At 31.8% G+C, this 57,671-nt stretch carries 49 protein-coding genes (1 of these 49 running past the window's edge); 19 read left to right on the forward strand and 30 right to left on the reverse strand.

The annotated features are described in order from the left end of the window. Nucleotides 1–356: 356 nt before the first annotated feature. From ACJDUH_RS17685 to surE, 3 genes are all read right to left on the reverse strand, one after another. A complete protein-coding gene (locus tag ACJDUH_RS17685) occupies nt 357–920 on the reverse strand; it encodes a nucleotidyltransferase family protein (RefSeq protein ID WP_406766542.1) in 564 nt (187 codons plus the stop codon). Nucleotides 921–1,061: 141 nt separating this feature from the next. Continuing rightward, nucleotides 1,062–1,220 carry a rubredoxin gene (gene rd, locus ACJDUH_RS17690; protein ID WP_406766543.1) on the reverse strand — a complete coding sequence of 53 codons (159 nt, stop codon included), beginning with the start codon at nt 1,218–1,220 and terminating at the stop codon, nt 1,062–1,064. Between the two features lie 161 nt (nt 1,221–1,381). After that, complete coding sequence (surE, locus tag ACJDUH_RS17695; protein ID WP_406766544.1) at nt 1,382–2,134, reverse strand: 5'/3'-nucleotidase SurE; 753 nt, start codon at nt 2,132–2,134, stop codon at nt 1,382–1,384. A gap of 275 nt (nt 2,135–2,409) precedes the next feature. Here surE and glgB point away from each other — a divergent pair, with 275 nt between their 5' ends. From glgB to ACJDUH_RS17720, 5 genes are all read left to right on the forward strand, one after another. Beyond that, nucleotides 2,410–4,374, forward strand: coding sequence for a 1,4-alpha-glucan branching protein GlgB (glgB, locus tag ACJDUH_RS17700; protein ID WP_406766545.1), 1,965 nt, complete (start codon nt 2,410–2,412; stop codon nt 4,372–4,374). After that, entirely contained in the window at nt 4,322–5,464 is a 1,143-nt protein-coding gene (locus tag ACJDUH_RS17705; protein ID WP_406766546.1) for a glucose-1-phosphate adenylyltransferase, read from the forward strand. The genes glgB and ACJDUH_RS17705 overlap by 53 nt, the downstream gene beginning before the upstream one ends. 17 nt (nt 5,465–5,481) lie before the next feature. Next, on the forward strand, nt 5,482–6,591 hold the full coding sequence (gene glgD / locus ACJDUH_RS17710; protein WP_406766547.1) for a glucose-1-phosphate adenylyltransferase subunit GlgD: 1,110 nt from the start codon (nt 5,482–5,484) through the stop codon (nt 6,589–6,591). 20 nt (nt 6,592–6,611) lie between these two features. Then, nucleotides 6,612–8,042: a glycogen synthase GlgA gene (gene glgA / locus ACJDUH_RS17715; protein ID WP_406766548.1), complete on the forward strand. Its 1,431-nt coding sequence runs from the start codon at nt 6,612–6,614 to the stop codon at nt 8,040–8,042. Between the two features lie 144 nt (nt 8,043–8,186). Continuing rightward, entirely contained in the window at nt 8,187–10,625 is a 2,439-nt protein-coding gene (locus ACJDUH_RS17720) for a glycogen/starch/alpha-glucan phosphorylase (RefSeq protein ID WP_406766549.1), read from the forward strand. A gap of 104 nt (nt 10,626–10,729) precedes the next feature. On the opposite strand, the gene rpsA is transcribed toward ACJDUH_RS17720, so the two are convergent. The 3 genes from rpsA to ACJDUH_RS17735 all read right to left on the reverse strand — a co-directional run bounded on the left by rpsA (nt 10,730) and on the right by ACJDUH_RS17735 (nt 14,445). Further along, entirely contained in the window at nt 10,730–11,911 is a 1,182-nt protein-coding gene (gene rpsA / locus ACJDUH_RS17725) for a 30S ribosomal protein S1 (RefSeq protein ID WP_406766550.1), read from the reverse strand. A 119-nt stretch (nt 11,912–12,030) separates the two neighbouring features. Continuing rightward, the gene (locus ACJDUH_RS17730; protein ID WP_406766551.1) at nt 12,031–12,576 is read right to left on the reverse strand and encodes a LemA family protein; all 546 of its coding nucleotides are present in this window, start codon (nt 12,574–12,576) and stop codon (nt 12,031–12,033) included. Nucleotides 12,577–12,606: 30 nt separating this feature from the next. Continuing rightward, complete coding sequence (locus ACJDUH_RS17735; RefSeq protein WP_406766552.1) at nt 12,607–14,445, reverse strand: DUF2207 family protein; 1,839 nt, start codon at nt 14,443–14,445, stop codon at nt 12,607–12,609. Between the two features lie 324 nt (nt 14,446–14,769). Here ACJDUH_RS17735 and ACJDUH_RS17740 point away from each other — a divergent pair, with 324 nt between their 5' ends. The 4 genes from ACJDUH_RS17740 (at nt 14,770) to ACJDUH_RS17755 (ending at nt 18,331) form a co-directional block, all read left to right on the forward strand. Further along, complete coding sequence (locus ACJDUH_RS17740; RefSeq protein WP_406766553.1) at nt 14,770–15,243, forward strand: DUF4342 domain-containing protein; 474 nt, start codon at nt 14,770–14,772, stop codon at nt 15,241–15,243. 186 nt (nt 15,244–15,429) lie between these two features. Continuing rightward, complete coding sequence (locus ACJDUH_RS17745; protein WP_406766554.1) at nt 15,430–16,122, forward strand: response regulator transcription factor; 693 nt, start codon at nt 15,430–15,432, stop codon at nt 16,120–16,122. Continuing rightward, the gene (locus ACJDUH_RS17750) at nt 16,106–17,323 is read left to right on the forward strand and encodes a sensor histidine kinase (RefSeq protein WP_406766555.1); all 1,218 of its coding nucleotides are present in this window, start codon (nt 16,106–16,108) and stop codon (nt 17,321–17,323) included. Before ACJDUH_RS17745 ends, ACJDUH_RS17750 begins: the two co-directional genes overlap by 17 nt. Before the next feature lie 867 nt (nt 17,324–18,190). Beyond that, nucleotides 18,191–18,331 carry an AgrD family cyclic lactone autoinducer peptide gene (locus tag ACJDUH_RS17755; protein ID WP_406766556.1) on the forward strand — a complete coding sequence of 47 codons (141 nt, stop codon included), beginning with the start codon at nt 18,191–18,193 and terminating at the stop codon, nt 18,329–18,331. A gap of 27 nt (nt 18,332–18,358) precedes the next feature. On the opposite strand, the gene ACJDUH_RS17760 is transcribed toward ACJDUH_RS17755, so the two are convergent. Together ACJDUH_RS17760 and ACJDUH_RS17765 are read right to left on the reverse strand one after the other, a co-directional pair. Then, on the reverse strand, nt 18,359–19,669 hold the full coding sequence (locus tag ACJDUH_RS17760; protein WP_406766557.1) for a sensor histidine kinase: 1,311 nt from the start codon (nt 19,667–19,669) through the stop codon (nt 18,359–18,361). A 26-nt stretch (nt 19,670–19,695) separates the two neighbouring features. Next, entirely contained in the window at nt 19,696–20,436 is a 741-nt protein-coding gene (locus ACJDUH_RS17765; protein ID WP_406766558.1) for a LytR/AlgR family response regulator transcription factor, read from the reverse strand. Nucleotides 20,437–20,628: 192 nt separating this feature from the next. Here ACJDUH_RS17765 and ACJDUH_RS17770 point away from each other — a divergent pair, with 192 nt between their 5' ends. Then, nucleotides 20,629–21,195 carry an accessory gene regulator B family protein gene (locus ACJDUH_RS17770; protein ID WP_406766701.1) on the forward strand — a complete coding sequence of 189 codons (567 nt, stop codon included), beginning with the start codon at nt 20,629–20,631 and terminating at the stop codon, nt 21,193–21,195. 6 nt (nt 21,196–21,201) lie between these two features. Here the strand turns inward: ACJDUH_RS17770 and ACJDUH_RS17775 are convergent, their stop codons facing one another. From ACJDUH_RS17775 to menA, 6 genes are all read right to left on the reverse strand, one after another. Beyond that, complete coding sequence (locus ACJDUH_RS17775; RefSeq protein ID WP_406766559.1) at nt 21,202–21,666, reverse strand: CPBP family intramembrane glutamic endopeptidase; 465 nt, start codon at nt 21,664–21,666, stop codon at nt 21,202–21,204. A gap of 190 nt (nt 21,667–21,856) precedes the next feature. Beyond that, nucleotides 21,857–22,681: an adenosylmethionine decarboxylase gene (gene speD / locus ACJDUH_RS17780; protein WP_406766560.1), complete on the reverse strand. Its 825-nt coding sequence runs from the start codon at nt 22,679–22,681 to the stop codon at nt 21,857–21,859. A gap of 15 nt (nt 22,682–22,696) precedes the next feature. Beyond that, nucleotides 22,697–24,964 (reverse strand): ATP-dependent Clp protease ATP-binding subunit, encoded by a 2,268-nt coding sequence (locus ACJDUH_RS17785; protein ID WP_406766561.1) that lies wholly within the window; start codon nt 24,962–24,964, stop codon nt 22,697–22,699. Between the two features lie 368 nt (nt 24,965–25,332). Beyond that, the gene (locus ACJDUH_RS17790; RefSeq protein WP_406766562.1) at nt 25,333–26,769 is read right to left on the reverse strand and encodes an MDR family MFS transporter; all 1,437 of its coding nucleotides are present in this window, start codon (nt 26,767–26,769) and stop codon (nt 25,333–25,335) included. A 56-nt stretch (nt 26,770–26,825) separates the two neighbouring features. Beyond that, on the reverse strand, nt 26,826–28,394 hold the full coding sequence (locus ACJDUH_RS17795; protein WP_406766563.1) for a DEAD/DEAH box helicase: 1,569 nt from the start codon (nt 28,392–28,394) through the stop codon (nt 26,826–26,828). A gap of 103 nt (nt 28,395–28,497) precedes the next feature. Next, nucleotides 28,498–29,451: a 1,4-dihydroxy-2-naphthoate polyprenyltransferase gene (gene menA, locus ACJDUH_RS17800; RefSeq protein WP_406766564.1), complete on the reverse strand. Its 954-nt coding sequence runs from the start codon at nt 29,449–29,451 to the stop codon at nt 28,498–28,500. Between the two features lie 275 nt (nt 29,452–29,726). Here menA and ACJDUH_RS17805 point away from each other — a divergent pair, with 275 nt between their 5' ends. Beyond that, entirely contained in the window at nt 29,727–30,677 is a 951-nt protein-coding gene (locus tag ACJDUH_RS17805; RefSeq protein ID WP_406766565.1) for a 3D domain-containing protein, read from the forward strand. A 58-nt stretch (nt 30,678–30,735) separates the two neighbouring features. On the opposite strand, the gene ACJDUH_RS17810 is transcribed toward ACJDUH_RS17805, so the two are convergent. After that, nucleotides 30,736–32,643 carry an ABC-F family ATP-binding cassette domain-containing protein gene (locus tag ACJDUH_RS17810; RefSeq protein ID WP_406766566.1) on the reverse strand — a complete coding sequence of 636 codons (1,908 nt, stop codon included), beginning with the start codon at nt 32,641–32,643 and terminating at the stop codon, nt 30,736–30,738. A 341-nt stretch (nt 32,644–32,984) separates the two neighbouring features. Between ACJDUH_RS17810 and ACJDUH_RS17815 the strand changes: the two genes are divergently transcribed. Beyond that, nucleotides 32,985–34,400: an amino acid permease gene (locus tag ACJDUH_RS17815; RefSeq protein WP_406766567.1), complete on the forward strand. Its 1,416-nt coding sequence runs from the start codon at nt 32,985–32,987 to the stop codon at nt 34,398–34,400. 159 nt (nt 34,401–34,559) lie between these two features. Here ACJDUH_RS17815 and ACJDUH_RS17820 read toward each other — a convergent pair whose 3' ends face one another. Together ACJDUH_RS17820 and ACJDUH_RS17825 are read right to left on the reverse strand one after the other, a co-directional pair. Beyond that, entirely contained in the window at nt 34,560–35,774 is a 1,215-nt protein-coding gene (locus ACJDUH_RS17820) for an HD-GYP domain-containing protein (RefSeq protein ID WP_406766568.1), read from the reverse strand. A 184-nt stretch (nt 35,775–35,958) separates the two neighbouring features. Further along, nucleotides 35,959–36,651 carry an RDD family protein gene (locus ACJDUH_RS17825; RefSeq protein ID WP_406766569.1) on the reverse strand — a complete coding sequence of 231 codons (693 nt, stop codon included), beginning with the start codon at nt 36,649–36,651 and terminating at the stop codon, nt 35,959–35,961. A 64-nt stretch (nt 36,652–36,715) separates the two neighbouring features. On the opposite strand from ACJDUH_RS17825, the gene ACJDUH_RS17830 reads away from it, so the two are divergent. Continuing rightward, nucleotides 36,716–37,672, forward strand: coding sequence for a stage II sporulation protein M (locus ACJDUH_RS17830; protein WP_406766570.1), 957 nt, complete (start codon nt 36,716–36,718; stop codon nt 37,670–37,672). A gap of 48 nt (nt 37,673–37,720) precedes the next feature. On the opposite strand, the gene ACJDUH_RS17835 is transcribed toward ACJDUH_RS17830, so the two are convergent. The 8 genes from ACJDUH_RS17835 to mscL all read right to left on the reverse strand — a co-directional run bounded on the left by ACJDUH_RS17835 (nt 37,721) and on the right by mscL (nt 45,662). Continuing rightward, nucleotides 37,721–39,034: a DUF58 domain-containing protein gene (locus ACJDUH_RS17835; protein WP_406766571.1), complete on the reverse strand. Its 1,314-nt coding sequence runs from the start codon at nt 39,032–39,034 to the stop codon at nt 37,721–37,723. Nucleotides 39,035–39,050: 16 nt separating this feature from the next. Continuing rightward, nucleotides 39,051–40,016, reverse strand: coding sequence for an AAA family ATPase (locus tag ACJDUH_RS17840; RefSeq protein ID WP_479723060.1), 966 nt, complete (start codon nt 40,014–40,016; stop codon nt 39,051–39,053). Further along, complete coding sequence (locus ACJDUH_RS17845) at nt 39,989–40,984, reverse strand: hypothetical protein (RefSeq protein WP_406766572.1); 996 nt, start codon at nt 40,982–40,984, stop codon at nt 39,989–39,991. The genes ACJDUH_RS17840 and ACJDUH_RS17845 overlap by 28 nt, the downstream gene beginning before the upstream one ends. Further along, complete coding sequence (locus ACJDUH_RS17850) at nt 40,974–41,639, reverse strand: hypothetical protein (protein ID WP_406766573.1); 666 nt, start codon at nt 41,637–41,639, stop codon at nt 40,974–40,976. The genes ACJDUH_RS17845 and ACJDUH_RS17850 overlap by 11 nt, the downstream gene beginning before the upstream one ends. Then, a complete protein-coding gene (locus tag ACJDUH_RS17855) occupies nt 41,626–42,594 on the reverse strand; it encodes a DUF7847 domain-containing protein (protein ID WP_406766574.1) in 969 nt (322 codons plus the stop codon). Before ACJDUH_RS17855 ends, ACJDUH_RS17850 begins: the two co-directional genes overlap by 14 nt. Nucleotides 42,595–42,814: 220 nt before the next feature. Beyond that, on the reverse strand, nt 42,815–44,269 hold the full coding sequence (locus ACJDUH_RS17860) for a flotillin family protein (protein ID WP_406766575.1): 1,455 nt from the start codon (nt 44,267–44,269) through the stop codon (nt 42,815–42,817). A gap of 14 nt (nt 44,270–44,283) precedes the next feature. Further along, nucleotides 44,284–44,889 carry an NfeD family protein gene (locus ACJDUH_RS17865; RefSeq protein WP_406766576.1) on the reverse strand — a complete coding sequence of 202 codons (606 nt, stop codon included), beginning with the start codon at nt 44,887–44,889 and terminating at the stop codon, nt 44,284–44,286. Between the two features lie 335 nt (nt 44,890–45,224). Next, nucleotides 45,225–45,662: a large conductance mechanosensitive channel protein MscL gene (gene mscL, locus ACJDUH_RS17870; RefSeq protein ID WP_406766577.1), complete on the reverse strand. Its 438-nt coding sequence runs from the start codon at nt 45,660–45,662 to the stop codon at nt 45,225–45,227. A gap of 329 nt (nt 45,663–45,991) precedes the next feature. On the opposite strand from mscL, the gene ACJDUH_RS17875 reads away from it, so the two are divergent. Continuing rightward, nucleotides 45,992–47,401 (forward strand): amino acid permease, encoded by a 1,410-nt coding sequence (locus ACJDUH_RS17875; RefSeq protein WP_406766578.1) that lies wholly within the window; start codon nt 45,992–45,994, stop codon nt 47,399–47,401. 136 nt (nt 47,402–47,537) lie between these two features. Further along, nucleotides 47,538–48,107: a DNA-3-methyladenine glycosylase I gene (locus ACJDUH_RS17880; RefSeq protein WP_406766579.1), complete on the forward strand. Its 570-nt coding sequence runs from the start codon at nt 47,538–47,540 to the stop codon at nt 48,105–48,107. A 140-nt stretch (nt 48,108–48,247) separates the two neighbouring features. Here the strand turns inward: ACJDUH_RS17880 and ACJDUH_RS17885 are convergent, their stop codons facing one another. From ACJDUH_RS17885 to ACJDUH_RS17905, 5 genes are all read right to left on the reverse strand, one after another. Then, the gene (locus ACJDUH_RS17885) at nt 48,248–48,793 is read right to left on the reverse strand and encodes an MORN repeat-containing protein (RefSeq protein ID WP_406766580.1); all 546 of its coding nucleotides are present in this window, start codon (nt 48,791–48,793) and stop codon (nt 48,248–48,250) included. Between the two features lie 96 nt (nt 48,794–48,889). After that, nucleotides 48,890–50,134: a serpin family protein gene (locus ACJDUH_RS17890; protein WP_406766581.1), complete on the reverse strand. Its 1,245-nt coding sequence runs from the start codon at nt 50,132–50,134 to the stop codon at nt 48,890–48,892. Nucleotides 50,135–50,227: 93 nt separating this feature from the next. Beyond that, nucleotides 50,228–51,460: a serpin family protein gene (locus tag ACJDUH_RS17895; protein WP_406766582.1), complete on the reverse strand. Its 1,233-nt coding sequence runs from the start codon at nt 51,458–51,460 to the stop codon at nt 50,228–50,230. Between the two features lie 87 nt (nt 51,461–51,547). After that, nucleotides 51,548–53,446, reverse strand: coding sequence for a ribosomal protection-like ABC-F family protein (gene abc-f / locus ACJDUH_RS17900; RefSeq protein WP_406766583.1), 1,899 nt, complete (start codon nt 53,444–53,446; stop codon nt 51,548–51,550). Nucleotides 53,447–53,750: 304 nt separating this feature from the next. After that, nucleotides 53,751–53,897 (reverse strand): hypothetical protein, encoded by a 147-nt coding sequence (locus ACJDUH_RS17905; protein WP_406766584.1) that lies wholly within the window; start codon nt 53,895–53,897, stop codon nt 53,751–53,753. Between the two features lie 295 nt (nt 53,898–54,192). On the opposite strand from ACJDUH_RS17905, the gene ACJDUH_RS17910 reads away from it, so the two are divergent. The 4 genes in view from ACJDUH_RS17910 to ACJDUH_RS17925 are tightly spaced (at most 56 nt apart) and all read left to right on the forward strand, a layout consistent with a single transcriptional unit that may run on beyond the window. Further along, on the forward strand, nt 54,193–54,435 hold the full coding sequence (locus ACJDUH_RS17910) for a hypothetical protein (protein ID WP_406766585.1): 243 nt from the start codon (nt 54,193–54,195) through the stop codon (nt 54,433–54,435). A 56-nt stretch (nt 54,436–54,491) separates the two neighbouring features. Continuing rightward, a complete protein-coding gene (locus ACJDUH_RS17915; RefSeq protein WP_406766586.1) occupies nt 54,492–55,532 on the forward strand; it encodes a CotS family spore coat protein in 1,041 nt (346 codons plus the stop codon). A 22-nt stretch (nt 55,533–55,554) separates the two neighbouring features. After that, a complete protein-coding gene (locus ACJDUH_RS17920; RefSeq protein ID WP_406766587.1) occupies nt 55,555–56,568 on the forward strand; it encodes a CotS family spore coat protein in 1,014 nt (337 codons plus the stop codon). A gap of 14 nt (nt 56,569–56,582) precedes the next feature. After that, a protein-coding gene (locus ACJDUH_RS17925; protein WP_406766588.1) for a glycosyltransferase family 4 protein crosses the window boundary here: on the forward strand, nt 56,583–57,671 show its 5' portion. Its footprint extends 54 nt past the window's final position; only the first 1,089 of its 1,143 coding nucleotides appear in the window; its start codon is at nt 56,583–56,585; its stop codon lies beyond the right edge, outside the window.

Here is a 57,671-nt window from a genome sequence, read left to right on the forward strand (position 1 = left end):
TACCTTGTTATATATCTGTTTAATTTTCAAAGACCAATTTGTTTTGCCGTCGTCTGACAGCTTTTATATCTTATCATTTAATTTTTACCCTGTCAATACTTTTTTTACAAGTAACTTTAAGTTGATTAAACTTTGCAGTATAAAATTAAATTTGTTTGTCGATTTATTTTTGCGACGTTATTTATAATATCACACATTTACTTATAAGAAGATGCAGAAATAGTTAATTTAATTAATTATGTTTAGATTTCTTAAAAAAACTAATAATATCTTTATATTTCATGTATGGATACACTAGGTAGGGTATCCATACAATTACTGAAAATAAGAAAAGTTCACATTAATTAATTGTGTAATTACATCTTTTGAGAGCTTATTAATAATTCTATTCTTTCTCTAATATTATTTGGAAGTTCTTTAGATAGTGCTCTATTAATAAGATGAGGTTCTTTAATTCCGTTTACTAGTAGATATTCTTCAATTATACTAACCTTTTTTTCTCTATTGGGCATAAGCTGATATAAAACATACCAATCTTCTAAAGATGTTAGTGGTATTTCTACTCCATTAGTTTTCTTTGCATTTGTGACAGCTTCCTTATCAAAGCTATATTCATAAGTGCCTTCATCAAAATTAATTGCAAAGCCAGCCATAATGTCCACATCTATGCCATTTACTATATATTCATAAAAATATTTCGTGGAATATAAGGCTGATTCACCCTTTTCCAAAGGCTTTTTACTGCCAAGCTCCTTTAATATTTCGTCAGCTCTTTTGATATCATTAATATCTACTAATATATCTATATCGTTAGGCTTATCTACTAATCCATAATGATTTAAAACCATAGACGCTCCTGTCGCCCATAAGACTCCTGCATCATTAAATTTCTCACCTATATAGCTTAAAGTATCTAACATAAATATTTTTTCCTTTCTATAATAAATGATCTTATATAAAAACAAATAGTTTATACCCATTTATTTTTATTAAAAAATTCTAAGAAAAATTTTAAATATAAAAAAATAAAAGCAATCTCAATTGAGATTGCTTAGAGTTTCTTATGCTTCTTCAAATTGATCCTTACCTACACCACAAAGTGGGCAAAGCCAATCTTCAGGAACATTCTCCCATGAAGTTCCTGGATTAACTCCGTTATCTGGATCACCTAACTCTGGATCATATATATATCCACAAGCTAAACATACATATTTTTTCATATTTTACTCCTCCTCAAATAATTATTATCTCTTAATTTTTATTATATCTTACCAAATTATATGTAAAATGTAAAGTGAAAAAAGAGAAATTATTTAGGTTTTTATCATGTTTATTATATCCTAATAGCTAAATACATTATTCCAGTATTACAAAAATTTTTCTAAAACCATTCTTCTACGGTTTTTAAAATTTTAAAGTTAGTTAGATCATAATGAAGGGGTGTCAAAGTTATATAGCCTTCTTTGAAATAATAAACATCTGTATCTTTTTCTGAGCCTTCTTTTATATCTCCAACAATTTCATAAGTTACTTGCCCTTCGCTGTTCTCTCTTTCCAAATATACATTATTATAAGTCCTGCTGCCTATTTTGCATACCTTTATGCCTTTTATTTTATCCTCCGGAATCATCGGAATATTAATATTTAAAACCACATCATCCTTAACAGCTTTATCTTTTAAATTCACAAGTACACTTTCTACGGTTTTTGCAGCTACGTCATAGTTTTCCTTATCACCTATAAATTCAGAAGAAATTGCTATGGAAGGAACATTGTATACTGCAGCTTCTATTGCCGCTGATACTGTACCTGAGTATATAACATCTGTACCTAGATTAACACCCTTATTTACACCTGAAACAACCATATCAATTTTGCCCTTTAGAAGTTTATCTAATGCAAACTTTACACAATCTGCTGGAGTACCATCTAAACTATAGGCCTTTGAATTAAGATTACTAAGCTTTACTTCTTTTAAGATGAGCGGCCTTGTCAAGGTTATTGAATGTCCACAGGCACTTCTTTGATTGTCTGGAGCTATAATTGTAACTTCATGATTTTTTTCTAATTCCTTTGCTAAAATATATATTCCCTCTGCATTTATTCCATCGTCGTTAGTTATAAGTAGTCTCATAAATCCACCATCCTTAAATAAAATTCATAAATAATCTTTGTATATAATATAGTATAACAAATTAACATATTTTAAATAGTAATTTCATTGACTAGCCACTTAGAAAAATGTACACTGTAATTATAGAACATTCACAATATTTGTATTTTATTTGAAGGATTAATATTCAAAAATTGCAGCATTATTATTTTAAGCCTTTAAATTTTAAAAGGCAGAACAAATTTAGTTCTGCCTTTTCTCATAGTCATCTTAACTAAGGCAGAGGTGTTACATCTATGAAATTTAATAAATCACGAAGAAAGCTTAAAGTAAATTTAAATAAAATGCCACAATTAAAAATTTATAATTTTTTTGGTAGTCATATAACTACATTAAATGGAACTCCTGGTGTTAGGTTTACCTTATGGGCTCCCCATGCCAAAGCTGTAAGTGTTGTAGGAAGTTTTAATAATTGGTGCGGCATGCAGCATATAATGAAGCTGAAGAAGAATCTAAATATATGGACCTTATTTGTTCCATATATAAAGGCTAATGAGATTTATAAATATGAAATAACCACGGCATCAGGCAAAAAACTGCTTAAAGCTGACCCTTATGCCTATTGTTCAGAGCTTAGGCCTAATACTGCCTCAGTAGTTACAGATTTGGCCTCCTTTAGCTGGGTGGATAGTCCCTGGCTTATTAAGAGAAGGGAGAATCCCATTTATAATCATCCATTAAACATTTATGAACTTCATTTAGGCTCTTGGAAAAAGAAAAATGATAGTTTTATAAATTACAGAGAAATTGCAGATAAACTTTTGGAATATATTATTCAAATGTGTTATACACATATAGAGTTGCTTCCTATTACAGAACATCCCTTAGATGCTTCCTGGGGATATCAAAGTACAGGTTACTTCTCAGTTACAAGCAGATATGGCAGACCTGAGGACTTTATGTATTTTGTAAATAAATTTCACGAAAATAACATCGGCGTTATCCTAGACTGGGTTCCTGGGCACTTCTGTAAGGATGCCCATGGTCTGTATAACTTTGATGGCTTACCACTATATGAATACGAAAATCCTCTATTAGGTGAAAATGACTGGGGTACGGCAAATTTTGATTTAGGTAAAAGGGAAGTAAGGCAATTTCTAATTTCAAATGCTCTATTTTGGTTTGATGTATACCATATAGATGGCATAAGGGTAGATGCAGTAGCAAATATGCTCTATATGAATTATGGTAAAAGCGAAAAAAATAACCTCATAAATAAATATGGAGGAACCGAAAACCTAGAAGCTATAGATTTTTTTAAAAAATTAAATTCAACTATTTTTAAGTATTTCCCTAATGTACTTATGATAGCCGAGGACTCCAGCTCCTTCCCGGCAGTTACAGCACCTGTATACTTAGGAGGACTGGGCTTTAATTATAAATGGAATATGGGCTGGATGAACGACATGCTGAAGTATATGCAGATGGATCCCATATATAGAAAGTATCATCATAATTTAATAACCTTCTCGCTTATGTATGCCTTTAGCGAAAATTTTATACTTCCCCTTTCTCACGATGAAGTTGTACATGGAAAAAAGTCTCTTTTAGATAAAATGCCAGGTGACTATTGGTCGAAGTTTGCTAGTCTAAGATTATTCTATGGCTATATGATGTGCCATCCAGGAAAAAAGCTTCTATTTATGGGAGGAGAATTTGGTCAATTTATAGAATGGAGATTTGCTGAGCCACTTGATTGGCTTCTTTTAGATTACCCAATGCATAAATCCCTTCAAACCTATGTTAAAGACTTAAATTCTTTATATATCAAAGAACCCTCACTTTGGGAAAAAGATCATAATAATGAAGGATTTAAATGGATTGATCATCAAAACGCGGATCAGAGTATAATTTCATTTGTGAGGTTTGGCATTAACAAAAAAGATTTTTTAATTATTATCTGTAATTTTACTCCTGTTTCCTATGTTAATTACAAGGTTGGGGCTCCTGTTTTTACCCATTATAAAGAAATATTTAATAGTGACAAGGACTACTATGGTGGCTTAAGTCAAACAAACGATGCATACATAAGACCTTGGCCAGATAATTGGCATAGTGAACCCTATCACATAAAACTTACTATTCCTCCATTATCAACCATTATCATAAAACCTTTATATGATTATAAATTAGAAAGGAGCATAGAAAATGCAGAAGAAAGAAATGATAGCAATGATACTTGCAGGAGGACAAGGCAGTAGATTAGGTATTCTTACCAAAGGTATTGCAAAGCCAGCAGTGCCCTTTGGAGGGAAATACAGAATAATTGATTTTCCCCTAAGCAACTGTTCAAACTCTGGTATAGATACCGTTGGTGTTCTAACCCAGTATCAGCCTTTTGTCCTTAACTCTCATATAGGCATAGGCACTCCTTGGGATCTTGACAGAAATAACGGTGGTGTTAGTATACTTCCACCTTACATGAGAGAAACTGGCGGTGACTGGTATAAGGGCACAGCAAATGCCATATATCAAAATATGAATTTTATAGATAACTACAACCCTGAATACGTGCTTATTCTTTCTGGTGACCACATTTATAAAATGGATTATTCTAATATGCTGGATTTTCATAAGGAAAATAATGCAGATGCTACTATTGCTGTTATGGAGGTTCCTTACGCGGAAACCCATAGATTTGGAATCATGAACACAAAAGAAAGCTATGAAATATATGAATTTGAAGAAAAACCTAAGAAGGCAAAAAGTAATCTTGCCTCCATGGGTATATACATATTTAACTGGGAAACCTTAGGACAATTTTTAATAAAAGACGAAGCTGATAAGGCATCAAGTAATGATTTTGGAAAAAACATTATACCAAAGATGCTTGAGGCTAAAAAAAGAATGTTTGCCTATCCTTTTAAAGGCTATTGGAAGGATGTAGGCACTATTGAAAGCTTATGGCAGGCTAATATGGATTTGCTGGACGACAACAACGAATTAGATATCCACAACCACAACTGGAAAATTTACTCAGTGAATGCTTCACTTCCGCCGCAGTTTATAGGTGAAAATGCAGTTATTAGTAACTCCTTGATTACAGACGGCTGCAAGATATTTGGTGAAGTTAAAAATTCTGTAATTTTCCCGGGCGTAACAGTTGGCAAAAACTGCAGAATAATTGACTCAGTGGTTATGTCTAATACAAAGATAAAGGATAATTCAGTAATTACTAAGGCTATTATCGGCGGTGACGTTATTATAGAGGAAAACACTATTTTAGGTAATAGTAAGTTCATAGAGGTTGTAGGGGAAGGACAAGTAATTGATGCAGATTCAAAACTTTAATAGGGAGGTGAATTAAGTTGCTTAAGGATTACATGGGTATTATATTATTAAATGAAGATGAAGACAACATAAGAAGACTCACTAAAAACAGAGCTCTTGCCTCCATACCCTTTGGAGGCAGATATAGAATTATAGATTTTGTGCTTTCTAATTTAGTAAGCTCAGGCATGAGCAACATTGGAATATTTACAGATGGCAAAACCCGCTCACTTATGGATCACTTAGGTTCGGGAAAGCCTTGGGACCTTGCAAGGAAAATAAATGGTCTATTTATTTTTAACTTTAGCTACTCAGGAAAATATATTAATGAAATAGAAACCCTTAAAAATAATATAGAATATCTTTATAAAAGCAAAGAAAAGTACGTAATCATATCTTCTTCCTATATGGTATGTAATATTGATTATAAGTCCGCAGCAGCATTCCATGAAAAGTCTGAAGCAGATGTAACTATAATCTATAAAAATGCTCTTAGTGATGAAACTAGCTTTATAAACTGTGATGTTCTTAATCTTGAAGGAGATAAAGTATTAACCGTAGGTAAGAATATAGGCACCGATGACCAAAACAATATATCTATGGATATGTTTATAATGAAAAAGGAAGTTTTAATAAAATTACTGCTTAGATGTATTAAAACTGGCCATTATAATTCAATAAAGGAGGCTATTTACGATAAATTGGGTAATTTAGATGTAAAAGCCTATAGATTTAATGGCTATCTCAGCTGTATAAATACAATAAAGGCCTATTATAAAACCAATATGGATTTATTAGATCTTAGCATAAGCAGTGAACTATTCTCTGAGAACGGAACAATATTTACCAAAACTCAGGATGAACCACCTACAAAATACACCGAAACTTCAAAAGCAGAAAATTCTTTAGTGGCAAATGGATGTATAATTGAAGGAAAGGTAAAAAATAGTATTATTTTTAGAAGAGTAAATATACATAAAGACGCAGAAATAGAAAATTGCATTATAATGCAAAATTGTGAAATTAAAGCTCACGCTAGGCTTACTAATATAGTTATAGATAAAGGAATTGTTATAGAAGAAGGTAAGGAGCTTAAAGGCGATATAGAAATTCCCTTAGTTGTAGAAAGAAAATCTAAATTTAAATAAAAATGTGAGGTGGACAGTTAATGAAAATATTATTTGTTGCATCAGAAGCACATCCTTTTATTAAAACAGGGGGGCTTGGTGACGTAGCTTACGCACTTCCAAAAGCACTTCGAAAATTAGGTTTAGATGTAAGAGTGATAATTCCTAAATTCTCCGAAATTAAACAGGAATATAAAAGTAAAATGCTTACTTTAGCAACCTTTAACGTGCCTGTTGGCTGGAGAAATCAATATGGTGGACTTCAGTACCTGGAGTATGATGGTATTCCCTTTTACTTTTTAGATAATGAATATTATTTTAAAAGAGCTGCTTCCTATGGTTTCTTTGATGATGGAGAACGCTTCGCTTATTTCTGCAGGGGAGTATTAGAAGCAGTTAATCACATGATTGATTTTACTCCAGATATTATTCATCTTAATGACTGGCATACGGGAATGATACCTCCCCTTATGAAAGAACACTATAAGGAAAATCCTAGATTTGATAATATAAAAACCATCTTTACTATACATAATCTACAGTATCAAGGAGTATTCTCAAAGGATATTCTAGGTGATTTATTAAGCCTTAGTGAGGATTATTATACGGAGGAAAAGCTTAAATATTATGATGGCGTGTCCTTTATGAAAGGCGGGCTTAATTTCTGCCATAAAATAACCACAGTGAGCAATTCCTATGCTGAAGAAATAAAAACTTCCTTTTATGGCGAAGGACTTCATGGTCTTCTGCAGGTACGTGACAGAGATCTTTTAGGTATAGTAAATGGTATAGATACTGAACTTAATAATCCTGAAAAGGATAAAGAGCTTTTCAATAATTATAACTTTGAAAATGTAGAAGGAAAATCAAAAAATAAAATAGAGCTTCAAAAAAAATTGAACCTGCCTGTTAATGAAAATACACCTATAATAGGCATGGTAACAAGGCTTGCAGGCCAAAAGGGTATTGACCTTGTTGCCCATGTTATTGATGAGCTTCTAGAGCTTGATTTACAATTAGTAGTGCTGGGCAATGGAGAACAAAAATATGAGGAAATGTTTAAGTATTATGCAGATGTATATCCAAATAAATTATCTGCAAATATTACCTTTAACAATACACTAGCTAAAAGAATTTACGCAGCTTCTGATATGTTTCTTATGCCATCACTATTTGAGCCCTGTGGTATAGGTCAGCTAATTGCCCTTAAATATGGAAGTCTTCCTATTGTTAGGGAAACAGGAGGCTTAAAAGACACAGTGAAGCCTTATAATGAATATACTAATGAAGGGAACGGTTTTTCTTTTGCAAATTATAATGCACACGAAATGCTTTTTACAATTAAAAAAGCTTTAGCCTTTTACAACAATAAAGAGGTATGGTATAATTTAGTGAAAAATGCTATGCAGGAAGATAACAGCTGGAGCAAATCAGCTATAGAGTATAGAAACTTATATACCTCACTATTGTAAAAGTTAATGCACAAATTTTTAGACAGCAATTGTTTTGCTGTCTAATATTTTAAGAAAAATTTATAAAATATGAAGAACATAATTATTATAAAAGTAGATTACGACATAACTCTCATATCGTAATATTGCTAGAGGAGGAAATTAATGAAGCTTAATAAAGAAAAATTTAAATCTGATTATAAGAGAAAGTTAATGAACACTTTTGCAGAAAATATTGAAGATTCATCAAAGCTTCACAATTACTTTGCCCTAGGAGGCCTAGTACGTGACTATGTTACAGAAAATTGGGTAAGTACAAACAGCTATTATTTAAAAACTGGGGAAAAGCAGGTTTATTATTATTCTATGGAATTTCTAATTGGGAGGCTTTTAGGCAGTAATCTTTTAAATCTAGGAATTAGAGAAATTTGCATGGATGGTCTTAAGGAACTTGGTATAGATTTAAATGATCTTGAAGAAATAGAACATGATGCAGGACTTGGTAATGGAGGTCTCGGAAGACTAGCTGCCTGTTTCTTAGATTCTATGGCTTCTATTGGCGTACCAGGCCATGGCTGTGGTATTAGATATAAACACGGTCTTTTTGAACAAAAGATAGTTAATGGATATCAGGTGGAAATTCCTGATTATTGGCTAAGAGAAGGTAATGTGTGGGAAATAAGAAAAGAAAATAGAGCTGTGGAGGTTCATTTTGGCGGAAGCATAAAACCCGAATATATTAATGGCAGATTATCCTTCATTCATGAGAATTACGAGCCGGTTCGTGCTGTTCCCTACGATACTCCTGTGGTAGGTTTTCATAATAATATGGTAAATACCTTAAGACTTTGGAGTGCAGAGCCTTGCGAAAAAGAATTTGACTTTTCCACCTTTAGCCGAGGTGAATATGTAAAAGCCGAAGAATACAGGGCTTCCGTTGAATCAATTTCACAGATTTTATATCCTGATGACAGTAAATTTGAAGGACGCTTGCTTAGGTTAAAGCAGCAATACTTCTTTGTTAGCGCAGGTCTTCAAAGTATAATCAGAAATTATAAAAAATCTGGCTCCCCAATAAATGAGCTGTATAAGCATGTGGCAATTCACATTAATGATACACATCCTTCTGTTGCTGTTGCAGAACTTATGAGACTTTTAGTTGACATCGAGCTCTTACCTTGGGATGAAGCCTTTTATATAACTAAAAATACAATGGCTTATACAAATCATACAATTATGTCCGAGGCTCTTGAGAAATGGCCTATTGATATGTTTAAAAATCTCCTTCCAAGAATTTATATGATAATTGAAGAAATAAATAGAAGATTTTGTGATGATTTAACTCAAAAGTATCCAAATCAGTGGGGAAAAATAAACAGCATGTCAATAATCCAAGATGGACTTGTAAAAATGGCTCATTTAGCTATAGTAGGCAGCCATTCTGTAAATGGCGTTGCCAATCTGCACACTGAAATATTAAAGCATCAAGAGCTTGCTAATTTTTATGACTTTTATCCTGAAAAATTCAACAATAAAACTAACGGAATAACTCACAGACGCTGGCTTATGAAAGCCAATCCAAATTTAAGCTCCTTAATTACAAATACTATTGGAGCTGCATGGATTAAGTCCCCTAAGGAATTAATTAAATTAGAAAAATATAGAAATGATAAAGCCCTTCAAAATAAAATTGCGGCAGTGAAAATGACTAATAAAATAGAGTTTACTGATGAAGTGAAAAATAAATATGGTATTAAAATTAATCCAAACTCAATATTTGATGTACAGGTTAAAAGGCTACATGCCTATAAAAGACAACTACTGAACCTTCTTCATATTATGTATTTATATAATAGCCTTAAGGAAAATCCGAATATAGATTTTCTTCCTAGAACCTTTTTCTTAGGAGCAAAGGCTTCACCAAGCTACTCTTTAGCAAAACAAATAATTAAGCTTATTAACAGCGTGGCAAATTTAGTTAATAATGATCCAAGTATTAATAATAAGCTTAAAGTAATATTTTTAGAAAACTACAGCGTTTCACTAGCTGAAAAGGTAATTCCCTGTGCAGATGTAAGTGAACAGATTTCTACTGCCTCAAAAGAAGCCTCTGGAACTGGAAATATGAAATTTATGATGAATGGTGCTATAACAGTAGCAACTTTAGATGGTGCAAATGTTGAAATGAAGGATGAAGTTGGGGAGGACAACATTGTCATTTTTGGCTTAAGGGCCAATGAAGTTATAAGCTATAACAAATACGGCGGCTACTCCTCCTGGGATATATATAACAATGACCCTAGGATAAATAAAATATTAAATCAGCTAATAAACGGCTCCTTAGGAACCTCTCCTTCAGAATTCAAAGATGTTTATGATTCACTGCTAATGTTTAATGATGAATATTTCGTGTTAAAAGACTTTGACGCCTATGTAAAAGCTCAGGAAAAGATAGATAGACTTTATAGAGATAAAGCAAAGTGGAATGAAATGTGTATAATGAATATTGCTCATTCAGGTACTTTTTCAAGTGATAATACAATTAGAGAATATTCAAGAGAGATTTGGGGTACTAGAGAACAGGAGGGAATTCCTGCTCATTAAATTAAAGTTTTTTCTTGGCCACTAGCTGAAAACGCGGAAAGGGGCTCATATTAAAGCTCCCCTCCCGCATTTTTATTACCTAAATAAGTAACCAATATAATATTTTATTCTTCAAATTTAAAATTCTTAAACTTATCCTTTAAAAGATCTCCTAATGTTAATCCTTCTGATTTATCTCCTAAGAAATCCTTGATTTCTTCTCTTTCAGCGCTATTTTTTGCTTCTCTTATGCTTAAACCAAGTCTTTGATTTTTTGAATCTATTTCAAGAATCTTAACCTTAACCTTGTCTCCTACATTTAAAACAGCTGAAGCCTTCGATACTCTTTCTTCTGCTATTTCAGAGTTCCTTACAAGACCATCTATTCCTTCTCCAATTTCTACAAAAGCTCCAAAGTCAGTAAGTCTAACCACAGTTCCTTGTACTATGTCATTTACCTTAAACATAGATGAGACCTTATTCCATGGGTCCTCTGTAACTTCTTTAAGTCCTAGAGAAATTCTATCCTTAGATTTATCGAAGTCAATAACGTAAACTTCAACCTTATCGCCTACTGAAACCACTTCAGCTGGATCTAAAACTCTTTTCCAAGAAAGATCTGAAATATGTATAAGTCCGTCTATACCTCCTAGGTCCACAAAAGCACCAAATTTAGCAAGTCTAGTTACTATTCCTGTTCTCTTTTCTCCCTTTTTAAGTGAAGCCCATACTTCTTGCTTTTTAACTTCAGCCTCTGCTTTTAGAGCTTCTTTTCTAGAAAGTACAACTTTCTTCTTATCCCTATCAAGTTCAACTACTCTAACTGTTAAGGTCTTTCCTACAAAATCCTTTAAATCATCAACATACTTTAAAGATAGCTGTGATGCTGGTATGAAGGCTCTTACACCTTTTATATTTGCAGTAACTCCACCTTTAACAACTTCATTAACCTTAACTTCAATTGTTTTTCCTTCATTAAGAGATTCCTCAAATTCATCCCAAACCTTGTGTTCTTCTGCTTTTATTTTAGATAATGCCACATTTCCTTCTCCGTCGTTTACCTGAAGTATATAAACATATATTTCGTCTCCAGGCTTTACTATATCCTTTGGGTTAACTGCTTCGTCATAGGAGAGTTCTTCCCTACTTATAACTCCATCAGCCATGTAGCCTATATTAACAAAAACTGCATCATCAGAAGCAGAAATGACTGTTCCTTTAACTACATCACCACTATTAATTCTCTTTAAAGAATCACCTAGAGCTTCCATAAAATCTTGCATTGAAACTTCTTCATTATTATCCATAGCATAAATGCCTCCTCTTATAGCTTCAAAATAATCCCAATGTTTTAATATTAGCATAAATTATATTTTTTATAAAGAAAAATAAATATTTTTATAACAGAGTCAGCTTAGTTAGTTCACTATAGTTCTACTTCTATATTTTCTCTTTCTGATTTTGAGGTTTCAAAATAATTTTCTTCTTTGAAATTGAATATAGAAGCTATAATGTTTGATGGGAAGCTCTGTACATAGTTATTATAATTCATAACCGTATCACTGTAGAACTGTCTTGAAAAGCTTATTTTGTTCTCTGTTTCAATAAGCTGATTTTGCAAAGATTTATAACTTTCACTAGCTTTTAGATTTGGATACCTTTCAACCACTACAGCTAATCTACTTAGCACTTGTGTAAGTTCTCCATTGGCCTTTATAGCTTCTTCTGGTGAGTTTGCCTTCATAAATTTACTTCTCGCTTCTACTACCTTTTGAAGCGTTTCTGCTTCATATTGTGTATAGCCTTTTACAGTGTTAACTAAGTTTGGAATCAAGTCAAACCTTCTTTTTAGCTGTATATCCATTTGAGACCAGCAGTCTTTTACCTTATTTCTTCTGCTAATAAGTCCGTTATAGCCTGATATAATATATAATATCAATAATGCCAAAATGCCTAAAACAACATAAATCATAATCTTCCTCCTTGTAAATAACTTTGATTATTAAAAACCTCCGAAACCTCCGCCCCCGTCTCCGCCGCCACTGAAACCGCCGCTGTCTCCACCACCAAAGCCACCTCCTGTAAAGCCACCTCCATCACCAGATCCTGAGGAGTTAGAAGAATTAGCTATAGCCATGGCTGAGTCAGTTAAATCTGTAAAGGTGGTTGTGATATCCTGAATTTGATTGAATATATTTCCTCCATCATTAGTAAAGTGAGAGTAATATAAAAATGTTAGCATATTTAAATCATATCCATATTGATACATTTCACCTTCAGTGATAACTATAGTAAGCTGCTCTAGTACCCTTTGTGCCACACCTAAAGAAATTGCATAAACTAAAAAGTGTTCCCATAAAACTAAGGAAGGTGGCTCTGCATCCTTTAAATTGCTGAAATCCTGCAGAAAATTTTTAAAGGCCTTCCATCTTGCATATTGATTTGAGCCATATATACTTCTATGTCTAAAATTTAGTACCCCACTATATTCAAAAAAATTATATGCTTCTGAATCCTCCTTAACTAATGAACACCATATGTTATATTTGTTTCTAAATTCAATAGCAGCTCCGGTCTTACTTGTTACTTCTTTAATGCTGCTAAATGCTATGCTGTTTCCATCTCCTAGATCATTTAAAAGCCAATCCATAAGAAATTCTTCATGCGCTAGTAATGAATTATCAGGACTTTTTAGTCTATAAACAACATAGTCAGTTACTTCTTTCTTCCCAAATAATTTTTTCTTTTGTATTTTTAAGACATCAAGTTTTAAATACTTTTTTCTTATTAGATTCATAAGTGTTGCTGTTATATCTCTATTACTTACACTGTTATAGTAAAGAACACTCATTACCGCAGGTGAATAATCTCCAGGCAGCTCTCTATAATACTTACCATCAAAATCCGGAGCAGGATCACTTCCATATTTATTCTTTAAGTAAACCCATAAAGAAATACCTCCACCTATTAAAATAAATACAAGAATACCTCCAAGGCTATTATTAGCCTCCTCCTTATATGGCAGTTTTAGAGGAAAGTTGTTATAGCTTCCATTATGCACTTGATTTCTTGCCTCTTCCCGTGCTTTATTGGCTTCGTCAGCTAGTAATGCCTCTTCGCTTAATATTTTATTTAAGGCTTCTTCTGCATATACTCTTTTCGCACCAGGAATTAATTGGGGAGGAAACAGTAATCTGGCCTCTACATATCTTCCTTCAGGAAGGTTATTTATAGTTAAATTTACTGTTCTATTATCTAAAATTGAGGAATTCCCAGTTAAAGGGCCATGAGCAAAAACTTTTATGTCTTCTTTTTTAGCTTCCGCTGGCAATTCTATACTTATAGAGGTTTCACTGATAGGTGTCTTGTTTTCATTTCCTATGAACTTCCAATATAACTCACCAGTATCACTATATTTTTTTGCCGCATTTTTAATATTGTAGGATATTTTAAAACTTCTATCCATATTTGAAGAGGGCACATAGATCCAAAGCATAATAGCCTCACTTGATTTAGGTTCCAATGTATATACATCGCTGCTGCCTTTAACAGCTGAGCTTGTCATTCTATAATTTTTTCCACCTTCATTAACAATTAAATTATCTAAAGAGGTTCCTTCTGGAAAAAGTATTTCCTTTGTTACTCCATTAAAGCTTCCATTAAAGGTAAAGTCCACATTTTCTTCAACCTTCATATCTCCATTACTTAACACTTCGGCATTTACAATATATCTATTAATCAATAAAGATGAATTATCAGCTTTTACTTTAAAATTAGGACTTATTAGGGTTGTACATATAAATAAAATACTGAATAAAAAAAATGCTAATTTATTCTTCATTATTACCTCCACATGAATTAGATAACAACACAACTTCCATTCACCAAATTTTAACTTTATAGCAATATTATACTATGTTTATTTATTGTATTCCATGATTAAAAAATAACTTTTTGCTATGCTATTTAAAGCTCGCCAAATTTTTCTAATGAAATTCTAATAATTCATTAATTCTTAACTAATATATCTTGCCTATAATAAAACTATAGATAAAATAAAAATTTTAGGAGGTTAAAGTCCTAAATGGACTTTAACGAGTAATTTGCGAGCGGGAGCGAGTGATCTTAAATTACTCAGTGTTCCGACTAGGAGGAGGAAATTATAATGTCAGTAAGTTTAGAAAAAATTGATGAATTAAGGAAAAGAGCAAATGTAAGTTATGAAGCAGCAAAGGATGCATTAGAAAAATGTAATGACGATTTAGTTGAGGCACTTATTTACTTAGAGAAGCAAAATATGGTGAACCCACAGCAAAGTACTGAGAGAAAAAACTCCTTTTGGGAAACTGTTAAAAAAATAATTAGAAAAGGAAACAGAACAAAGCTAATAATTAAGAAACATGAAAATATTGTCTTGAGTATGCCAGTTACACCAGCAGTTATTATAACTATTATTGCACCTTACTTTACACTTATTGTTTTATTGATAGTTTTATTAACAGGTCATAGAATAAAATTCCAAGGACCTAAGGGAGACTGTACTCAAGTAAATGAGGTACTGAATAAGGTGGCCGACACTGTAGATTCTACTAAAAGAAAACTAACTGAAGATGATAGCTGTACTTCAAGTAATAATTAATTTTGAATAAATAGGCACGAAGCAGTTCGTGCCTATTTATTTATAGTAAATATTTTTTATAATACAGTTGTAATATAAATTAGCAATATGTAAACTTAATTTATGCAGCGATAATTAGTAGATTTGTCCTTCTTTTTCTTGCTGCATAATTAAAGTTATGTTTATAGATTAAGGTGGTGGTAGAGCTTGGCTAGTCAAAAAATACTTATAATTGAAGATGAAATAAAAATAGCCAGATTTATTGAGCTGGAGCTCCAATATGAAGGCTATGAAGTTTCCCAATGCCATGATGGAAGAGAAGGACTTAACAGGGCCCTTGAAGGGAATTTTGATTTAATAATTCTTGATATTATGCTTCCTTCGCTTAATGGAATAGAGGTATTAAGAAGGCTTAGGCAAAATTCAGAAGTACCTGTCATAATGCTTACTGCTAAAGATGATATTATGGATAAAGTAATGGGGCTGGATACAGGAGCAAATGATTATATGACAAAACCTTTTGCTATAGAAGAGCTTCTGGCCAGAATTAGAACAGCGCTAAGAAAGAAAAAAACTGAACCCATTAATTCCAAAACCATGGAACTTGAAAAATTATGTATTAATCTAGAAAACTATACTGTAACTTATGATAATAATATTATAGATTTAACTAAAAAAGAATTTGACCTATTAAAATATCTTATAGAAAACAAAGATATAGTGCTGACTAGAGATAAAATACTTGAGGCTGTTTGGGACTTTGATTACTATGGCGATACTAATGTTGTAGATGTTTATATTAGATATTTAAGAAGTAAGATTGATGATAAATATAATAAAAAGTTTATTCACACCATTCGAGGGGTGGGATATATGATAAAAAATGATAAAGAAAAATAAAAACTTAAAAGAGCGAAATTTATTCTTTTCAGAAATTTTAAAGATATTAAAATTTACTTTGGCGGCAGTTCCCAAGCTTTTTAACTATGTTATAAATAAACTGAGATTCTCAATTAGCTTTAAAATTACTACCTTCTATGCTTTCATCTTTTCCTTCTTTTTGCTGTTATCAAATATAGCAGTAGTTTCAGGATTTATATACTTTATTCAAAAACATGCCGACAATATAAGAACGGACCAGGGCTTATTATATATTGAATTTACTAAGAATACTATAGAGGTTAATAATTACATTGGTATCATAGTTTTGGTGATTTTATCAACTGATTTGTTGTTTCTTATGATTATTTTGGGGATTGGATCAAAAATGAGTAAAAAATTACTGCTCCCAGTTAAAAAAATGACTGATGCAGTTAAAAATATATCACTTCAGAATATGAATACTAGATTAAACATAAGTGGTTCAAAGGATGAGCTTAAGGATTTGGCAATAACCTTTAACCAAATGCTAGATAGATTGCAGGACTCTTATGAAATACAAAACAGATTTGTTTCTGATGCTTCCCATGAACTTAGAACACCAATAGCTGTAATCCAAGGCTATGCCAATCTTCTAGATAGGTGGGGCAAGGAAGATAAGGCGGTTCTTGATGAGTCAGTTACTGCCATAAAGTCTGAAGCTGAAAATATGAAGAATTTAATTGAACAACTCCTATTTCTTGCCCGTAGTGATAAAAACACCCAAAAGATAGAAATGTCAGAATTTCAAGTAAAAGAAGTAATAGATGAGGTCATTAAAGAAACAAAAATGATTGATAGTACCCATAATATAATTAATGAAAAAAATGAGCAATTAAAAATAGTTGCAGACAAAAATCTGCTTAAACAAGCACTTCGGATTTTTATAGATAACAGCATAAAATATACTCCAGAAGGAGGAAATATTAAGTTAAATTCATATTCTAAAGGCGGGAGTCTAGTTATAGAAATTGATGACACAGGTATTGGTATTTCAAAGGAGGACCTGCCTCACATTTTTGATAGATTTTACAGAGCTGATAAATCAAGAACCAAGGAATCTGGTGGCACCGGTTTAGGATTATCAATAGCTAAATGGATTATCTTAAAACACAAGGGCAGTGTAGAGGTACAGAGCAGACCTCATTACGGAACTAAAATAAGTTTAAGGATCCCGATATAGCAAAACAAAACAGGCTTATACCCATATGGGCTATTAAGCCTGTTTTAATGGAAAGGGGGAACCTTGTTAGCATTAGAAAAGAATATCTCTAAATTATTAAAATTGACACTTTCTTAAGGGGAAATTTTCCCTTGCTACATTTCACGACTAAAAAAGGCCATTTTACGATATATCTATTGTTTCTCATAATAGTGCATAGTATAGTCGAATTATAGAAACTTTTACTTTAATTTAATTAAATTGTAGAATGGAGCTGTGCATTATGAACGAAAAAGGCTTCCGCGGTATCATGATTAGATTATTATTGTTTTTCATATTATCATTAATAGTAATTGAGCATATTTATGAGTCAAAGCTCTGGATAATCTTTTTTATTGTTTTGTTAATAACATTCATATTTTCCACATTAATAGCTTTTAAAAATCTAAATCGATAGTTTTATTAATTATTAGCTTGTTTTATCTCCTAACAACCAGGCTACTAAACATAATAGTAAAGCCACTATCATAACTTTTATAAGGTAAACATTAAATGTTCCAAAAATAGCAAGTTGAAACAAGAAAATTATAAGAGAATAAACTGATGCAAATTTTAAAATTCTAACCTGACCCACTATAACACCTCATTTGCATAAAAAATGGTTAACGATAATATAAATATAGTTTATCATCTCTTTAAACTTACTTTCAATTAAATGTCGTGAAATGTCAATATTTAGTCGTGAAATAACTTATTCAACATTTCACGACGTATTTTATGCATTTCACGACATATTATAAAAAAAATCTGTAATTTTGTGGTATATTTAAATTATTACATAAGATATTGCGTGCCTTACTAAATAAAAATAAAGGAGGAACTCTAATTATGAAAAAATTAAATTTCAAAAAACAGCTTTCTCTTATTATCTGTGCAATAGCTATGTTTATTGCATCAACATCCACGTCTATGTGCTGGGTGCTTTTATTTGGTGAACCTAAAATGCCTGAATCCTTATATAAGAAATAATTAGGCATAAAGAAAGAACGACAATTTTTACATTGTCGTTCTTTCTTGTTGAAAAATATTAATTTCTTGTTTAAATATACCATCTTTAATTTTAGTATTCAGCAAAACATTGCTGTATTTTTCATTTATTATTTCTTTAACTATTTTTAAACCCATTCCTCTTCCTTCACCTTTTGTAGAAAAGTTCTTTTCATAAATCTTATGAACTGGTGGAGTATTGCTTGTACAAGTATTAATAACGGTTATTATAGTATTATCATCATTTCGTACTATAGATAGGTTTACCTTTTTAATTTCACAGCAGAGGGTTGCTTCTATTGCATTATCCAACATTATTCCCATGATTCTACAAATATCAATAATACCGATTGAAAGTGAATCGATAACATCAACAACTTCTATGCTTGTCTTTATTCCATTAGACTGAGCATCTATAATTTTTGAAGAAATTAGTCCCTTTAGTGGAATAATCCTTATATTTTGAAGTAAACTTAGATTTTTGTTTTCACCAATAACTATATTGCTTCCAGGCATTAATTCCTTATTATAAAATTCCTTAAGCCCTTTTACATCCTCTTCCTCTATAAAGTCACCTAAGGTTTTAAGTATATTTAAGTAATCATGTCTAAACTTTCTAGTATCATTTGAAACAATCTCAAGCATATTTGTATAATCTTTTAATTGCTCATATTCCTGAGTTTTAAATTGATTTTCCAGCTTGTTTTTAATATTTCTATTGCTTATTGTAATTAATACAACTGCGATAGTAAAAAACGCAATAATAGTGAGTATATACAAAAACAAAACTAATTTATTAACATTTGGAGCTAATTGCTTGTATATCATTAAGTTTGCATAAATGGAACATATCCCTATAACAATATATAGAATAAGCAATAAGTTCTCTTTTGCATATTCCCTTAATATATTATTATACATTTGAAATTTGATACTCATTAATTTAACTAACTTACTTATAAGGTAGGCCATTATAACGATAACTGCAGCGGTAATAAAATAAGCCTTTTCACTTTTTTCAAATGCAGCATAATTTAAGTTTAAAATATAAATGGTTAATACTCCCGCTACAGCGTCACTTATAATAAAAATTAAGCAAGAAATAATAGCTGTAATAATTGAATAATACAACTTTCTTATTACCAAATAAATATATACAAAAGCAGCAACAGCAATCATTGGGAATAATAATTTATCCTGATTTAAATAGTGAAATATTCCTATAAGAATGTAATTAGTTATAGTAAATAGAAATATACTTTTTTTGCTGGGCCTTGTAAAAATTGTATTAAAAATAATTACACTTATTATAGTCGCCATTAAAAGCGGATACAGAATAATAAAAACTACATGGAACATAGGTTTAACAGTCCTCTCAAATAACGTGAAGCAATATAGCATTCTTCTCCATTAATCATATGTATAATTAGCCTATCTTTATCTATACTTTTTATTTTCTTTGTATTTACCAGATAAGACCTATGGGGCTTATAATAATAATCTGATACAATTTTTTCTATATCTTTTAAAGTTCCGTAGAATTCTAACTGTTCCTCACAGGTATGAATTCTTATTCTATGATCCTTATTAGTTGTTTCAAAAAATAAAATATCATCCATGTTAAAGTAAATGATTCTGTTTCCTATGTTAATAGGAAGCATATTTGCATCCGTTATTTTATAATTTTTATAATCATTGTAAGCAACATCAATACACTCTGCTATTCTCTCCTGCATATCTTTTGAATCATATTTAACTATATAATCCATAGCTTGTACTTTATATTGAAAAGTTAATAAAGTTAATTCTGAATGAGAAGTGATAAATACAATATAGCCTTTAGGATCAAACCTTCTAATTTTTCTTGCAAGCTCAATACCATTTATAGATTCACCAAGTTCAACATCTAAAAAGTAAATATAAGTAACTCCTCTAGAGGCTTCCACATGTTCAATTACCACTTCAGGGGTATTAGTTGACAAGCTAATAAATAAATCCAAATTTGAATCTTGTATTTTCTTATTTATGATAGCTTCAATGGCTTTTCTTTGTATATCATTATCTTCACAAATTATAATACTAAGCATTTAAATCAACCTCATATTTTAACAAATTCTAACACATAATTTGTTTATATTATAGCATTAATTTGAAATTAATCCAATATTCTATTAATTCTTGACTTTAATTACAACATATGACATTATAAAATCAACTAAGATTAATATTTTTAGGATGGTATTTATATGGATATTTCTGATATTATAAGTAAAAACTTAATGAATTTCATAAAAGGCTCTCTTAATAAGTCTGATACAGAATTAGAACAAATAAAGTATGGTATAGATTCTATTCTGGCAAATATCACAAAATTAATTATTCTCTTTTTAGCCGCATACCTTATTGGAATAGCAAAGTATACCTTCATTGCATTAATTAGCTTTGGTTTTATTAGAGGCTTTGCATCTGGTATACATGCTACCTCAAGTATAAAATGTATTATATCAAATTTCCTAATATTTTTTGGTAATGTATATTTAAGTCTTAAGTTAACTCTCAATAACTTCAATATAGCATTTTTGTTTTTAGTAAGTCTTTGTCTTGTATTATTATTTGCACCTGCTGACACAGCAGCAAAACCACTCACCAGCAAAAAAGTTCGTTTAAAGCTAAAAATATATTCAAGTTTAGCAGTAATAATTTTATACTTCATAACTTTGTTCATAAATAATAGTGTTTATGTGAATTTAATTACATTTTCAGTATTTATAGAAACTCTTCTCATAACACCAGCTACTTATAGATTATTTAAAAGTCCTTATAAAAATTATGAAAAATTTCAATAACATCACCTATTTAAGTCCGATCCAAGTAGTGAAGTTAAATATGGAATGACATACTATTGGTATCCACAAGGAATCATACTCCTTAAATAAATATCCAAGCACAAGACTCACTATTGAAACCGTGAAGGAAGATTTAATTATATCTGCTCCAGAATAAATCCACTCCGGTATGTGAATTAATACAAATAATAAAGTTGTGACAATATTGGCTTGTACGAAATTTATTTTCTTCCAAAGCTTTTGAAGCAGGAAGCCCCTAAAAGGTATTTCTTCAAAAGTACCCACTAAAAACACCGACACCCACATTATCCCTATATTCAAATTAATTGGCTTTCTGTCTGTGAACTCATTTTTTATAGTAAGCAATAATATATATACAAGGCTTATTAAAACAGCTTTTAATATGTTTCTTATAGGTTTATTACTAAGTTTTAACGCCGCTATTGGATTGACTTTTTCCTTGAATTTCAAATATGTAATAATTGGTATTATGAATAGTAATAAATATATTAATATGCCTATAATTTCTAACTTTATGCTATTAATTATTTTAATCACCCTTTCATATAGAAATATTTCTCTTATATATAGATATATATTACAATATTTACATAATAAAAGACACCACAACTATTAAATAAAAGTTGTGATGTCATCTGTTTTACATATTGGGAACATTGATACCAAAAAATATTTCTGTCATTTCTCTATCCAGCTTTTTAACAATCTCTTCTCTTTCTTCACCACTTAAGTCTTCTTCCTTTATTTCAAAAAGGTAATTAGGCAGATCCATATCTTTTACTCTCATCTTTGTATGAAATATATTGGATTGATAAATATTCATATCTATAAGGTTATATCTGTCAATGGTATCCCTTGCTATAAAATTTTGTATAGAAGTAATATCATGATCTATAAAATGTTTATAGCCATGAATATCTCTAGTAAAGCCCCTAACTCTATAATCAATAGTAATAACATCTGAGTCAAAGCTGTCTATAAGATAATTTAAAGCCTTTAGTGGAGAAATAGTTCCACAGGTGGAAACGTCAATATCTACTCTAAAGGTACTAATATCATTTTGAGGATGGCTTTCTGGATATGAGTGCACTGTTACATGGCTCTTATCTAAGTGGGCTACAACACTTTCCCTAGCTGGAGTTAATATACCTCTATTACAAGAAGGATCTAACACATATAAGGGTACCTCTTCCTCGGAAATTAATAGAGTTACACTGGCTCCTTGTGGATCATAATCCTGTTTTGCAATGTTTAGTACGCTGGCTCCTATTGTTTCAGTTACATCTGTTAATATCTTAGTAAGTCTTTCTGAATTATACTGCTCATCTATATAATCAATGTATTTTTTTCTATCCTCTTCTGTTTTTGTATAACAAATATCGTAGATATTAAAGCTTAAAGTTTTTGTTAAATTGTTAAAACCATAAAGTTTTAATTTATCTTCCTTTTCTGTTAACTTACTCAATTTCATCCCTCAATTCTAACGCAAAACAACCTTTCCTTCTTCTAATACTGCTGTTACCTTTGAACCATCTTGAATTTTCTTATGAAGATAGTCCTCTGCAATTTCATCCTCTATATATTTTTGAATAGTTCTTCTTAACGGCCTTGCGCCATACTTTTCATCATAACCCTTATCTAATATGAAGTCTTTTACTTCTTCTTTAACCTCTAAGGTTATATGCTTTTCTCTTACTTCTTCCTTTACCTCATTAAGCATTAAGTCAATAATCTTATGAAGTTCTTCCTTTGTAAGAGCTTTGAATACAATGGTATCATCTACTCTATTTAAAAATTCAGGCCTAAAGAACTCCTTTAAAGCTTCCCTTACTTTATTTTCTAATGCATTATAATTATCCTGTGTAAACCCAATACCTGAATTTTTAAAGTTAGTTCCAGCATTTGAAGTCATTATTATAACTGTGTTTTCAAAATATACAGTTCTGCCTTGACTATCTGTAAGTCTTCCATCCTCTAGAATTTGCAGCAGCATATTAAATACATCTGGATGAGCTTTTTCTATTTCATCCATAAGTATTACAGAATAAGGTTTTCTTCTAACCTTTTCTGTAAGCTGTCCTCCTTCATCATAACCAACATATCCCGGAGGAGCTCCTATTAGCTTTGACACAGTATGCTTCTCCATATACTCAGACATATCTATTCTAATTAACGCTTCTTCATTTCCAAAGAGCTCAACCGCTAGAGCCCTTGCAAGTTCAGTTTTACCTACCCCTGTAGGACCAACAAATATAAAGGAGGATGGTTTCTTCTTCTTTCTAAAGCCAAGCCTGTTTCTTCTTATTGTTCTAGCTAAGCTGGTTATTGCTTCATTTTGACCTATAACTCTATTATGAAGCCTGTTTTCCAGGTGTATTAGTTTCTCTGTTTCTTCTTCAGTCAAGCTCTTAACAGGTATTTTCGTCCAAGCTTCAATTACATAAGCTATATCTTCTATAGTTAAATATACATCGCTGCATTCCTTTTCCAGCTTAGCAACCTTCTCCTGTAGTCTGCATTCCTCAACCTTATATTGTGCAGCCTTCTCATAATCATTATTTGTTGATGCAGTATTTATTTTATCAACCACAGCCTGCAGTTCTTCCTTAATAGCCTTAAGTTCAACAAGTCCCTTGTTCTTTAAATTTGCTCTGGAACTGGCCTCATCTATAACATCTATTGCTTTATCAGGTAAATATCTATCAGTAATATATCTTTCAGAAAGGTTTGCAGCTGCTATAATAACTTCATCGGATATATGCACCATGTGGTACTCTTCATAGTAATGTCTTATACCCTTTAATATTTCTATAGTGTCTTCTACAGTGGGCTCTTCTACAATTACAGGCTGGAACCTTCTCTCTAAAGCACTATCCTTTTCAATATGCTTTCTGTATTCCTCCAAAGTAGTAGCCCCAATAACTTGTATCTCTCCACGGGCTAGTGCAGGCTTTAAAATATTTGCAGCATTCATGGCACCGCCTTGGGCTTCTCCAGCACCTATAATATTATGAATTTCATCTATAACTAAAATTATATTGCCATTTTCTTTAGCCTCATCTATAATGGACTTCATTCTTCCTTCAAACTGCCCTCTAAATTGGGTACCTGCAACAACAGCAGTTAAATCAAGAAGATATACCTCTGCATCAAAAAGCTTAGCAGGAACTTCCTTTTCTGCAATTCTCACTGCAAGCCCTTCAGCTATGGCAGTTTTACCAACACCTGGTTCGCCTATTAAAATAGGGTTATTCTTAGTTCTTCTGTTTAAAATTTGAATTACCCTATCTATTTCTCTATTTCTTCCGATAACCTTATCCACTTTGTTTTCTAGTGCCTTGTCAATTAGATTAGTTCCATAGGTGTCAAGATATTTTCTCTTGGGTTTTTTCTTTGCATCTTTCTCTTTTTCCTTTGCTTTATCCATAGCCCTTAAATCTGATTTTTTCCCTTCTTCCTTATCAATATTCATAGGTTCTGGGAAAGAGCCATTCATTAAATTCATAAACATATCATTATTACTTAAGTCATCCATGTTAACATCCTTAAGCATATCATTCATCTGCTCTGATAGATTTTCTACTTCTTCTGGGCTCATTCCAGTTTGTGCCATTAACTGATCTATAACTGGAAGCCCCATTTTTTTAGCACAAGGTAAACAAACTCCAATGGTTTCAGTTTTTCCCTCACTTATTTTTGAAGTAAATATTGTAGCTATATTTTTATTACATATTGAACATAATTTCATAATTCACATCTCCATTAATACCACAAAAATGATTTTCAAAAAATAATAAGCTATCTTATATTATAAATGTTTTTAATAAATTATCCACTATAAAATATATAATAGTGTTAAATTTACAAATATTTATTATTTAAAATCTATTTGTATTATAAAATAACCCTGCATACGTAAGTACAGGGTTATAAAACTATTATATTCTTTTTTAACTCAAATTACTCCATCATCTTTTAATATTTCTCCTAGATATTTCATAGCGCCAATTAAAAGTCAATAAGAAGAATTTGAATCTCATATATTTTTACAGCAGAGAAATTATTAAGTTATCTTATTTCCCTGGAAATACTGTTAATTTAAAACTTATTTACTAATTAATGAACTTCTTCAAATTTTTTGGGCAGTATAAAGATTAATATCAAGCAAACTGCACAAATAACAATGGTTATAGCAAAAATGCTGTGAATACCAGTATTAATTGCGGTCTTTATTTGCATGGTTGTTATTCCCTTATTTAAATTTACAGGAGAATACAAGTTGTTTGTATCAACATTAATAAATCCAAGGTGATAAAAATAATTTACTATTTTATTATTTAACACACTGCCAAAGATACTTACAGCAATGGTCTGTCCCAAAGTTCTAACTAATGTATTAGCAGCTACTGCAGCTCCTCTCATATTATAGCCCACAGAAGACTGAACAATTAAGGTAACCGCATTGAAAAGCCCACCAAAGCCAAATCCCATTATAAACATGAAAATTGAAAGAACATATATTGATGAGCTTACATTTAAGGTAGACAGCAGTATGCTGCTTAAAATCAATGTTCCTGTGGCTGCTAAAATCACCATTTTCTCTCCAAACTTTGGTATTGCCTTTGATAAAATGAAGGCAGTTAAAAACCAAGCTAAAGACATTGGAGCCATAGTTAGTCCTGAAATTGTTGCCCTATACCCTAAAACAGTTTGAATATACATAGGCATATAGCCTTGGATTCCTATTAGTATACCTGATACTAAAAAAGCTATTAAATTCACAATTGAAGTATTTATATTAAATATACTTAAAGGTATAATTGGCTCGGAAGCTTTCTTTTCTATAAAATAGAAGATTATCAATGTTGCAATGGAAATCGCAAAACATGCATATGTGAAAAAGCTTGAGGAATTTTCTAATACTCCAAATAGAAAACTTATTATTGCTATAGTCATCATAAGTGTGCCTAGTATGTCTATTTTATGTTTTAACTTCGCAAAATTTTCATTAAGATTTTTCTGTATAAGAATTATAGATAATATTCCAAAAGGAACATTTATAAAAAATATCCAATGCCAGGATAAAAAATCAATTAAAAAGCCGCCAATAAATGGTCCAATTAAACTTGACACACCCCAAACCGTACCTATCCATCCTTGTATCCTTGCCCTTTCACTTAAGGCAAAAACATCTCCTACAATGGTATAAGTAAGAGTAAGTATTGCTCCAGCCCCTAACCCTTGTAGTGCCCTAAATGCTATAAGTTCATACATATTTTGCGATAAGCCGCAAAGTGAACTTCCAACTATGAATATTGTTATACCAACACATATTGTGTGCTTTCTTCCATACAAATCTGCAAGCTTGCCATAAATAGGCGTTGAAATAGCGGAAGTTAAGAGATATGCTGAAAAAATCCAGCTTATATATTCAAAGCCCTTCAGGGATTTTGCTATTGTAGGCATTGCCGTTGTAACAACAGTACCCTCAAAGGCTGCTAAAAACATTGCTACCATAATAGCTAATACAATATTTCTCCTTCGCTTGTCCATATACCCTCCAATAAAAAATAAGGAAGCTTAATTAGCTTCCCATATTGCTGTAAGAATTACTTTCTAGGCCTTGAAACTTCAATTTTAACCCTTCTGCCGCCAAGTCTTTTACCTGTACATTGTTTAATTATAGTATCTACTACTCTTTCAGAAACATCTGCAAAGGTAAACTTTTCAAGTATATCTATGTTTCCTATTTCCTCTCTATCTACATTAGCCATGTCCTTAAAGAATTGTAATAATGACTTTGGATTAATATTATCAATTCTGCCAACTGTAAGGAATAGCCTTATATTACTTGCTTCAGTACCTATAGCATTTTCAGTATAATCATAGCTAACTTCCTTGTTGTAAAGTATATTCATAAGCGCTGCTGCAACATCTACTAAATTATATTCGTCATCAAGTTCGGCAGCTAAGGATGCAAATCTCTTATATTCTTCACCTTCAAGAGTTTCCTGTACTCTGCTGGATATATTTTTAAATTTTGCATGAAATATATCGTCAACAGTAGGAATTTCTTTTCTTTTTATTTTACTCTTGGTGACCTTTTCGATTTGTTTTAAAGTCATATATTCCCTTGGAGTAACTATGGAATAAGCAATACCTTCTCTGTTTGCTCTTCCTGTCCTTCCTATTCTGTGAACATAGGATTCTATATCCTGAGGAAGATCATAGTTTATTACATGGGAAACATTTTCTACATCTATTCCTCTTGCTGCTACATCTGTTGCAACTAAAAATTCAATATTGCCTTCCTTAAACTTTCTTAAAGTATTAAGTCTGTTATTTTGGTTCATATCCCCGTGCATACCTTCAACGCTGTATCCTCTTGCCTGCATAGCTTCTACTAGCTCATCCACACCTTTTTTAGTTTTGCAGAAGATAATTGCAGAGGATGGCTCATCAACATCAAGTATTCTGCAGAAGGATTCAAATCTATCCTTTTGTTTTACTTCATAATAATACTGACTTACTGTTGAAACAGTCATAGTATTTTTAACTATGGAGATATGCTTTCTATCATCCTTCATGTATCTCTTTGAAAGCTTCTTAATCTCATCAGGCATAGTAGCAGAGAATAACATAGTTTGTCGATCGCTATTGGTGTTTTTGATTATTTCCTCAATATCATCAATAAAGCCCATATTTAGCATTTCATCTGCTTCATCTAAGACTAAAAATTTAATTTCTGTTAAGTCAATTAGGTTTCTCCTTAGTAGATCTAAAACTCTACCTGGAGTACCTACTACAATGTCTATTCCGTTTTTAAGTGCTCTTATCTGTCTTTCGATAGGCTGACCACCATAAACTGGCAGAAGCTTAACTCTGGTATATTTTGCTATTCTTGCCAATTCATCATTAACTTGAATTGCTAATTCTCTAGTAGGAGTAAGTACTATGGTATTAATTTTTCCGCTTCTCTCAAACTTGCTTAATATTGGAGCTCCAAAAGCAAGAGTTTTTCCTGTCCCTGTTTGAGCCTGACCTATTGCGTCAAACCCTTCAAGTAGAACTGGTATTATTTCTGCCTGTATCATTGAAGGCTCTTCAAAGCCCATATCATCTATACTCTTAAGTACCTTTTCACTTAAACCTAAATTACTAAATTTTATATCTTCCATTAATTTTCCTTCTTTCAAACGCCAAGCGTTCCATCCTATTATGTTGTTTATTAACACACAAGCTTTTATTATACTACAGTTATTTAAAAAAGAAAAGGACTTTTTAAAATATCTTATACATAATAGTTACTGTTAAAATGAAAATATGAGATAAGTTTATAATCAAAAGATTTTTTACTGCAAATACAAAGGTCTCTCCTTTTACAGGATTATTGCTAAAGATTTTAATATTTTTATAAACAGGCATTAAAGTAATAATTACTAACAAGGATGCAGCAGGAAGTACCTTTAAAATTACGCTAATAATTATTGCCGCGTAGCCTATATAATATAAAAATGCAAATAAATTAAGTGCATTTTTCCTGCCTATGTAATACGGAAGTGTAAACCGATTGTTTACTATATCATCTTCCACATCACAAATATTATTTGCAAGCATGATATTAGCTATACCACCTATTGTTGGTATAGAGACAATAAAAATTAATAAAATTTCTATAATATTTAAACTGAGACTTAATATATTATTAGCATAGGCTATGGAAACTATGTTTTTATCAAACACTTGAATGTAAACTGCTAGAAAAAGAATAATAAAACCCATAAAAAATCCTGAGAATGCTTCTCCCAAAGGCATTCGTGATATCGGAACCGGCCCAAAGGTATAAAATATCCCAATAAAAAAAGAAAGTACTCCTATGAGAAGAACCACAGTATTAGTCTTTATTGTAAGAATTATACCAAAGCATATGGAAATAGCTAACAAAATAATTATTATTGCTACAGCAGTGCTTTCCTTTATACCGTCTTTGACTAAAGCATTATGTTCCTCATAGCCATAACCTTCTTTCTTATTTGCCTTCTTAAAATCTATATAATTATTTATTGCAGTAGTAGTCATATCAAAGGTAATTAGTGAAATAAACATAATAATAAAGGTTGAAGCTTTAAAACTATTAAATCTATAAAAAGCATAGAGTGTTCCTAGAATGAAAGGCATAACACTAGCAACCTTCGTCTGTATTTCAACATATTTTAAAAAGCTTTTTAAATTCATTATTTTTCCTCCATGTTACAGCGTGTGTTGAATGTTTTTGCTTGCATTCATATATAATTATAATCATTTTTTTGAAATTTTAAAGAGAGATAACTTGCAAATTTGACAAATCACAAATTTATGGTTATGATTATCTACATGAATTTACCACTTTATGGGTATAGTAATTTGTCTAGATTATTATACTAGTAATTTAAAATGAGGAGGCGAATATCATAAATACTTTAAAAGATTTCTTTATTAAAGTATCAGCCAAAAAATACTTTAAACACTTAATGTTAATTTTGACAATTATGCTTCTTAGTGCAACTATATATTTAAACTTAAAAAACATTACTGTTGTAATTAATGGTAAGGAAACAAAAATACTTACCTTTAAGAAAACCGTAGTAAAGGCCTTGGCAGATAATAATATCACGGTAGGTTCAAAAGATAAAATTGATGCTGCCTTAGACTCAAAGGTTTACAAAAACGAAATAATCAATATAAAGCGAGCAGTAAAGGTTAATGTGGCTATTGATGGTAAATCAATTGACATATTATCTTCAGAGAATAATATTGACTCTATGCTCAAAGATGAAGGAATAGTTTTAAGAGAGCAAGATAAGCTTAGTATTGATAAGGCTTCTGCATTAACTGATGGTATGAACTTGGAAATAATAAGAGTTGATACCAAGGTATTAACAGATACCTCTGCTATAAACTATGCCACAGTAGTTAAAACAGACCGCAGTCTTGCAAATACTCAAAAAAGAGTTGTGCAAAATGGACAAACAGGGGAGAAAACTACAACTACTAGTGTCACATATGAAAATGGCAAAGAAGTTAATAGGCAGGTTTTGCAAGAAGTTGTTTCAAAACAGCCTCAAGATAAAATTGTTGTTCTTGGTACATATCCAGTTATGCCTGTTTCAAGGGGTGGGGATCCAATCCCTTATTCTAAAGTAATGAAAATGAGAGCAACAGCCTATTCTGTAAACGGCGGTGTTGGCTATACTGCCACAGGTAGAAGAGCCGTAAGAAATCAAGATGGCTACAGTACCATTGCTGTAGACCCTAGTGTAATTCCTTATGGTACAAGGCTTTTCGTTCAAAACTACGGCTTAGCAATAGCTGCTGATACTGGTTCAGCAATTATAGGAAATACTATAGATGTATTTTTTAATACCTATCAAGAATCAGTAAATTGGGCAGTAAAGTATGTAAATGTCTATATTCTAAATTAACATTAAAAGGGCTAGGTTTTCCTAGCCCTTCGTCTTTTCTAAAAAGAGATGAATCTAATTATTTCTTCTTTGCCTCATCAATTTTTTCTGCTAATTCATTTAAATAAACCCACCTATCCATTTTTTCTTCAAGATTATTTTCTAAGAGCTTCTTTTCTGTTAATAACTCCTGAAGTAGTGTATAGTCTGAAGAAGTCTCATTAATTCTCATTTCTATATTTTCAATACTGCTTTCAAGCTCAGAAATAACATAATCTATTTCCTCATATTCTTTCTGCTCCTTATAAGAAAACTTGATAGGTTTATCCTTTTTTTTATCCACATCAGCGTAACTTTTATCCACATTATCCTTAGCTTTTTCATTTGCTTTGTTAATTGTATTTTCTTCTTCCCGAGCAGCACTCACAAAATCAGAATAGTTACCTGTATATTCAGTAATCTTACCACTACCTTCAAAATAAAATATTTTTTCAGCCAATTTATCAAGAAAATATCTATCATGGGAAACTGTAATAATAGCTCCAGGAAAATCTTCAAGGTAATCCTCTAAAATCTTGAGTGTTTCAATATCTAAATCATTTGTAGGCTCATCTAAAAGTAAAACATTTGGAGCCTCCATAAGCACCCTTAAAAGATAAAGCCTTCTTTTTTCTCCTCCGGAAAGCTTCCCAATAGGAGTCCACTGAATAGCTCCTGGAAACAGGAATCTTTCTAGCATCTGAGAGGCTGTAATTTTAAACCCTTCAGCATTCTCTATAAATTCAGCCCCTTCCTTAATATATTCAATAACCCTTATACTGTCATCCATATGATAGGTTTCCTGAGAATACACACCTATTCTTACAGTTTCCCCTATTTCCACGCTGCCGCTGTCAGGCTTTAACTTGCCTGTTATTATATTAATAAGAGTAGATTTGCCGCTACCATTTGGTCCTACAATTCCAGCTCTATCATTTCTTACAACTATATAACTGAAATTCTCTATTAGTAATTTACCCTCAAAGGATTTAGAAATATTATTAATTTCAATAACCTTTTTCCCAAGTCTCTTACTACCTACGGATATTTCCATAGCTTCTTCATTATTAATTACTAGCTCCTTGCTTAGGGTTTCAAAACGATCTATTCTTGCCTTTTGTTTTGTAGTTCTGGCTTTGGCACCTCTTCTCATCCAAGCCAGTTCCTTTTTATAAAGGCTCTTTCTTTTACTTTCATTAGCAGCTTCAAGGTCTTCTCTTTCTATTTTTTTCTCTAGGAAACTACTGTAGTTTCCTTCATATTGATACAAACACCCATTATCCAGTTCTATTATTTTATTAACTACTCTATCTAAAAAATATCTATCATGGGTAATCATTAAAAGTGCGCCTTTTCTTTTATTTAGAAACTGCTCAAGCCAATCTATGCTTTCATTATCAAGATGATTAGTAGGCTCATCTAAAATGAGCAAATCTGATGGATTAATTAAGGCTGCTGCCATAGCCACTCTCTTTTTTTGTCCACCAGACAACGTGCCTATTTTATCATCAAAATCTGAAATGCCAAGTTTGGTTAAAATAGTCTTAGCTTCACTTTCTATGGTCCATGCATTTAGTGCATCCATTTCTTGTGTGAGTTTAATTATTCTTTCATTTGAAGCTGTTTTAGAATTTATAGCACTTTCATACTCCCTAATTAGCTTCATAATAGCTGTATCGCTTTTAAAGACCTGTTCTAATACAGTTGCCTCAAGATCAAATACGGGGTTTTGTGCTAAGTACTCTATTTTAATGGAACTAGCTCTTATAACCCTACCTAAGTCTGGCTCTTCAAGTCCTGCTATTACCTTTAATAATGTAGACTTTCCAGTGCCATTAACGCCAATAAGTCCAAGCTTATCTCCTTCATTTATTCCAAAATTTATGTTAATTATAAGCTTTTTTTCGCTGTAGCTTTTACTAATATTTTCTGCACTTATAAAATTCATATTTGTTCCTTTCTGTATATAAGCATTTTTAACTACTTTATATCATATAGCCTAAAAAAGAGCAATCAATTTGTATTATTATATCGGATAACAGGTAATTCAAATAATGGGTACTATGTTAGTGCAGCATGTCAATTTATGCATAATATATTTCATTATATTTATGTATAATTTTAGTATAATTATAATTAATTATAAAAATAGGACTTTTGTCGCAATTGCAATATAGAAAAATGTAGAATATAATTATAACATAAAATTTTTACATTATTCTTTATATTTATATTAAAGGTCATGAAGTTTTAAAAGCTTTATTACCTTAGGAATTAGGAGGGTTTATTATGTCAAAAAAAATCGCACTGTGGCCTCTGGTAATGTTGATTTTTGTTCCAACCTTTGGCTTCGGTAACATTACCACAAATGCTGTTGCATTAGGGCCTGCTGCCATACCATCGTGGCTTATTGTATCGGTATTATTCTTTTTACCTTTATCCGGTGTTATAGCAGAGCTTGCTTCTGCAAATAATGAAAAAGAAGGTGGTATATATACTTGGATAGAAGCTGGTATAGGTCCAAATTGGGCTTATATAGGAACTTGGTCCTATTTTATAGCTAACCTTTTCTATCTACAAATGGTTTTTGCAAGAATACCTGTAATGGTATCCTGGGCAATCTTTGGAGAAAACAGGTTCACTGATGCAAATGCACAGTTGTTAACCTATTTAAGTATTGGTCTTGCAATACTTTTAACCTTTATTGCCACAACTGGGGTAAAGAAATTTTCAAAGCTAAGCAACTTTGGAGGAAAATTTACTATAGCTGCAACAATAATCTTTATAGTATTTGCTATTGTTGGATTATTAGTAGGTAAACCATCTGCTACTGCTTTTACAGCTGAAAATGTTATACCTAAGTTTAATGTTGATTATATCTCAACCTTCGCGTGGCTTTTATTTGCGGTTGCTGGCGCAGAAGTTGCCGGAACTTACATACAAGATGTTGACAATCCTAAAAAGACATTTCCAAAGGCTGTAATTTTAGCAACTTTATTTGTTGCTGCTGCATACATTATAGGTTCAATAGCTGTTAGTGTAGTAGCTTCACCGGATGCAATTCAAAAGGCAGGACTTAAGGATGCAAGTTATGTTGTATATAAGCTACTTGCTGAAAACTTCGGATTAAATGGTAAAATATTTGTTCAGATATATGCGGCTATTTTAACATTAACCTCCATTGCAGCATATGTTGTTTGGATAGAGTCACCAATAAGGGCTATGTTCTCTGAAGTTCCTGAAAATACCTTTCCAAAAGTACTTACAAAGAAATCTGAAGATGGAACTTTAAAAAATGCTTTATGGATTCAATGTATTGTAGTTATTATAATGATTATAGTACCTGCAGTAGGTTTAAATTCAGTAGATTGGCTATTTAAAACCTTAACTAATCTATCCTCTTTATCACTTATTATTCCTTATATTATTCTTGCTTTTGCATACTTAACCTATAGGTTAAAAGGAAATCAAGCTCCTTATACAATGTTCAAATCTAATAGCCTTGCAATTGCAGTTTCTATTTTACTTATAGTACTTGGAATTGTAGGCTTCATTGGTGCCGGACTTGGAGATGTTGTTGGAGCTGAATCATCCAAGGATGCAATAATGGCTGTAGGCAAGGACTATGGCGGTCCAGTATTACTAATAATTCTTGGTTATGTATTAACCTTCTTTACTAAATTAGCCAATAAAAAAGAAGTATAAAGACTTGAATAAACCCAAAGCCTTAGTGCTTACCGTTTGAATTAACGATATAACTTGGCTTTGGGTTTATTTTAAACTTAGAACTTCTTATTCAGCATTAAGCTCATATAAATATTTGATATATTGCAGCTAATTTAAAATACGGCAGGTGCTAATAAGTCATATGGCTGCCATTACAGTATTTATATCATTAACTATGTTTTTATCTATTAAATTAGCTTCCTGCATATTAATCATTATGGCCATAGTTTCCTCGTGGGTAAGGGGTTTTCTGTAAGGCCTCTCTTCAACTAATGCCTGATAAATATCAAGACATGCCATAAGTCTTGAATTGAAATCTAAATCCTTCTCAGTTTTCCCGAATGGATATCCGCTTCCATTAAGTTTTTCATGATGATTTGAAGCCCATTCAGTAATCTCTTCAAAACCAGAAATTTGTTCTAATGCAGCCCTAGTATACCTTACATGTTCCTTCATAATTTCAAATTCATCTTTAGATAGTTTACCAGGCTTGTCTAATATTTTATTTGATATAGCTAATTTCCCTATGTCATGTAAGTCTGCCGCAATAATTAACTTATCTTTCTCATCTTCAGGTACTCTATAGAAATCTGCCATTATGGCTACCTTTTCCGACAGCTCATTGGAATGAATTTCAGTGAATTCAGATTTTGAGTCTATGATTTTAGACATAATCTTTGTAATACACCTAATTTCCATTAAACTTAGTGTTTTACTAAAAGCAGGTGTATTATTTCTTAAGTAAGTCCTTATATTTTTATCTTTTAAATTTTCCCAAAAGTTTTCTTCCTCACAAAGGGCTAAAAAAGCTTCTGCAATTCTAGGAGAATAGGACTTGCCTTTTTCAGAACTTATATAATTTACAATATCCTCTTTAATATTATAATCAGCACCCGTGCCTTTAAATTTATGTTCAATATCGTTAGCTAAGAAAATAATTTGAGACATTAAAGGTATATCCTCACCTTTTATATTAAAGAAACCTGTCCCATCGTACTTTTCGTGATGATACCTTATTACATTTGTTGTATCTGTAAAAAATGGGTAAGGCTTAGCATTATTTTCACCAATTATGCAGTGATCCTTAATATCTTCATTTAATCTGAGTATTCCAATGCCATGAGAAACTAATTCTTCTCTGGAATACACTTCAGCAATTCCATTATCATGCAATATACTTAAAGACACAAGATCGTACCTTTCTTCCTTTGATAAATTAAGTTTTTCTGAAAGCTTTAATGCTATATAAGCTACCTTTTTTCCGTGATTAGATGGAACCCCTAGAAAATCCATTTCTATAAAATCTAAAGCAAAAGAAACTGAAACCAAAAATTCATTTAGATTAAAAACCATAAATATTTCTCCTTAAATTATACATTAGTAATAAAATTTTTATTGTATTATTATACAATTATATAGCAAATGATGTAAATTTATCTATTATAATAATACTACTAATTATAATTATTAGTAGTACTATTATTATAGTTTATGGCTTTCTTAGTAAAAATTATAGATTTAGTATTTATTTATAGCTTTAAATTTTATTAATAAATTCTTTCCATTCACTAAAATCACCTTCAGCTTCAAATTTTTTGTTAAAATAAAGCCTTAGTTTTTCCCTGATTCCGTCATTGTTATCCATTTCATTTTTTCTCTTAAAATAGTCCCTTAAAAGTTCCTGTTCTTCAGCTGATAAATAATAGCTAAAATTTTGATTTGCGTCTTTAAGATCATCTAGAGAAACAGGCGCTTTCTCACTTGCCTCAGATATTACTATGGTTGAGGCTGCATAATCTCCAAGTCTTTTATGTTCTCTAGTAAAAAATATAATTATTAATCCTATTCCAAATATATCAATAAAAACCTTAAACAGATTCCTAATAGCTGAATGCTTTAAGGTAATAGACTGCCCATTGTTTCTGATTGTTCTCAACTTAAGTGCTTTCTTTCCTATTGTCTGTCCATTTCCGGCGAGTTCCATAACTATAAAGTAGCCATAGGTTATAAGTCCATAAAGAAGTAAAGAAATGCCTACTATCCATCCATAATATTTTCCCCAAAAGTCTGGTGAAAAGTAATATATTATAAACATCGCTATAAGTATAAGTAAAACAAACACTCCCTGAATTAAGAAATCAATGGCAGCAGCAGCGCAGCGAGACCCTGCATCAGCTAAGGTATATTCAACTTCTATATTTTCAGGAGTTGTAATCTTAATTTTTTTCACGGTTTACCTCCCATTTATATACAATAACCTCACTATTTGATAAAATAACTATGAGGTGATAAATTTGAAAGAAGAACAATTTATCAAAACTAATTCAAATATATGGAAAGATCTTGAAGACCTTTCTTCAAGAATAAATAAAAAAGGTGTAAAAGCTGTTTCTTCAAGTGACATCAAAAAGTTTTTAAGCTGTTTTAGAGAGTGTAGTCATCATTTAGCCTATGCTAGAACTCACTATGCTGAAAGCAGCATAGTTACTTACTTAAACTCACTTATTAGTAAAAGCCATAGTCAAGTTTATGCTGTAGAAAAGTTTTCTCCTATGGAACTCTTAAAATATATAGGCTATGAATTTCCAAACTTACTTAAGAAATATAGATACTATGTTTTAGCCTCCCTGGGATTTTTTGCACTAGGTTTAGTAATTAGTATGCTGCTTACTTTAGGTAATAGTAATAACGCGGCACTATTTCTCCAGCAAAGCATAGTAGACAGCGTTAAAAGCGGTCAAACTGGTGGAGGCGGTCAATGGAATTACCCTCTAATGTCCAGCACTATTATGTTTAATAATATTTCTGTTTCACTCAGGGCCTTTGTTTTTGGGATTACCCTAGGTATTGGAACAATTTATGTGCTATTTTTTAATGGAGCAACCTTAGGAGCTTTGGCTGGACTAATTTATTTATATGGTGATCCAAAGAATTTCTGGTCACTTATTCTTCCTCATGGAGTGTTTGAGCTTACTGCTATATTTATCTCTGGAGCAGCTGGACTTATAATAGCAAGAAGTATACTCATACCTGGAGAGTATTCCAGAAAACATTCCCTTATAGCCGGAGCTAAAAAATCCGTTTCCCTAGTTATGGGTGTTATTATAATGCTTATATTAGCAGGGATTATTGAAGGCTTCTTTACACCATTAGATATTTCAGCTGGCTCAAAGCTTCTTTTTGCTGGACTAACAGCTTTTATATTAATTTGTTACTTCTCAATTCCTTATGTTGTTAAGAAAAATAATTGAATTTAAACTTATTTTAAAAATGATATCGGTCTTCTCATAATCTAATTATTATATATAACTTTTATTCTTAATCTGAATATATTTATTAATTACGGTTAGTTCTAATTTTTCAGAGGGGCATTCTACGCATAATACTCCTCTTTTATTTAGAAGGCTGATTATCCTTTTTCTTTCCTCTAGAAGTTCAAGTGCAACTCCTTTATCAAACATTTGTTTTTGATTTTTTACCCTTTGAGTACCTATCTCTTCAAGGGATTCATTTTTTATTAGGATTATTACTACTAAATTATTTTTACTTATAATAGGAAGAACCCTTAGCATATTTTCAGCTTCCCCAAGGGTTTCAAAATCTGTGAAGATAAAAATTATACTTCTATGTCTTTCCTTCTTCTTAAAGTAGTAAAAGGCATCATCATAGTTAGAGGTTTCATTAGTGTAATCAATATGATATAAAGACTCCATCATCCTATTTCTGTGTCCAGCTCCTTTTCCGGGAGCTATCATATTATTTACCTCAGTGTTAAATAGCAGCAGTGCCGATTGGTCTCCATTTTGATTTACTATGTCAGAAAGCACTAAGGCTGTATTTACTGCAAGATCTAGTTTCCTTAAGCCGTGTACAGTGTAGCTCATTGGTCTTCCTGTATCTACAAACAGATATACATGTTGATTTTTCTCTGGCTCATATTGGTTTACAATTGGTTTATTTTCTCTTGCCGTGGCTTTCCAGTTGATCTTTCTGTATTCATCTCCTACTACATATTCTCTTAAGGATTCAAAGGAGGAACCCTTGCCAAGCATTTGAATGCTTCGTTGTCCTTGCCTAAGATTTCTATTATTAGTTAAATTAAGTCTATACTTTCTTAAATTCTTTAAATTGGGGTATACCTTATACTCTTTATTTAAAGGAACTTTATACTGCCTTTTGCAGAGCTTCAGCCTCCCATCATACCTAATATGCACTGATTTAAACTCATAGGCACCTCTTTTAGTTGGAATTACAAAATACTGAAAAGTCTCCTTTTTAGCAGGAGCTATTTTCCCCTTCATAATTTTATTCTCTGTTTCAAAATGAAATTCCGGTATTTCATCCATGAGCTCTATATTTATTCTAAATTCACTTCTATTGTAAACTGTAAAGCTTATAACTTCCTTTTCAAATATAGAAAGTTTATCATTTTCATCTCGTGCTACTTCAATTTCTGTTTCTTTAGGAGAAATAAAGTAATCAGTTAATAGCAGAATAAAGCAAATCAAATTATAGACAATAAACATAGTAAGTGAATTTCCTATAAAAAGGCTACCTGCTAAAACCACAATACCTAAAGCTAAAAGGAAAACAAATCTTTTGGTAATGCTCAATATTTTCACCCTTTCTCTATCTAGGTACTTTAATTTTTGATAATATCTCTGTTAATACCTGTTCCACCTTTACCCCTTCAAGCTCTGTTTCTGGCTTTAAAATTACTCTATGCCTTAAGGTAGGATATGCCATTCTTTTAATATCTTCAGGAATTACATAATCTCTTCCATTATAAGCGGCACAGGCTTTAGAACATTGAAGCAGTGCAATAGAACCCCTTGGAGAACTTCCAATATCAATAATTGGATTATTTCTTGTCTCTGCCACAATATTTATTATGTATTCCATAAGAGAGTCCTCCACCATCACCTTCTGTACTTCTTCTCTGCAGTACAATATTTCACCTGCACTGCATACTGTGCTTAAATCACAATTATCTAAGTCTATGCTGGAAAAACCTTCATTGTGTCTTTTTAAAACTTCCTTTTCAGCTTTATTAGAGGGATAGTCTATTATTATTTTCATCAGAAATCTATCTACTAATGCCTCTGGAAGAGGATAAGTTCCTTCATATTCTAAAGGATTCTGTGTTGCAAAAACCATATAAGGCCTTGCTAGTTCCTGCATTTCTCCATCAATGGAAACCGTATTTTCAGCCATTGCCTCCAAAAGACCTGCCTGAGTTTTAGGCGGAGTTCTATTTATTTCATCTGCCAAAAGGAAGTTTGTAAAAATAGGCCCTTTTTTTAACTCAAATTCTCTTGTCTGCATGTTAAATACCTTTGTTCCTGTTAAATCTGCAGGCATTAAGTCTGGGGTAAATTGAACTCTTTTAAAATCAAGGGAAAGAGTCTTTGATAATGCTCTAACCATTAAGGTTTTTGCTAGGCCTGGAACTCCTTCTATAAGCACATGACCACCACTTATAAGACTTATTAAAGCCTGCTCTAAAAGCTCATCCTGTTCTACAATTACCTTTTTCAACTCGGTATTTATTTTCTCCATAAGATCTTTTACTTTGTTATTTTCAAGGTTTTCCAATATGATTCTCTCCTCTGCTCTATAATATTAATTAAGTGCTCTACTATGGCAATTGCCTTAATATATTCCTTTGGCTTTCTTTTTTTATTAATGTCCATGAATTCCTTAAATCTTCTTGCCTCCTTTAGAGAAGGTAAAGACTTACTTTCCCAAAGCTTAAGCCAATTCTCATGATTTGAATTTAACTCTTTTAGAAGCTTTTTATAGAAATTTTCAAGTATTAAGTCATAGCCTTTAGCCTGCCTGTACAGCGCAGCTGAAGAATATAAATATTCATTTTCTGATCTTTCAACTTCTTCGTAGAAGGGTAATGGCCTCCCAAAGCGCTTTCCTTTATAATAAAAAAATGCAGCTAAAGCTATAATAAGCTGATAAACTATAAATTTGGACCAAAGAGGCATATAGTCCCATAAACTCATATTATTGTTTTGTGAGAACAAGTAACTTTCATTAAAGTATATTTTTGCCTTATTATAGCTGCCCATTTCAGATAAAAGTTCATAAGCCCCATCGGTGTTACTCAAAAGGGTTTTGTTAGTTATAGCATTTATATCTGCCCCTATTATTGTTCCTTTGCCGTAGCTATAGATATTGGTGCCTCCCTTTATTTTTGGTAAAACTCCATAATCAAGGATATGTATATTTCCTGAAGATAGGCTCACCAGCACCCCTCCATTGTAAACCCAGTTCTTTATCTTACTACTATTAATGTCAAAGCTTCCTCCTGGAACAACAATTTGAATACTGTTAATATCCTGTATTTCCACAGTACTTATTGATCTATCAATTGGAAGCTTCAAATCCTTCAAAGTCTCATAAAAGATACTACAGCCTTCATTTGATTTGTTTTCTATAGAAAACTGTGGAAGATTATTTCCCATCCTGCTGGATATATAAAAGGCGCCAAACAAAAAAATAGGAATTAATATAAGAAAAATTATTAATTGGTAATCCTTCTTAACTCTCATGCTTAACCACCTCATTCCATATTAAGTTTATATTGCTGTTCCAGACTCTATAGCTTTCGACCTGGATTTCCTTATTACCGTACCAGGACAAATTAAAGCTATCTATAAGAACTTTAAAGTTTTTCAACATATTAAAATTATTTTTCCTTAAAAAACTATAAATTTCTTCATTGGTTTTTGTTTCATCAAGATAAATTATCTTGTTATTATGCATCAAAAGCAGCAGTGACATGAAGTCATATCGAAGTGCCTGTCTAACATCTCCATTTTCATAATAATTTAATGCCTTTTCTCTTAAGCTATTTGGAGTAGTATTTTCATTTATTTTTTCTCCAAGTATTTCTTTTACTTTTCTCTTTCTCTCCGAAGTTTTATTTATTTTTAGAATTATAACTATTATAATTGCTGCAATAATAAGAATGCCAAATATTATAAATACAGTGGAAAGTTCTTCACTATATACTGAAGCCTTATCTACATTAATAAAAATTTTATTTAAAAACTCCGTAAGCCACTTTGTTAAACCCTCTTTGACATTATTAATAAAATCAGAGGCACCATTTCTAAGATGGCTGTAGCTTGGGCTTTGCACTATATTATAAACACCTTTTTCAAATTCGCTTTTAGATGGCATAACTAAACTAATTAGTTTCACTTACTTGCTCCCTTTCATTCTTTAATTCTATTTCCCTTAAACGAAGCTCTAAATCATAACCCTCTTTCTTAAATCTTTGATTATAATAAAGCATAGTAAGCATAATAACATTAATAGGAGTTATTACCATTAATACTATGATACTTAAGGGCCAGCTAACATAATTATAAATCATACTTAAAAATCCAATGTAATCCTGTTTAATACTAAAAAATTTTAAAAGTAAATATATTATACTTGAAGCAGTTCCTAGAATTAAATCTACAGAAAGTCTTAAAACAGTTACTGTTAAAGTGAAAAGTATAGAAGCACCAAGAACTCTTAAGTAGTCTTTCCTTACTAAATAGAAACTCCTTTTTATAGAACTAATAACTCCAGTATTTTCTATAGATAAGGTATGCAGGGAAAATAAAAACCAATTTAAAACAGCTAAAACTGCAAATATAGCAGCTAAAACATATAATATAAATATAATTACTATGACAATTCCTTTTCCTATAAACATATCAGTGTTAACATTATTAATATTGAAGGAGTTAGCTAAAACATATCCCAGACCTCCAAAAGCAGCAAGTACCGGTAACAATGCAATAGTACCAATTATTATTATGGCATAAACCTTAAATAAACTTTTGAAAGAAGCTTTAATTGCTGTGTGAGCATAAATTTTTTCCTTAGTAAATTCGCTGCTTGATATTTTTATAATTCCTATGCCATTACTTAATAGAAAGGCTGCAAGAAACAGAATAAAGAAGGAAATAATTATAACTTCTAATACAATATTTTGAGTTCTATCTATAACAGCAGCAAAGATAGCAACCAAAATACTAGCTAAAATAATGCCTATAAAAGTAAGCACCGCATATCCAAAACTAAATAGCGCTATGCTTTTTATATTTTTTCTTAATATATCAATAGATCTATCCATTATTTCTGAAAGATTCATGAGTCTCATAGCATATCCCCTTTAATACATAGAAAGTAATAAATTTTATGTTTATTTTACTATATTTCCTTGGAAAATAAAAGGAGAATCATTAAGTTAATTACATAAAACTATTAGACGGGCTAGGCTCATAAGCAGCTGAATCTGCATAGTGGATTATTAATTAAAGACTTATATAATAATCCTTCAACATTCCAGTAAGCTTAGGGAGTTACCCGTCTAAATCTTCTTACATTTCTTCCTTATTTTCTGTCTTTTTACTTAGAAGCTCCATAAGATCAACGCCAGTAAGTGCCTTTACTGTTTCAGGCAGCTGTGACATTATGTCACTGACATAGCCCGTTACTTTTGCTGCCCCCTTGCCTTCTCCATTACCACTGTCAACAATTACAATTTTTTCAGTCTTGGATAATGGTTCAGCTACGGCTTTAGCTATATCTGGAAGCTTTTCTATAATCATTTGAGTCATTGCAGCATCATTGTAAAGTTTAAATGCCTCAGCTTTTTTAGTCATGGCTTCTGCTTCAGCTATACCTTTTTCTCTTATAATATCTACCTCAGCCATACCTTGAAGTCTTAAAGCGTCAGCTTTTGCCTTTCCTTCAAGCTCAATAGACTTTGCTCTAGCTTCTGCATCAGCAATTTCTTTATATTTTACAGCATCAGCCACTTGAACTTGTTTAAATTTATCAGCTTCAGCTTGCTTTCTAACTGTAGCTTCAAGTTCTCTTTCTTTTCTAAGGGATTCTTTTTCAGCTAGTTCAATCTCTTTTTCCTTCTTAGTTATTTCTACCTGAACTGTTGCATCTGCAAGTTCCTTTTCTTTTAACTTTCTTGTAATTTCAACCTGCATTTGGGTTTCAGTTACTTCTTTTTTAACCTTATTAGATTCAATTTCATAAGCAAGGTCAGAAGTAGCTTTTGCAATTTCTTGCTCTTTTCTATAAGCTTGAACCTTTAATTCCTTTTCCTTACCTGATTCTGCTATTTGAGTTTCTGATAGAAGCTTTGCAGCTTCACCCTCTCTGAAGGCTTCAGCTGTTTTTATCTTTGTTTCTTTGTTTGCATCTGCTTCAGCTATTAAAGCATCTCTTTTAACTGCAGCAATTCTTGGCTTACCTAGAGCTTCTAAATAGCCGTTCTTATCAGATATATCTTTAATAGTTAATACCTTTAGTTCAAGACCCATTTGTGCTAAATCTAAAGCTGCAACTTCTTGAACATGAGAGGCGAATTTCTCTCTATCTTTATATATTTCCTCTACAGTCATTTTAGAGACAATTTCACGAAGTTTTCCTTCAAGAACGTTTTTAGTAGTATGTTCAATTACTTCTAAAGTATGCTGCAGTCCATTTGAGGTATTAAACTGCTCTGCAGCAGAAAGAATCGATTCTGTATCGGACTTAACTTTAACAACAGCAACACCATCAGCTGTAATGCCAACTCCCTGTCCAGTTAATGCTCCATCAATTCGAATTTCAATCTGCATGTTTTCAAGGGAAATTTTATCTGTCCTCTCAAGTAGAGGCACTACAAATCCTCCACCACCTGTTATAACCCTTTTCTTAAGTCCTGTAATAACTAACGCCTTATCTTGTGGCACTCTTTTCCATAAGGAAAAAAGGCTTAGAATTAAAAGTATTAGTACCCCAACAATTATCCCCGCAATCATATACACTTGCATTTAAATCTCTCCTTTTAATTTTTATCATTTAATGGTTCTATATAGAACACATTATTCTTAATTTCAAAAATTATTACTTCTTCTCCTTGCGCTACATATTTCTTAGCTACATGCTGTGCTGGCGCGTTGTATTTACTTCCATTTACAACATAAGCTATAGTTCCATAGCCGTTTTCCATAATAGGAGAAATAACTTTGGCAACTTTGCCTATAAGGCTTTTCTCAGAAACTGAACTTGTATTTTGAGCCTTATAAAGGGGAAGTACAACAAACTTATAAAGTAGAAAAGAAACCAATAAACCTAGAGTTAAAGCCACAATAAATAATAATACAGGATTGATGCCATAATAAGTACCGATCATTCCAACACCACCAAATACAGTTATTAAAGACATAACTGTTATTGGCTTTATAGGAAATACATTAGCTGAAGAACCTGTATGACCATCTACATGACCATCTATATGTGGATGAAACCCTATATTAGTGTCTACATGTGTGTCGATATGGGTGTCAATATGACCGTCTATGTGAGCGAAACCAAGTAATCCACCAAGCAAAAAAGTGACTACAGTATAAATTACCCCCACAAAAAAGATAACTGAGTAAATAAATAGCATTTTTTACCTCACCTCCCTATATTAGTATAACATATTTTGGTTATTTTTTGATTATGTTTATTGTATAAAAATTCCTTTGTTTTATACCTTATAATATGGTATTTAATAACCATTTATATGTTATTTATAATTGTACCATATATTGTTATTTCTTCAAATTCCAATTAATTTGAATTTGTTAATACCCAGCACACCAAATCAAATTAGCATTAATTAGCTTCATCAATCTATTTATTTCTCAAAATATTGCACCATTACAAAATTTTTTTTTAGATATAAAAAAGGTATGCAATTATTATATTGCATACCTTATATTACTTATTTAATTAATAAAACTATTCAAGCTCAGAAGTGCAGTGTGGACATCTTGTTGCATCCACATGAACAGTACTATAGCAGTATTTGCAAAGCTTAGTATTTGATGGTGCTGGTTCTTCTTCCTTCTTCTTAGTAAAACGATTTATTAGCTTTATTACCATAAATATTGAAAAGGCAATTATTAAGAAGTCAATAACATTATTTAAAAACACTCCATAATTTAAAGTAGCTGCTCCGGCACCTTTGGCCGCTTCAAGAGTTTTATAATGCCCTCCGTCTAAAGGCAAAAACAAATTTGTATAGTCAATATTTCCTAAAATTAGTCCAATAACTGGCATTATAATATCGCTAACCAGTGATGAAACAATTTTTCCAAAAGCTCCACCGATAATTACACCCACAGCTAAATCAACAACATTGCCTTTCATGGCAAATTCCTTAAATTCCTTCCACATGAAACCACTCTTCCTTTCCTCGATTGTGAAAATTACTACTTTATGATTATTATAAATAACTAATTATTAAGTTTCAAGAGTAGCATTACTTAACTATACCAATTGGAACTTAAGAAATTGATCCGAAACAATTGAAATTTTTAATTCATTTTAAAAGTTAATATGCAAGAAAAACGGCGTTTTTAATAGTAATGCATAGAATAATGCAGCAATTTGCTGTAAATTGTCCTTTCTTCACTTTGACAAGGTAAAGTATTTTTCTTAATATGTATATGGCTTGTGAGCCATATACATAAGTCATAAGACATTTTGAAAGGAGTTAACTACATATGGATTCTATTTTTAGAAAAAAAGATGTAGCTTCAATTTTAGAAAGTAAAAATACAGCTGAAAAGACCTTAGGTGCCTTTGATGTAACCCTAATGAGTATTGGTGCTACTATAGGTACTGGTGTAATGGTGCTTACTGGTCTAGTGGCATCTAGGGACGCAGGTCCTGCTGTTGTATTTTCATTTATTGGGTCAGCTATTGTATGTATATTAGTAGCACTTTGTTATGCTGAATTTGCATCTTCAATACCTTCCTCAGGAAGCGCATATGCATATATATATACCTCTCTTGGAGAGATTGTTGCTCATTTAGTGGGCTGGTCATTAATAATTGGATATACCTTAAGCACCGCTACTGTTGCTGGCGGCTGGGCTGCTTACTTTAATGGCCTATTAAAAAGTATTGGAATTATTCTACCTTATAAGCTTACAAACATTCCAAGCAATGGAGGACTAATAAACCTTCCTGCAGTACTTGTAGTTTTACTAGTTACCTTCCTATTATCAAAAGGAACTAAAGAAAGTAAAAAAATTAATAACTTAATGGTTATTATAAAACTTGCAATTATATTTTTATTTTTAGTTGTTGGAGTATTTCATATTAATGCTCAAAACTGGCATCCTTTTATGCCCTTTGGAATTAAAGGCGTTTTTGCTGGAGCAGCTTCAGTATTCTTTGCCTTCACTGGCTTTGATGCCGTTTCTACCTCTGCAGAAGAGGTTAAAAATCCCCAAAAAAATCTTCCTAGGGGAATAGTTTCTTCACTAATTACTTGTACCTTAATTTATATAGTAGTTTGCCTTGTTTTAACTGGTTTAACAAGCTATACAAAGCTAAATGTAGCAGATGCCATGTCCTTTGCTCTTAGCAGCGTTAATCAAGGTTGGGCAGCTTCAATAATTTCTGTAGGTGCAGTTATAGGAATAATAGCAGTTATGCTTGCCTATAGTTATGGTGCTTCCCGTATATTATTTTCAGTAAGCCGTGATGGACTTTTACCAAAGGCCTTTTCAAAAGTAAATAAAAACACAAATGTACCAACCCTTTCAACTTTAGTTGTAGGTATTGCTGGTGCATTAATGACAGGCTTAGTTGATTTAAAACAGCTTGCTGATTTGGCTAATATAATTCTCATAGGAACCTTTATGCTTGTTGCACTTTCTGTAATTGTGTTTAGAAAATCCCATCCTCACATAAAAAGAGGCTTTACCGTTCCTTTGGTACCAGTGCTTCCTATGTTTGCAGTACTATGCTGTTTATTCTTAATGTATAACCTGTCTCTAATGACTTGGGTTTACTTTGCAGCATGGCTTTCAGTAGGAACTATAATTTATTTCACCTATTCAAGAAAACATAGCAATTTAAATCTTACAAGGCATCCAGTTAAGCAATTAAAGAAGACTGCCTAATAATTAGAAAGATTGACTTTTTAAAACTCATCTGACTTGAAAATAACTTTCAAAGCAGATGAGTTTTAAATATTTAAATTTACAATTGACTCCTTGCAGTAAATACTGTATTTTATTTTTTAAAGGGGTGTTAAGTATGAATAGATGTCCTTGGTGCGGAACTAATGAACTTTATGTAAAGTATCATGATGAAGAATGGGGAGTCCCAGTACATGACGATAGAAAGCACTTTGAATTTTTGGTTTTAGAATCAGCTCAAGCAGGTTTAAATTGGCTTACAGTTCTTAAGAAAAGAGAAAATTATAGGATTGCCTATGATAATTTTGAACCTTCAAAGGTTGCTGAGTACGATGAAAATAAAATTGAAGACTTAATGCAAAATGAAGGAATCATTAGAAATAGAAAGAAAATAGAAGCCTCTATTAATAATGCAAAGCTTTTTCTCAAAATACAAAAGGAGTTTGGAAGCTTTGATAAATATATATGGAGCTTTGTAAATAATAAACCTTTGGTTAACCATATAGAGGATATTAGTAAGGTTCCTGCTACTTCTGAGCTTTCTGATAAAGTAAGCCTGGACTTAAAAAAGAAAGGTTTTAAATTCTTAGGAAGCACAATAATTTATTCACATCTTCAAGCTACAGGAGTTATTAATGATCATTTAAGCAGCTGCTTTAGATATGAAGAACTAAAAGATTTTAAATAATGGCTTTTATGCTAAAAAAATAAAAACAAAAGAGAACACTGAAGTAATTTATATAGATGCCATCAGTGTTCCCTGTGTTCAGCCTGTTTAATGCACAATAGTCTATTTACCGGAAATATCTAGGTGAAAATACTGACATATTATTTAACGAATTGATTATCTTTAAAATTTCCCACTTGAATTTCTCCATCTGTAAAAATATACATGCCTTTTCCTTCTCTATAATCATCCTGCCATTGACCAATATATTTTTCTCCGTCATTCCAAGTATGTATTCCTTCACCATGTCTTAAATCATTTTCCCAGTGACCCGTATAGGTGTCACCATCTGACCAAGTATATATACCTTCACCGCACTTTTCACCATTCTCCCATTGACCTACATACTTTTCACCATCTGGCCAAGTATAAATACCATAACCATGCTTTTCATCATCTTTCCATTCGCCTATATATTTTTCACCGTTAATCCAGGTATGAGTTCCCTGTCCATCCATTTTGTCATCTTTCCAATGACCAACGTATCTACTACCATCCTTATATAGGTAAATTCCTTCTCCATCCATCTTTCCGTCTTTTCTCTCACCAAAATAGGTTCCACCATGGACATGCTCTGTAGCTGGCTCCTTAAAATTATTATTTTTTATCCTTTTAATTTCACTTTCGCTTAACTTTAGTTTATTCATGTTTGAGTTCTCCTTTGTTCTAGCACTTATTATTTTGATATAAGCTTATTTTAAATTAAATGGATATATTTATCTATAGTATATTATTATAAATATTTAAGGTTTCTCAACCTTCCCCATAAATATTATAAGCCCTGTTTTCTTATCAGCAACAGCATATATAAAAGGTCTGTCGACAGTAAAATCAATAGGTTTATCAACTTCAATCCCTAATTGGTCCATTGCAACCTCTGTTGCAGCAGCTGCCTCAGTGCCTGCCTCATTAACATCCATATAGCATTTTTGTTTTACATATCTAACATACAGCTTTTCCTTATCTGTAATTTTTGAGAAATCCGCACTTTCAGAGCTAAAGGCGTCTTTCATGCCAAAGCCTTGAAGCATTTGATTTAACTCATCCTCATATTCAATTTTAAATTTAGGCAGATTAATATTTACTTTTGTATGTTTAAAATCATTTTCCCAATTATTCCAATTATCATATGTCATACTCTGCATCAACTTATCTGTACTGTTGCCCTTGTTTGGCAGAAAAATATAAAAACCAAATCTATTATCATCATAAGAAAGTCTTGCAGCTGAAAAATCCTTAGCCTTAAGATAATCTACTGAAAGAACCCCCTTCATCATATCAACATTTACCTTTGAACCATCACTTAAGTTAAAGACTTCCTTAGTAGTATCTTTTTCTTTGAATGGCTCTGCCCACTTGCCTTTAAAATATATAGTATTTATAAGAACCATAGTGACATTATCTAAATTTGTATTTAGCTTCTTAATTCTTCCGAAAGTTTTATCTGACACCCACTTATTTATGGCATTTACTGCAGCGCTTTTATTAAAATCTACATTATAGATTTCTGCTTCATAATTCTCTCTACCTATAATTGTGAAATCATCTCTCACGTTTATACCCTTTTGTATCCAAATAGAATTTGCCATATTAATATTAACAGCATCTAAGCTATTGAAATGAGCAATAACTTTTCTATAGTTGTCATTTATTGTGCTGTCATTAATACCATTAAGCTCAAGTGCAGACAGAATTTCTTCCTTAGTCTTATTTGCTGCTCCATTTTGTGTCATGGCTAAAACAGTATTTAAACTTAACGGAGAAATAACTATATTAGTATTTTTATGGGTTTGCAGTTCATAATTTAAAAATTTAAAGGCACCTTTGTTGTTTGCATTGCTTATATTATCCACGTTACTATCCAATTCCTTAGCCTTTATAGAATATTGATTTTTTATTGTACCAGACTTTTTCATCCCACAACCAGTAAAAGCTAATATAATAGCAGGAACTAATAAGAAAGCTGCCATTGATTTGAATTTATTCATTTTTCTCCTCCTTGTATTCCTTATACTGTACTTGACAATTATTATTGTTAAGCTAAAGAAACTCAGGATCCTATAGTGTATTATAATAAATATTTAAGGTTTCTCTACCTTACCCATAAATATAATTAGCCCTGTTTTCTTATCAGCTATTGCATATATAAATGGCTTATCTGCAGTAAATGCAATGGGATTTGTTACCATCCCAGCCTTCATTACAACCTCAGTTGCTGCAGCTGCCTCCGCGCCTGCCTCATTGACATCGATATAACATTTTTGTTTTACAAGGTCAATATATTGACTATTATCTGTCATTTTTGAGAAATCCGCTCTTTCATTAAATGCATCTTCCATGCCAAAGCCTTGAAGCATTTTATTTAGCTCATCCTCATATTCAATTTTAAATTTTGGCAGCTTAATATTTGCTTCTACTCTTTTGAAATCATTTGTCCACTTTTCCCAATTATCATAAGTCATACTCTGGATTAGCCTATCGGTGCTGCTTCCCTTATCTGGCAGAAAAATATAAAAACCAAAATTATTATCCTCATAAGGAAGTCTTACAGCTGAGAAATCCTTGCCCTTGAGATAATCTGCTGAAAGAATGCCCTTCATCATATCAACACTTACCTTTGAACCATCATTTAAATTAAAGGTCTCCTTAGTAGTATTTTTTTCAATAAAGGACTCAGCCCACTTGCCTTTAAAGTATATAGTGTTTATAAGTACCATAGTGACATCATCTAAATTTGTATTAAGCTTCTTAATTTTTCCTTGAGTTTTATCAGACACCCATTTATTTATGGTATCTACTGTAGTGCTTTTATTAAAATCTACATTATAGATTTCTGCTTCATAATTTTCTCTGCCTATGCTCTTAAAGTCATCTCTTACCTTAAGATTCTTCTGTATCCAAATAGAATCTGCCATATTAACATTTACGCTTTTTAAGCTATTAAAATTAGCAATAATCTTTTGATAGTTTTCATTTATAATACTATCATTAATACCATTAAGCTCAAGTGCAGAGAGAATTTCTTCCTTAGTTTTATTTGCTGCTCCATTTTGTGTCATTGCTAAAACAGTATTTAAACTTAATGGAGAAATAACTATATTAGTATTTTTATGGGCTTGCAGTTCATAATTTAAAAATTTAAAGGCAACTTTGTTGTTTGCATTACTTATATCTTTTATATTACTGTCTAGTTCTTTTGCCTTAATGGTATATTCATTTTTTATTGAATTATCCTTTTTCATTCCACAGCCTATACAAGCTGCTGCAATTGCAGAAACTAACAATAAAGCTGTTATTCCTTTAACCTTACTCATAATTTTCCTCCTTAAAGTTATTCCTTTTTAGCTTATAAAAGTAAATACGAAATTATTTGTAAATAGTTACCATGCTCTATGCCTTAATTAGTCTATATATTCCTCCATCAATTTATCAATTTTCTCCTGCAGCTTTAGCTTTTCACTGCATAAGGCGTTTAATTTTTCATAATCACAGGAAAATTTGCTGATTTGTTCTTCTAAAGAATTTAAATTTACCTCTAATTTTTCTATTTGCTCTTCTAGGTTCTGTTTTTGCCAATGATTCATAGATCTTTCCATTGGTTTAGCCGGCTTTGTTCTCTTTGTTTTAGAAGTTTTTGCTCCAGCTTCATAATTATTAGTTAAAGTAATTACTGAACTTTTAAGCTGCGTAGACTTTTCTTTATAGTATTCATAATTACCATAATAGGAAATAATAGAACCTTGTAGTAATTCCACTACTCTGGTTGCAGTATTATTTATAAAATATCTATCATGAGATACAAACAGCAGCGTACCTTTAAATTTATTTAGAAATTCCTCTAATTCCTCCTTTGAGTCAATATCTAAATGATTTGTGGGCTCATCTAAAATTAAGAAGTTAACTTCATTATACATAAGCATTGCTAGCTTTAATCTGCTTCTTTCACCACCTGAAAGTGCTCCTACCCTTTTAAAAACTGATTCACCAAAGAACATATATTTTGCAAGATATTCTCTTGCTTTACCTTCACTTATAACATTCGCTTCTCTAAAACATTCTAATATAGTCTTATTCTCATCTTGAAAGCTTATATTTTGAGGCAAATATCCTAATTTTATGGAACTTCCTAGAGACGCTGTTCCAGAATCCGCCATATCAATACCTAGCAAAATTTTGATTAAAGTACTCTTCCCACATCCATTTGATCCAATTAATGCTATAGCTTCACCATTCTTTATTAACAGTTCTGCATTTTTTAAAAGCACTTTTTCACCATAGCGCTTGTATAAATCCTTAATAATAACCACATCATTTCCAGCTCTTCCTGCTGCATTGACATTAATACTAATGCTATCTCTTTCAAGCTTTGGTTTATCTATTCTCTGAAGCTTATCCAGAAGCTTTTGCATGCTGGTTGCTCTTTTAAAAAATTTTTCGTTGTCCCCTCTATTTCCCCAATCTCTTAGCTGAGAGATTGAGTTTTCCATTGCTTTAATCTTTTTCTGCTGATTTAAGAATGCCTCCATCTGCAGCTGCAATTGCCTTTCCTTCTCCTTTACAAAAGCGGTATAATTACCAGAATAGACTATTGATTTCATATCCTCGATTTCTATTATTTTTGTTACTACATTATCTAGGAAGTATCTGTCATGTGATACGATTATCACCACACCTTTATACTCTTTAAGATAGGACTCCAGCCACTCCATTGCATCTAAATCCAAATGATTTGAAGGCTCATCTAAGAGTAATATATCAACCTTCTGAAGTAATATTTTCCCTAGGATTATTGTAGTTTTTTCTCCGCCGCTAAGCTCAGAAAATAATCTTTCCTTAAAATTATTATTTATCTTTAGGCCAATACAAACTTTGCTTAGCTTCTCTTCTTTTTCATAACCGCCTAAACTCTCATAGAGAGTCTGTAATTCAGAATGCTTATTAAGTAATTTCTGCATATTGGCCTCATCTGCATTAGAAAGCTTATTTTCTATTACTTCTAATTCACTGTGCAATGCATCCACCTTTTCAAAGGCTGAATTTAATACATCAATAACCTTAAATTCATCTGGATAAATTGGAAGCTGATCCAGATAGCCTATGGTTGATCCCCTTCTTATTGACAACATTCCACTATCATAGCCTTCAAGGCCAGTAATTATTTTTAAAAGTGTACTTTTCCCACAGCCGTTACTTCCAATGATGCCTACTTTTTCAGTGCTTAGCACCTCAAAGGTTATATCATCTAAAATCTTAGCGGCTCCGTAGTACTTTTGTAATTTATTTAAAGCTAATTCTATCATTATTTCTCCACCTCATTCTTCGTCGGAGCACTGGGTTGTTGAAGACAACCCGTTAAAGCCCATTTAGGGCTTTAATGACCAACTGTCTATTTTTAACTTTCCTTTTTCCTAACTAAAAATAAGCCCTCTGTTATAGCTCTTTAATAAAGAGAAAAACAGTAAAAGGCTTATGGAAGAAAGTGTATTATTTTTAAAAAAGTAAAAACTAAAAGGACTCAAAGCATAAACCTTGAGTCCTAAAAATCTTAACTATCAGCAATAAAAATTCATATATAATCAATACAGCTAATTGAAAGATGTAGAATCATGGATTTATACAATAGTTAGTACTTACTCTAAAAATGGACGCACTTCTCCCGTTGAAGCTTGAATTTGCGCTTTTTGTAACAGAGCTGCTGTATTGCCAATGTTTGTTTAAAATAAAATTAGCAGTACCAACTATATTTCCCATAATCTACCCTCCTTACATTCCTCATGTTCTTTTTATAGTCAAATATATTCTACATTAAATTTTGGCAAACTTCAATACATTTTTAATATTGCGAAAAATACTGTGCAATTTAATACCAATATTTTATAAATTATAAATTATCATAAAAAGTGCCAGTGGTAAAATTACTGCGGCAAGAGAAATGTTCCCATGCCACATTTTTTTCTAAATTCAGTAGCAAAAATCATTCAGCCTTAATATTATATATCAGAACTTAGTAGTAAGTTCAAGTGAAAATAGGAAGGGGCGTATATACATGAAACATGAGTATGGTGAATTAATATCAACTTCATCACAAAAAGTCGGACAAGATTTAAATAAGTTATTTACTAATTTATTAAATGGTAAACTTAAGGTTGAAGGAGAATCTGTATTACTTCCAGGCGATTTAGAGCTTGAAGTAAAAGTTAGATATAAGGTAACTCCAGAAGATGACGCATTTTCTGTTGAAATTTCATGGGAAAAACCAAACCCAGAAGAAAATTTAGAAGACGATTAATATATTTTAAAGGGGGCTGTTCCCCCTTTATTAGATTATAAAGGAGATGGTTATATTTGGAGAACATTAATTCGGAACCTATTTCTGAAGTTCTTAAGTTTTATCCTATTCAGGTTTTATCTATAAAAAACAATTCCTATAAAGGTAAAAAAGGTGTTTGGTTTATTAAAAGCTCAAGTGGTTTAAAGGTATTAAAAAAAATATCCAATTCAGAGGCTACCTTAAAATTCATACTATCTGCTGTAAATTATCTTGTAAGTAACGGCATAAATATACCACAAGTTAATAAAACGATAAATGGTGATGAATACGTTAAATACAATGGAGTGTGCTTTGTACTATCAGACGCAGTAGATGGCATAACTCCAGATTATAATAATTCAAAGGAATTAGCAGCCATAGTAGAAGGCCTTGCAAATTTTCATAGGGCATCTATAGGTTTTAAGGTCCTTGAGGGAACAAAGCCAAAAGACCACCTCGGTACCTGGATTGAAGAATACAATTATCAACTTGAAGACATGAATAAATTCTATAAAGAAGAACTTATAAAGCCACAAAGTAATGAAATAGGCAAGTTAGTAAAAAGTGATTTCCCTTACTTTTATGAAAGAGGTCAAAGAGCAATTGAGGGCTTAAAGATGGGTGAATATGCTGCTTGGGTTAATAAAATTAAAAACACTGGAGGACTTTGTCATCAAGATTTTGCTTCTGGAAACTTAATTATGACTTCTTCAAAATTCTATATTTTAGACACAGATTCTTTAACCTTAGAAATACCAGCAAGAGATATAAGAAAAATACTAAATAAGATACTAAAAAAACATGGCAGATGGGATATAGCCCTTGTTACAAGGATATTAAAGTATTATCAAAGTAAAAATCCACTAACTAAGGAAGAGTGGCAGGTAGTTAAATATGATTTAATGTTTCCTCATCTATTCCTTGGAGCAATGAACAAATTTTATTATCAAAGGGATAAGGAATGGTCTATTGAAAGCTATACTAAAAAAATCAAAGATATGTATTCCTTCGAAAAAACTATTGATCCATTATTAAATAATTTTAATATGATTATAGAAGAAGTAGTTCACAATTAATACAGCAAAGGAGGGATAAAATTTGGCTAATAGCTTAAATGAAAGTTCTAGTCAGCTTATTAATTTAGCAAAAGAAGTATTAAAAAGTTATAATATTAATTCTAATGATATTTCAATTATTCAAAGCGGTACCATAAAAACCGTTTGGAAGATCAAATATAACAATTCCTTACTATGTCTTAAAAGGCTTAGGCAATCTTATGACAAAGCCTCCTTTTCAGTAAATGCTCAAATTTATATAAAATCAAAGGGAGGAAATGTTCCAGGTATTTTATTAACAGTAGACAAAAAGGCTATTCTTCAGTATAACGATGAACTTTTTGTCCTTTATGAGTGGATGGATGGAAGGGAACTAAACTTCAATAATAACTCAGATTTAGCTTATGCCATTAAAGGCCTGGCAGCCTTTCACCTGACTTCTAAAGGCTACACTCCGGATGCATCTTATAGGATTTCTTCAAAAATAAACAAATGGCCTAATCAATATGAGTCCATGGGAAATAAGCTAAAAAAATGGAAGGAGGATGCTTATAATAGGAAGTCCTCGAACCCCTATTTCTCCTATATTCAAACAGTTGATTCTATGTTAGTTCTCAGTGATAATGCTCAAAGGCTTATTGCAGCCTCTCACTATAATGAATTATCAGCAAACAATGAGTCTCAGGTGCTTTGCCACCAGGATTATGGCACAGGAAATGCACTGCTTGGTAAAAACGGTGTTATAATACTGGATTTGGATGGTGTCACCTTAGATTTTCCAATGAGAGATTTAAGAAAATTAATATTCAAATATGAAGAACCATTTGGGAAATGGCAAAGTAAAATGTTAAGTGATATTGTGGATTGGTACTCCGAGATTAATCCATTATCTCTTGAAGAAAAGGAAATTTTATATATTGATTTACTATTTCCTCACCGCTTTTATGGTCTAGTAAAAAATATTTTTATTAGTGAAAAGCCTATAAAAGCCTCAGATATTGAAAGAATAGCTATTTTTGAAGAGTCGAAACTTAAGCTGTTAAAGGAATTATTATAAGGGTGGTGACAGCATTGAACGTAGCATTTATTTGTACTGAAAAACTTCCAGTTCCACCTGTTGATGGTGGAGCAATTCAAATATATATTGAAGGTATCCTACCCTATTTAAAAGATCATCACAAAATTACAGTGTTTTGTATAAGCAGTACTAAGCTCCCAGATAGAGAAGTTAAGGATGGAGTAAAATATATCAGGGTTCCTGGAGGCAGTCAACCAGAATTTATTGCAAATGTAATAAATGCCATGGATAGCTCTTATGATTTAATCCAAATTTTTAATAGACCAAAATGGGTACTGGACATTAGAGAAAGATTTCCTAAAACTAAAATTAGCTTAAGCCTTCATAATGAAATGTTTGAACCTAAAAAAATACCTCCCCCAAGCGCTGCAAAATGTATTGAAACTGTAGAATATATAAATAACGTTAGCAAATTTATTGCAGGAGGGGTATCAGCTTTATATCCTGAAGCCAAAGATAAACTTAATGTAATCTATTCAGGGGCAGATATAGAAAAGTATAAGCCTAATTGGTCTAAAGAAGGACTTGCCAATAAGACAAATCTTAAAAAGAAGTATAATATTCAAAATTATAAGGTAGTTTTATTTGTAGGAAGATTAAGTGAGAAAAAGGGAGTACACGTTCTGCTTGAAGCTATGAAAGATATTATGAACAAGTATCCAAAAGTTGCTTTAGTTATTGTTGGAAGCAAATGGTTCGGCGGCAACAAGGTTGATGATTATACAAAATCCTTAATCACTATTTCCAAAGAATTAACCGGTCCTATAGTATTTACTGGCTTCCTCCCTCCCTCTGAGGTTTATGCACATTATAATATGGCCGATATTTTTGTATGTCCTTCACAATGGAGAGAGCCCTTAGCAAGAGTTCATTATGAAGCTATGGCTGCTGGAATCCCTATAATAACTACTAACAGAGGTGGTAATGCTGAGGTGGTTTCCGGCCTTGGCAACGGATATGTAATTGATGATTATACTAATCCCCTTGCGTTTGTAAAGTATATCGATTATCTCCTAAAAAACCCAGATATAGCTATGCAGATTGGCCAAAAAGGAAGAAGGTTAGCTGAAGAAAGACACAGC

This window comes from Candidatus Clostridium radicumherbarum, from assembly GCF_045310525.1.
In the GTDB taxonomy this organism is placed as follows: Bacteria; Bacillota; Clostridia; order Clostridiales; family Clostridiaceae; genus Clostridium_AT; species Clostridium_AT radicumherbarum.

Bases quoted from the DNA above. Each gene is read 5' to 3' on its own strand.
- ACJDUH_RS17815 (WP_406766567.1), top strand. From the start codon at position 32,985: ATGTCAAAAAAAATCGCACTGTGGCCTCTGGTAATGTTGATTTTTGTT.
- ACJDUH_RS17750 (WP_406766555.1), top strand. From the start codon at position 16,106: ATGATAAAGAAAAATAAAAACTTAAAAGAGCGAAATTTATTCTTTTCA.
- rd (WP_406766543.1), bottom strand. From the start codon at position 1,220: ATGAAAAAATATGTATGTTTAGCTTGTGGATATATATATGATCCAGAG.
- ACJDUH_RS17895 (WP_406766582.1), bottom strand. From the start codon at position 51,460: ATGAGTAAGGTTAAAGGAATAACAGCTTTATTGTTAGTTTCTGCAATT.
- ACJDUH_RS17740 (WP_406766553.1), top strand. From the start codon at position 14,770: ATGTCAGTAAGTTTAGAAAAAATTGATGAATTAAGGAAAAGAGCAAAT.
- ACJDUH_RS17765 (WP_406766558.1), bottom strand. From the start codon at position 20,436: ATGCTTAGTATTATAATTTGTGAAGATAATGATATACAAAGAAAAGCC.
- abc-f (WP_406766583.1), bottom strand. From the start codon at position 53,446: ATGATAGAATTAGCTTTAAATAAATTACAAAAGTACTACGGAGCCGCT.
- ACJDUH_RS17885 (WP_406766580.1), bottom strand. From the start codon at position 48,793: ATGAATAAACTAAAGTTAAGCGAAAGTGAAATTAAAAGGATAAAAAAT.
- ACJDUH_RS17785 (WP_406766561.1), bottom strand. From the start codon at position 24,964: ATGAAATTATGTTCAATATGTAATAAAAATATAGCTACAATATTTACT.
- ACJDUH_RS17860 (WP_406766575.1), bottom strand. From the start codon at position 44,269: ATGCAAGTGTATATGATTGCGGGGATAATTGTTGGGGTACTAATACTT.
- ACJDUH_RS17890 (WP_406766581.1), bottom strand. From the start codon at position 50,134: ATGAATAAATTCAAATCAATGGCAGCTTTCTTATTAGTTCCTGCTATT.
- ACJDUH_RS17760 (WP_406766557.1), bottom strand. From the start codon at position 19,669: ATGGCGACTATAATAAGTGTAATTATTTTTAATACAATTTTTACAAGG.
- ACJDUH_RS17820 (WP_406766568.1), bottom strand. From the start codon at position 35,774: ATGGTTTTTAATCTAAATGAATTTTTGGTTTCAGTTTCTTTTGCTTTA.
- glgB (WP_406766545.1), top strand. From the start codon at position 2,410: ATGAAATTTAATAAATCACGAAGAAAGCTTAAAGTAAATTTAAATAAA.
- rpsA (WP_406766550.1), bottom strand. From the start codon at position 11,911: ATGGATAATAATGAAGAAGTTTCAATGCAAGATTTTATGGAAGCTCTA.
- glgA (WP_406766548.1), top strand. From the start codon at position 6,612: ATGAAAATATTATTTGTTGCATCAGAAGCACATCCTTTTATTAAAACA.
- ACJDUH_RS17865 (WP_406766576.1), bottom strand. From the start codon at position 44,889: ATGCTATTTATTTACTCAGTTATCTTTTTTGTGGGGGTAATTTATACT.
- ACJDUH_RS17795 (WP_406766563.1), bottom strand. From the start codon at position 28,394: ATGGAAGATATAAAATTTAGTAATTTAGGTTTAAGTGAAAAGGTACTT.
- ACJDUH_RS17735 (WP_406766552.1), bottom strand. From the start codon at position 14,445: ATGAAGAATAAATTAGCATTTTTTTTATTCAGTATTTTATTTATATGT.
- ACJDUH_RS17720 (WP_406766549.1), top strand. From the start codon at position 8,187: ATGAAGCTTAATAAAGAAAAATTTAAATCTGATTATAAGAGAAAGTTA.
- ACJDUH_RS17755 (WP_406766556.1), top strand. From the start codon at position 18,191: ATGAAAAAATTAAATTTCAAAAAACAGCTTTCTCTTATTATCTGTGCA.
- ACJDUH_RS17855 (WP_406766574.1), bottom strand. From the start codon at position 42,594: ATGAGACTCATGAATCTTTCAGAAATAATGGATAGATCTATTGATATA.
- ACJDUH_RS17770 (WP_406766701.1), top strand. From the start codon at position 20,629: ATGAATTTCATAAAAGGCTCTCTTAATAAGTCTGATACAGAATTAGAA.
- ACJDUH_RS17790 (WP_406766562.1), bottom strand. From the start codon at position 26,769: ATGGACAAGCGAAGGAGAAATATTGTATTAGCTATTATGGTAGCAATG.
- ACJDUH_RS17845 (WP_406766572.1), bottom strand. From the start codon at position 40,984: ATGAGAGTTAAGAAGGATTACCAATTAATAATTTTTCTTATATTAATT.
- ACJDUH_RS17875 (WP_406766578.1), top strand. From the start codon at position 45,992: ATGGATTCTATTTTTAGAAAAAAAGATGTAGCTTCAATTTTAGAAAGT.
- surE (WP_406766544.1), bottom strand. From the start codon at position 2,134: ATGAGACTACTTATAACTAACGACGATGGAATAAATGCAGAGGGAATA.
- ACJDUH_RS17705 (WP_406766546.1), top strand. From the start codon at position 4,322: ATGCAGAAGAAAGAAATGATAGCAATGATACTTGCAGGAGGACAAGGC.
- ACJDUH_RS17910 (WP_406766585.1), top strand. From the start codon at position 54,193: ATGAAACATGAGTATGGTGAATTAATATCAACTTCATCACAAAAAGTC.
- ACJDUH_RS17805 (WP_406766565.1), top strand. From the start codon at position 29,727: ATGTTAATTTTGACAATTATGCTTCTTAGTGCAACTATATATTTAAAC.
- ACJDUH_RS17730 (WP_406766551.1), bottom strand. From the start codon at position 12,576: ATGATTTATGTTGTTTTAGGCATTTTGGCATTATTGATATTATATATT.
- ACJDUH_RS17810 (WP_406766566.1), bottom strand. From the start codon at position 32,643: ATGAATTTTATAAGTGCAGAAAATATTAGTAAAAGCTACAGCGAAAAA.
- mscL (WP_406766577.1), bottom strand. From the start codon at position 45,662: ATGTGGAAGGAATTTAAGGAATTTGCCATGAAAGGCAATGTTGTTGAT.
- menA (WP_406766564.1), bottom strand. From the start codon at position 29,451: ATGAATTTAAAAAGCTTTTTAAAATATGTTGAAATACAGACGAAGGTT.
- ACJDUH_RS17880 (WP_406766579.1), top strand. From the start codon at position 47,538: ATGAATAGATGTCCTTGGTGCGGAACTAATGAACTTTATGTAAAGTAT.
- ACJDUH_RS17685 (WP_406766542.1), bottom strand. From the start codon at position 920: ATGTTAGATACTTTAAGCTATATAGGTGAGAAATTTAATGATGCAGGA.
- ACJDUH_RS17905 (WP_406766584.1), bottom strand. From the start codon at position 53,897: ATGGGAAATATAGTTGGTACTGCTAATTTTATTTTAAACAAACATTGG.